The sequence below is a fragment of the Pseudomonas sp. PB103 genome, assembly GCF_009764635.1.
Taxonomy (GTDB): domain Bacteria; phylum Pseudomonadota; class Gammaproteobacteria; order Pseudomonadales; family Pseudomonadaceae; genus Aquipseudomonas.
Map to the genome: position 1 here is coordinate 1 of NZ_RWIL01000132.1, position 44,889 is coordinate 44,889.

At 59.8% G+C, this 44,889-nt stretch carries 44 protein-coding genes; 33 read left to right on the plus strand and 11 right to left on the minus strand.

Translation table 11 applies throughout. The features are described 5' to 3' along the window. From EJA70_RS30945 to coaA, 8 genes are all read left to right on the plus strand, one after another. Positions 1-191, plus strand: a 191-nt coding sequence (locus EJA70_RS30945; protein WP_218574216.1) for a hypothetical protein, incomplete at its 5' end; no start/stop codon positions are given. Positions 192-210: 19 nt separating this feature from the next. Continuing rightward, the gene (gene ssuE / locus EJA70_RS24290) at positions 211-804 is read left to right on the plus strand and encodes an NADPH-dependent FMN reductase (protein ID WP_008085340.1); all 594 of its coding nucleotides are present in this window, start codon (positions 211-213) and stop codon (positions 802-804) included. A gap of 91 nt (positions 805-895) precedes the next feature. Next, the gene (locus tag EJA70_RS24295) at positions 896-1,861 is read left to right on the plus strand and encodes a sulfonate ABC transporter substrate-binding protein (RefSeq protein ID WP_158834116.1); all 966 of its coding nucleotides are present in this window, start codon (positions 896-898) and stop codon (positions 1,859-1,861) included. A gap of 25 nt (positions 1,862-1,886) precedes the next feature. Beyond that, positions 1,887-3,035 (plus strand): FMNH2-dependent alkanesulfonate monooxygenase, encoded by a 1,149-nt coding sequence (gene ssuD / locus EJA70_RS24300; protein WP_008085337.1) that lies wholly within the window; start codon positions 1,887-1,889, stop codon positions 3,033-3,035. An 8-nt stretch (positions 3,036-3,043) separates the two neighbouring features. Then, positions 3,044-3,826 (plus strand): aliphatic sulfonate ABC transporter permease SsuC, encoded by a 783-nt coding sequence (gene ssuC, locus EJA70_RS24305; protein WP_003229260.1) that lies wholly within the window; start codon positions 3,044-3,046, stop codon positions 3,824-3,826. Continuing rightward, entirely contained in the window at positions 3,823-4,629 is an 807-nt protein-coding gene (ssuB, locus tag EJA70_RS24310) for an aliphatic sulfonates ABC transporter ATP-binding protein (RefSeq protein ID WP_158834118.1), read from the plus strand. Before ssuC ends, ssuB begins: the two co-directional genes overlap by 4 nt. A gap of 106 nt (positions 4,630-4,735) precedes the next feature. Next, on the plus strand, positions 4,736-4,951 hold the full coding sequence (locus EJA70_RS24315) for a molybdopterin-binding protein (protein WP_003229256.1): 216 nt from the start codon (positions 4,736-4,738) through the stop codon (positions 4,949-4,951). Positions 4,952-5,102: 151 nt separating this feature from the next. Continuing rightward, on the plus strand, positions 5,103-6,056 hold the full coding sequence (gene coaA / locus EJA70_RS24320; RefSeq protein WP_158834120.1) for a type I pantothenate kinase: 954 nt from the start codon (positions 5,103-5,105) through the stop codon (positions 6,054-6,056). A gap of 3 nt (positions 6,057-6,059) precedes the next feature. Here the strand turns inward: coaA and EJA70_RS24325 are convergent, their stop codons facing one another. Both EJA70_RS24325 and EJA70_RS24330 read right to left on the minus strand, forming a co-directional pair. Next, a complete protein-coding gene (locus EJA70_RS24325; RefSeq protein WP_158834122.1) occupies positions 6,060-6,698 on the minus strand; it encodes a TetR/AcrR family transcriptional regulator in 639 nt (212 codons plus the stop codon). Positions 6,699-6,985: 287 nt separating this feature from the next. Beyond that, positions 6,986-8,362 (minus strand): glutamine synthetase family protein, encoded by a 1,377-nt coding sequence (locus tag EJA70_RS24330; protein ID WP_007913842.1) that lies wholly within the window; start codon positions 8,360-8,362, stop codon positions 6,986-6,988. 278 nt (positions 8,363-8,640) lie between these two features. Between EJA70_RS24330 and EJA70_RS24335 the strand changes: the two genes are divergently transcribed. The 8 genes from EJA70_RS24335 to EJA70_RS24370 all read left to right on the plus strand — a co-directional run bounded on the left by EJA70_RS24335 (position 8,641) and on the right by EJA70_RS24370 (position 17,457). Beyond that, the gene (locus tag EJA70_RS24335) at positions 8,641-8,997 is read left to right on the plus strand and encodes a glutamine amidotransferase (protein ID WP_158834124.1); all 357 of its coding nucleotides are present in this window, start codon (positions 8,641-8,643) and stop codon (positions 8,995-8,997) included. 96 nt (positions 8,998-9,093) lie between these two features. After that, positions 9,094-10,452 (plus strand): glutamine synthetase family protein, encoded by a 1,359-nt coding sequence (locus EJA70_RS24340; RefSeq protein WP_158834127.1) that lies wholly within the window; start codon positions 9,094-9,096, stop codon positions 10,450-10,452. Between the two features lie 56 nt (positions 10,453-10,508). Beyond that, positions 10,509-11,873 (plus strand): aspartate aminotransferase family protein, encoded by a 1,365-nt coding sequence (locus EJA70_RS24345; RefSeq protein WP_122660204.1) that lies wholly within the window; start codon positions 10,509-10,511, stop codon positions 11,871-11,873. A gap of 172 nt (positions 11,874-12,045) precedes the next feature. Further along, positions 12,046-13,158: a polyamine ABC transporter substrate-binding protein gene (locus EJA70_RS24350; protein ID WP_008085325.1), complete on the plus strand. Its 1,113-nt coding sequence runs from the start codon at positions 12,046-12,048 to the stop codon at positions 13,156-13,158. 188 nt (positions 13,159-13,346) lie between these two features. Next, positions 13,347-14,444, plus strand: a complete 1,098-nt coding sequence (locus tag EJA70_RS24355) for a polyamine ABC transporter substrate-binding protein (RefSeq protein ID WP_064116329.1) — start codon at positions 13,347-13,349, stop codon at positions 14,442-14,444. A gap of 66 nt (positions 14,445-14,510) precedes the next feature. Beyond that, the gene (locus tag EJA70_RS24360; RefSeq protein ID WP_008085321.1) at positions 14,511-15,653 is read left to right on the plus strand and encodes an ABC transporter ATP-binding protein; all 1,143 of its coding nucleotides are present in this window, start codon (positions 14,511-14,513) and stop codon (positions 15,651-15,653) included. 35 nt (positions 15,654-15,688) lie between these two features. Further along, on the plus strand, positions 15,689-16,570 hold the full coding sequence (locus EJA70_RS24365; RefSeq protein WP_178116979.1) for an ABC transporter permease subunit: 882 nt from the start codon (positions 15,689-15,691) through the stop codon (positions 16,568-16,570). Next, positions 16,567-17,457, plus strand: coding sequence for an ABC transporter permease subunit (locus EJA70_RS24370; RefSeq protein ID WP_007913861.1), 891 nt, complete (start codon positions 16,567-16,569; stop codon positions 17,455-17,457). Before EJA70_RS24365 ends, EJA70_RS24370 begins: the two co-directional genes overlap by 4 nt. A 176-nt stretch (positions 17,458-17,633) precedes the next feature. On the opposite strand, the gene EJA70_RS24375 is transcribed toward EJA70_RS24370, so the two are convergent. Continuing rightward, complete coding sequence (locus tag EJA70_RS24375) at positions 17,634-18,275, minus strand: HD domain-containing protein (protein WP_158834131.1); 642 nt, start codon at positions 18,273-18,275, stop codon at positions 17,634-17,636. A gap of 308 nt (positions 18,276-18,583) precedes the next feature. Here EJA70_RS24375 and EJA70_RS24380 point away from each other — a divergent pair, with 308 nt between their 5' ends. Next, positions 18,584-19,549 carry a GlxA family transcriptional regulator gene (locus EJA70_RS24380; protein ID WP_158834133.1) on the plus strand — a complete coding sequence of 322 codons (966 nt, stop codon included), beginning with the start codon at positions 18,584-18,586 and terminating at the stop codon, positions 19,547-19,549. A 141-nt stretch (positions 19,550-19,690) separates the two neighbouring features. Here the strand turns inward: EJA70_RS24380 and EJA70_RS24385 are convergent, their stop codons facing one another. Both EJA70_RS24385 and EJA70_RS24390 read right to left on the minus strand, forming a co-directional pair. Next, the gene (locus EJA70_RS24385; RefSeq protein WP_158834135.1) at positions 19,691-22,102 is read right to left on the minus strand and encodes a penicillin acylase family protein; all 2,412 of its coding nucleotides are present in this window, start codon (positions 22,100-22,102) and stop codon (positions 19,691-19,693) included. Between the two features lie 102 nt (positions 22,103-22,204). Next, a complete protein-coding gene (locus EJA70_RS24390; protein WP_158834137.1) occupies positions 22,205-22,783 on the minus strand; it encodes a DUF6436 domain-containing protein in 579 nt (192 codons plus the stop codon). Between the two features lie 98 nt (positions 22,784-22,881). Here EJA70_RS24390 and EJA70_RS24395 point away from each other — a divergent pair, with 98 nt between their 5' ends. Further along, positions 22,882-23,829: an alpha/beta hydrolase gene (locus tag EJA70_RS24395; RefSeq protein ID WP_158834138.1), complete on the plus strand. Its 948-nt coding sequence runs from the start codon at positions 22,882-22,884 to the stop codon at positions 23,827-23,829. Positions 23,830-23,959: 130 nt separating this feature from the next. Here the strand turns inward: EJA70_RS24395 and EJA70_RS24400 are convergent, their stop codons facing one another. After that, complete coding sequence (locus EJA70_RS24400; RefSeq protein ID WP_158834140.1) at positions 23,960-24,691, minus strand: DUF2059 domain-containing protein; 732 nt, start codon at positions 24,689-24,691, stop codon at positions 23,960-23,962. A 108-nt stretch (positions 24,692-24,799) separates the two neighbouring features. Between EJA70_RS24400 and EJA70_RS24405 the strand changes: the two genes are divergently transcribed. Together EJA70_RS24405 and EJA70_RS24410 are read left to right on the plus strand one after the other, a co-directional pair. Further along, the gene (locus EJA70_RS24405) at positions 24,800-25,432 is read left to right on the plus strand and encodes a 2OG-Fe(II) oxygenase (RefSeq protein WP_008085304.1); all 633 of its coding nucleotides are present in this window, start codon (positions 24,800-24,802) and stop codon (positions 25,430-25,432) included. Between the two features lies 1 nt (position 25,433). After that, the gene (locus tag EJA70_RS24410) at positions 25,434-25,925 is read left to right on the plus strand and encodes a DUF523 domain-containing protein (protein ID WP_158834142.1); all 492 of its coding nucleotides are present in this window, start codon (positions 25,434-25,436) and stop codon (positions 25,923-25,925) included. A gap of 87 nt (positions 25,926-26,012) precedes the next feature. Here the strand turns inward: EJA70_RS24410 and EJA70_RS24415 are convergent, their stop codons facing one another. Beyond that, on the minus strand, positions 26,013-26,591 hold the full coding sequence (locus EJA70_RS24415; protein ID WP_158834144.1) for a transporter substrate-binding domain-containing protein: 579 nt from the start codon (positions 26,589-26,591) through the stop codon (positions 26,013-26,015). A 135-nt stretch (positions 26,592-26,726) separates the two neighbouring features. Between EJA70_RS24415 and EJA70_RS24420 the strand changes: the two genes are divergently transcribed. Beyond that, positions 26,727-27,152 carry a DUF4399 domain-containing protein gene (locus EJA70_RS24420; RefSeq protein WP_008085298.1) on the plus strand — a complete coding sequence of 142 codons (426 nt, stop codon included), beginning with the start codon at positions 26,727-26,729 and terminating at the stop codon, positions 27,150-27,152. Between the two features lie 119 nt (positions 27,153-27,271). On the opposite strand, the gene serA is transcribed toward EJA70_RS24420, so the two are convergent. Further along, positions 27,272-28,501 carry a phosphoglycerate dehydrogenase gene (serA, locus tag EJA70_RS24425; protein WP_053124806.1) on the minus strand — a complete coding sequence of 410 codons (1,230 nt, stop codon included), beginning with the start codon at positions 28,499-28,501 and terminating at the stop codon, positions 27,272-27,274. 204 nt (positions 28,502-28,705) lie between these two features. On the opposite strand from serA, the gene EJA70_RS24430 reads away from it, so the two are divergent. The 4 genes from EJA70_RS24430 (at position 28,706) to EJA70_RS24445 (ending at position 33,142) form a co-directional block, all read left to right on the plus strand. Continuing rightward, positions 28,706-30,100: an FAD-binding oxidoreductase gene (locus EJA70_RS24430; RefSeq protein ID WP_158834146.1), complete on the plus strand. Its 1,395-nt coding sequence runs from the start codon at positions 28,706-28,708 to the stop codon at positions 30,098-30,100. 41 nt (positions 30,101-30,141) lie between these two features. Continuing rightward, positions 30,142-30,807: a fumarylacetoacetate hydrolase family protein gene (locus EJA70_RS24435; protein ID WP_008085293.1), complete on the plus strand. Its 666-nt coding sequence runs from the start codon at positions 30,142-30,144 to the stop codon at positions 30,805-30,807. Positions 30,808-31,103: 296 nt separating this feature from the next. Continuing rightward, positions 31,104-32,027 (plus strand): SdiA-regulated domain-containing protein, encoded by a 924-nt coding sequence (locus EJA70_RS24440; protein WP_158834148.1) that lies wholly within the window; start codon positions 31,104-31,106, stop codon positions 32,025-32,027. A gap of 197 nt (positions 32,028-32,224) precedes the next feature. After that, positions 32,225-33,142 (plus strand): SdiA-regulated domain-containing protein, encoded by a 918-nt coding sequence (locus EJA70_RS24445; protein WP_158834150.1) that lies wholly within the window; start codon positions 32,225-32,227, stop codon positions 33,140-33,142. A gap of 180 nt (positions 33,143-33,322) precedes the next feature. Here the strand turns inward: EJA70_RS24445 and rpiA are convergent, their stop codons facing one another. Next, a complete protein-coding gene (gene rpiA, locus EJA70_RS24450; protein ID WP_008088454.1) occupies positions 33,323-33,997 on the minus strand; it encodes a ribose-5-phosphate isomerase RpiA in 675 nt (224 codons plus the stop codon). A 260-nt stretch (positions 33,998-34,257) separates the two neighbouring features. Between rpiA and ilvA the strand changes: the two genes are divergently transcribed. Continuing rightward, a complete protein-coding gene (gene ilvA, locus EJA70_RS24455; RefSeq protein WP_129395954.1) occupies positions 34,258-35,772 on the plus strand; it encodes a threonine ammonia-lyase, biosynthetic in 1,515 nt (504 codons plus the stop codon). A gap of 40 nt (positions 35,773-35,812) precedes the next feature. Continuing rightward, a complete protein-coding gene (locus tag EJA70_RS24460) occupies positions 35,813-36,226 on the plus strand; it encodes a DUF2269 family protein (protein WP_008088451.1) in 414 nt (137 codons plus the stop codon). 121 nt (positions 36,227-36,347) lie between these two features. On the opposite strand, the gene EJA70_RS24465 is transcribed toward EJA70_RS24460, so the two are convergent. Then, positions 36,348-37,004, minus strand: a complete 657-nt coding sequence (locus tag EJA70_RS24465; protein ID WP_123593572.1) for an HAD family phosphatase — start codon at positions 37,002-37,004, stop codon at positions 36,348-36,350. A 143-nt stretch (positions 37,005-37,147) separates the two neighbouring features. Between EJA70_RS24465 and EJA70_RS24470 the strand changes: the two genes are divergently transcribed. Together EJA70_RS24470 and ptsP are read left to right on the plus strand one after the other, a co-directional pair. Beyond that, complete coding sequence (locus EJA70_RS24470) at positions 37,148-37,627, plus strand: RNA pyrophosphohydrolase (RefSeq protein ID WP_003229203.1); 480 nt, start codon at positions 37,148-37,150, stop codon at positions 37,625-37,627. A gap of 22 nt (positions 37,628-37,649) precedes the next feature. Further along, entirely contained in the window at positions 37,650-39,929 is a 2,280-nt protein-coding gene (gene ptsP, locus EJA70_RS24475; protein WP_158834152.1) for a phosphoenolpyruvate--protein phosphotransferase, read from the plus strand. 235 nt (positions 39,930-40,164) lie between these two features. Here ptsP and EJA70_RS24480 read toward each other — a convergent pair whose 3' ends face one another. Then, positions 40,165-40,911: an NRDE family protein gene (locus EJA70_RS24480; RefSeq protein WP_158834154.1), complete on the minus strand. Its 747-nt coding sequence runs from the start codon at positions 40,909-40,911 to the stop codon at positions 40,165-40,167. 129 nt (positions 40,912-41,040) lie between these two features. Here EJA70_RS24480 and EJA70_RS24485 point away from each other — a divergent pair, with 129 nt between their 5' ends. From EJA70_RS24485 to EJA70_RS24500, 4 genes are all read left to right on the plus strand, one after another. Next, positions 41,041-41,823 (plus strand): sulfite exporter TauE/SafE family protein, encoded by a 783-nt coding sequence (locus EJA70_RS24485; RefSeq protein WP_158834156.1) that lies wholly within the window; start codon positions 41,041-41,043, stop codon positions 41,821-41,823. 79 nt (positions 41,824-41,902) lie between these two features. Continuing rightward, positions 41,903-42,760 (plus strand): prolipoprotein diacylglyceryl transferase, encoded by an 858-nt coding sequence (gene lgt / locus EJA70_RS24490; protein WP_008088444.1) that lies wholly within the window; start codon positions 41,903-41,905, stop codon positions 42,758-42,760. Between the two features lie 50 nt (positions 42,761-42,810). Then, complete coding sequence (locus EJA70_RS24495) at positions 42,811-43,782, plus strand: thymidylate synthase (RefSeq protein WP_158834158.1); 972 nt, start codon at positions 42,811-42,813, stop codon at positions 43,780-43,782. 217 nt (positions 43,783-43,999) lie between these two features. Further along, complete coding sequence (locus EJA70_RS24500; RefSeq protein WP_158834160.1) at positions 44,000-44,830, plus strand: hypothetical protein; 831 nt, start codon at positions 44,000-44,002, stop codon at positions 44,828-44,830. Positions 44,831-44,889 lie beyond the last annotated feature (59 nt).

A 44,889-nucleotide genomic window follows, 5' to 3' on the forward strand; every position in this document is an offset into this window, starting at 1 on the left:
ATCTTTTCGAGGCATCCACAAAGCAGGGGATTTCAGGCCGTTTCGACGGCCTTTTTTTTCGCCCGAAACAAAGCAATCCGCATATCTCCAAAACGCATAACCAAATGAATAAATATGATTTATGGATATATAAATCAGCTGGTAAGGTCACTCCCATCGAAGCGAGATCGCAACCCGCGAATCGCCTGTAACGCTTAAGGAATCGTCTCAATGCTGGTTGTCTCACTCGGTGGCAGTCCCAGCCTGCGCTCCCGTTCCGGGGTGCTGCTGGAGCGCTCGCAACGTTGGTTGCAGCAGCAAGGCGTGGAAGTGGTGAGTTATCAGATTCGGGATTTCCCGGCAGAAGATTTGCTCCACGCCCGCTTCGACAGTCCGAAGGTGCTCGACCTGCTGCAACAGATTGAAAACGCCGACGGCCTGTTGATCGCCACACCGGTTTACAAAGCTTCATTCTCTGGCGCGTTGAAGACGCTGCTGGATCTGCTCCCAGAGCGTGCCTTGAACCACAAGATTGTTTTGCCGATGGCCACCGGCGGCAGCATCGCCCACATGCTGGTGGTCGATTACGCCCTCAAGCCTGTGTTGTCGGCGCTGAAAGCCCAGGAAATGCTCCAGGGGATTTTCGCCGAGGACAGCCAGATCGCTTACGGCGAAGGCAGTGCCGCCGCGCAACTGGCACCGGCGCTGGAGCAGCGTCTGCATGAAGCGCTGGATCAGTTTGTCGGCGCCATGGCCCGCCGCCCGAAACCGCTGGAACCGGGCCTGTTGAACGAACGTTTGTTGAGTGCTCGCTGGAGCATTTAAGCCACACCCGAACTTGATGTAACTCACCTTACTCAGCCGCTAACGGCCAAGCAGGTGCAGCCAAAACCCAACAGCAAAAAAGGAGAGCGCTATGCGCACTGTATTTTTGCGTCGTGGTCTGGTCGCTCTGTTTGCTGCGGCTGTCACCTTCGGCGCCATCACTCAAGCTCAAGCCGAGACACTTCGGATCGGTTACCAGAAGTACGGCACGCTGGTGCTGCTCAAAGCCAAAGGCACGTTGGAAAAACGCCTGGCCGCCCAAGGCGTCGACGTGCAATGGACTGAATTCCCCGGCGGCCCGCAGCTGCTGGAAGGCCTGAACGTCGGCTCGATCGACTTCGGTGTCACTGGCGAAACTCCACCGGTGTTCGCTCAGGCTGCTGGCGCTGATCTGCTCTACGTTGCCTACGAACCGCCAGCGCCCAACAGCGAAGCGATCCTTGTGCCGAAAGACTCGCCGATCAAATCGGTGGCCGATCTCAAGGGCAAGAAAGTCGTGCTGAACAAAGGCTCCAACGTCCACTACCTGCTGGTGCGTGCGCTGGAAGATGCCGGTCTCAAGTACACCGACATTCAAACCGTATTCCTGCCGCCAGCCGATGCTCGCGCCGCGTTCGAACGTGGCAGCGTCGATGCCTGGGTCATCTGGGATCCGTACCAGGCCGCCGCCGAGAAACAACTGCAAGCGCACACCCTGCGTGACGGCAAAGGCATCGTCGACAACCACCAGTTCTATCTCGCCACCAAGCCTTACGCACAGAAAAATCCTGAGGTGATCAAAGCCCTCGTTGAGGAAGTGCGTGCCGTCGGCGAATGGTCGAAAGCCAACCCTGAAGACGTGACCCAGCAAGTCGCGCCACTGCTCGGCCTGCCGGCAGACATCACTCTGACCTCGGTAAAACGCCAGGGCTACGGCGCGCTGTTCCTGACCCCGGAAGTGGTCGCCGCACAGCAGAAAATCGCTGACACGTTCTTCCAGCTCAAGCTGATTCCGAAGCCGCTGAGCATCAAGGATGTGATCTGGACACCACCGGCCGCTGTGGCCAAAGCGCTGTAATTCGAATCCCCAAGGAGACCACTCCATGAGCCTCAATATCTTCTGGTTCCTGCCTACCCACGGTGACGGCCATTACCTTGGCACCGCCGAAGGCGCTCGCGCCGTTGACCACGGTTATTTGCAACAGGTCGCGCAAGCGGCGGATCGTCTGGGTTTCGGCGGTGTGCTGATCCCCACTGGCCGCTCCTGCGAAGACTCGTGGCTGGTGGCGGCATCGCTGATCCCGGTGACCCAGCGTCTGAAATTCCTCGTTGCCCTGCGCCCCGGGATCATTTCCCCGACGGTCGCGGCGCGGCAGGCAGCCACGCTGGATCGTCTGTCCGGCGGCCGTGCGCTGTTCAACCTGGTGACTGGCGGTGATCCGGAAGAGTTGGCCGGCGACGGTCTGTTCCTCAGCCACGAAGAACGCTATCAAGCCTCGGTGGAATTCACCCGCATCTGGCGCCGAGTGCTGGAAGGCGAAACCGTTGATTACGACGGCGAGCACATCAGCGTGAAAGGCGCGAAATTGCTCTATCCGCCGATCCAGCAACCGCGTCCGCCGTTGTACTTCGGTGGCTCGTCGGAAGCGGCGCAAGACTTGGCCGCTGAACAAGTGGAAATGGTCCTGACCTGGGGCGAGCCACCGGCAGCGGTGGCCGAGAAGATCGCCCAAGTCCGCGCCAAAGCCGCCAAGCTTGGCCGCACCGTGCGCTTCGGTATTCGACTGCACGTGATTGTCCGAGAAACCAACGCTGAAGCGTGGCAAGCGGCGGATCGTTTGATCTCGCATCTGGACGACGACACCATCGCTCGTGCTCAAGCATCGCTGGCGCGTTTCGATTCGGTTGGCCAGCAACGCATGGCCGCCCTGCACGGTGGCAGCCGCGACAACCTCGAAGTCAGCCCGAACCTGTGGGCCGGTGTTGGCCTGGTGCGCGGCGGTGCCGGTACGGCGCTGGTTGGCGATGGCCCGACTGTGGCTGCACGCGTGAAGGAATACGCCGATCTGGGCATCGACACCTTTATCTTCTCCGGTTATCCACACCTTGAAGAGTCGTATCGCGTCGCTGAACTGCTGTTCCCGCACCTCGACATCGAGCGTCCGGAACTGCCGAAAAGCGCAGGTTACGTCAGCCCGTTCGGCGAAATGGTCGCCAACGACATTCTTCCCAAAGCCGCGTCGCAGAGCTGAGGCGCGCCATGAAGAAAATCATCCACAGCCTCGCGCCCTGGGCGTTGCCGGTATTGCTGCTGGCGGTGTGGCAGTTGTCGGTGTCGGCGGGCTGGTTGTCGACGCGGATTCTGCCGGCACCGGTGGCGGTGATCGAAGCCGGCGTGAGCCTGGTGCGCAGCGGCGAAATCTGGACGCACCTGGCGATCAGTGGCTGGCGCGCGGCGCTCGGTTTCACCATCGGCGGCAGTATCGGTCTGGTCTTGGGCTTTATCACTGGCCTGTCGAAATGGGGCGAACGCCTGCTCGACAGTTCGGTGCAGATGATCCGCAACGTGCCGCACCTGGCGCTGATTCCGCTGGTGATCCTGTGGTTCGGCATTGACGAGTCAGCGAAGATTTTTCTGGTGGCGCTGGGCACGTTGTTCCCGATCTACCTCAACACTTATCACGGCATCCGCAATGTCGACCCGGCGCTGGTGGAAATGGCGCGCAGTTACGGCTTGAGCGGTTTCAGCCTGTTCTGGCAGGTGATTCTGCCGGGCGCGCTGCCTTCGATTCTGGTCGGCGTGCGCTTCGCCCTGGGCTTTATGTGGCTGACGTTGATCGTCGCCGAAACTATCTCCGCCAGCTCCGGCATCGGCTATCTGGCGATGAATGCCCGCGAGTTCTTGCAGACCGACGTGGTGGTGCTGGCGATCCTGCTTTACGCCGTGCTCGGCAAACTGGCCGACCTTGCGGCGCGTGGACTTGAGCGTGTGTGGTTGCGCTGGCATCCGGCGTATCAAGTTGCCAAAGGAGGTGCGGCATGACCGCTCAACAACCTCCACGCCTGCTACGCGGGATTCCGCTGGCGGTGCGCAACCTGCAGAAAACCTTCGGCGCGCGGCAGGTGCTGCGTGACATCGATCTGCACATTCCGGCGGGGCAATTCGTCGCTGTGGTCGGGCGCAGTGGCTGCGGCAAAAGTACTTTGCTGCGCTTGCTCGCCGGCCTCGATCAACCAACGGGCGGTGACTTGCTGGCCGGCTCTGCGCCGCTGAGCGATGCGCGGGAAGACACCCGATTGATGTTCCAGGAAGCGCGTCTGCTGCCATGGAAAAAGGTCATCGACAACGTCGGCCTCGGCCTTAAAGGCAACTGGCGCCCGAAGGCTCTCGAAGCACTGGACGCGGTGGGTCTGGCGGATCGTGCCAATGAGTGGCCGGCAGCGTTGTCCGGTGGACAAAAGCAGCGCGTTGCGCTGGCCCGTGCGCTGATCCATCAACCGCGCCTGCTGTTGCTCGACGAACCGCTCGGCGCACTCGACGCGCTGACCCGCATTGAAATGCAGCAACTGATCGAACGTCTCTGGCAGCAACACGGCTTTACGGTGCTGCTGGTGACCCACGACGTCAGCGAAGCGGTGGCGATTGCCGACCGGGTGATTCTGATCGAGGACGGCGAAGTCGGTCTCGACCTGCATGTCGAACTGCCGCGCCCACGGGTACGTGGTTCGCATCGCCTGGCGGCGCTGGAAACCGAAGTGCTCAACCGAGTTTTGTCCCTGCCTGGCGAACCGCCGGAGCCGGAACCTGTTTCACCCCTGCCTACGCAACTGCGTTGGGCGCAATGAAGCAGCTGCGAGCTTCAAGCTACAAGCTGCAAGTAGAAGCGCTGTGCTTTTGCTTGCCGCTTGAAGCTTGCCACTTGCCGCTTATTTCGACATCAGGAGAAATATCATGACTATCAAAGCCATCAACGTCCGTAACCAGTTCAAAGGCTCGATCAAGGAAATCGTCCTTGGCGACGTGCTGTCGGAAATCGACGTGCAAACCGCTTCGGGCATCGTCACTTCGGTGATCACCACCCGTTCGGTCAAGGAGCTGGAGTTGGTAGTGGGCAGCGAAGTGATCGCCTTTGTGAAATCCACCGAGGTGTCGATCGCCAAGTTGTAATCGATGGGCAACACGCGCCCCGGACGGCTTGAGCCCTCCGGGGTTTTTCATTTGTGCGGCAAAAATGCGATTGAGGGTGAAAAGCGTGGTTTGGAGGCCCTGAACATATCTGCTATGTTCCGGCTTTTGCCAAGGCACAGACAGGAAGATTATGACCACCCAGCAGGATGCCGCAGGGCATTCGCCCGCTCACCGCGAGTACCGGGAATTCACTCGCGAGCAATGGTCTGCCTTGCGGGAAGAGGCGGCGCAGAGCCTTTCGTCGGCACAAATGAATGCGCTGATCAGCCCTACGCAGCCCATCAGCCGCGACGAAGTGGAAGAAATATTGCTGCCGCTGTCGCGCCTTTTGCGTCTTTACGCCGAGTCCGCCCAGTCGGCGGCCGTGGTGCACAGTGCTTTTCTCGGCGAACCGACGCGCAAGCCACCGTATGTGATTGGCATCTCGGGCAGTGTCGCGGTAGGCAAGAGCAGCTTCGCCAGGGTTTTGTCGGCCTTGCTGGCGTCCTTGCCAGGCTCGCCGGATGTGCAGTTGGTGACCACCGACTCCTTCCTGTTTCCGCTGGCGACACTCGAACAGAACAACCTGTTGCACCGCAAAGGTTTCCCCGAATCTTACGACCGGGCACTGCTTCTCGACTTCCTGCACGACGTGCGCAACGAAGGCAAACCGGTGCAGATCCCGGTCTACTCGCACGTTCGGTACGACATTCTTGCCGACGAGACGCAGACGGTGCAGACCCCCGATATCATCGTTCTGGAAGGGCTCAATGTCCTCCAGGAGGACAAACACGACAGTCTCAACGTCCGTGACTTCGTCGACTTCTCGATCTATGTCGACGCCGCTGATGAGGACATCAAGCGCTGGTACCTCGAGCGGTTTGTCTATCTGAAGAACACTGCGTTCCAGTCTGGCGAGTCGTACTTCAACAAGTACAAGACGCTGTCGGACGATGAAGCGCTGGCCATGGCCTCGGCCACCTGGGACCGGGTCAATCTGAAGAATCTCGTTGAAAACATCCTGCCCACCCGTGACCGGGCGAGCCTGATCCTCAACAAGTCGGCGGACCATTCCATCGACAAGATTCTGCTGCGGGCGATTTGAACGTCAGTCGCTGACAGGCCGCTTGGGCAGGTATGTCGGCAGGTACAGGCCGATGTAGGCATCGAACACGCGCATGCCTTCTTCGGCCATGCGCGGGGTGATCTGCCCGTGTTGCTGCACCGAGCGTGCGTAGACACGGTCGCCCAGCTCCATGGCCAGGGCAAACACGTCGACGTCGCTCGGCAGCCTTGGCAATTCGAAATGATGGTCGAACAGCTTGTGCATCAGGTCGCCGAGTTCGATGTCGTGCTGGCGGTCAGCCTGGGTCACTTCGGTGAGGCCGTGCTGGGCGAGAATCAACTGGCGCGCGGCGGCATCCTCCTCGTAGATCTCCAGCATGCGTTGCTCGACCAGCCGCGACAGATCCCGCCAGTCACGCAAACTTTCATGATCGATCGGTGCCTGCAGGCACGCGCGGAAGGCTGCGTGCACGTCGGCGGTCAGCGCTTCGAGCAACGCCGGCACGCTGGCAAAGAAGTGGTACACGGAGGAGGGCGGGATCTGCGCGCGCTCGGCGACGCTGTAGATCGACAGACTCGCCACACCCTCGGCGGCCAGCAACGTGCGCGCGGCGTCGAGTATCGAATCGATGCGCGCCTGACTGCGGGCACGGGGTTTGCGAACGGGGGCGGGACGCGTCATGAAAGTCTCCTGCGGGGCAGCGGGCATTGTACGAGCCGGTTTCGGTGTTGTCTGCCGGTACCCTGTGGAGAGGGGATTTAGCGAAACGTCGCACCGCCCCGTTCGGCTGCGCAGCAGTCGTAAACCCTGAGAACCGGTTATTCCTGACACACCGAGTGGGATGGGTTTGGGGCTGCTTCGCAACCCAACGGGGATAAATCCCCTCGCCACAGGTTTTGTGTTCGGCCATAAAAAAAAACGCCGTTGGCTGAATCAGCCGACGGCGTTCTTTTTGGCGCTACGACCGCTTAAACGGTATGCAGATACCAGTTGTACTCAAGGTCGGAGATGGAGTGTTCGAACTCCTCCAGCTCGCTTTCCTTGCAGGCGACGAAGATATCGATGTACTTCGGATCGATGTACTTGGCCATCACCTCGCTGTCGTCCAGCTCGCGCAGGGCATCGCGCAAGTTGTTCGGCAGGCTTTGTTCGTTCTGCTCGTAGCTGTTGCCTTCGACTGGCGCGCCCGGTTCGATCTTGTTGGTCAGACCGTGGTGCACGCCGGCCAGGACCGAAGCCATCAGCAGGTACGGGTTGGCGTCGGCGCCGGCTACACGATGCTCGATACGCACGGCATCGGAAGAACCGGTCGGTACGCGAATCGCCACGGTGCGGTTGTCGAGGCCCCAGCACGGCGAGTTCGGCACGTAGAACTGTGCGCCGAAACGACGGTAGGAGTTGACGTTCGGGCAGAGGAAAGCCATCTGCGCGGGCAGGGTCTCGAGCACACCGCCGATCGCGTGACGCAGCGCGGCGTTCTGCTCGGGATCCTCGCTGGCAAAAATGTTTTTGCCTTCTTTATCCAGAATCGAAATGTGCACGTGCAGACCATTACCGGCCTGGCCCGGGTACGGCTTGGCCATGAAGGTGGTGTCCATTTCATGGTCGTAGGCGATGTTCTTGATCAGACGCTTGAGCAGTACCGCGTAGTCGCACGCCTTGATCGGGTCGGCGACGTGGTGCAGGTTCACTTCGAACTGCGCCGGGGCACTTTCCTTGACGATGGCGTCGGCCGGGATGCCTTGCTCTTTCGCGCCTTCCAGAATGTCCTGGAGGCAGTCGACGTATTCGTCGAGGTCGTCGATCAGGTAGACCTGAGTCGAGTGCGGGCGTTTGCCGGAGATCGGCGAGCGTGGCGGCTGTGGACGGCCGTTCACGTTTTCCTGGTCGATCAGGTAGAACTCGAGTTCGAAGGCGGCGCAGATGGTCAGACCCAGCTCGTCAAACTTTGCAACAACTTGACGGAGCACTTCGCGCGGATCGGCGAAGAATGGGTCGCCTTCGAGCTCGTGCATGGTCATCAACAGCTGCGCGGTCGGGCGCTTCTGCCATGGCTCATTGCACAGGGTATCGGGGATCGGATAGCAGATACGATCGGCGTCGCCGATGTCCAGGCCCAGGCCGGTGCTTTCCACCGTAGAACCGTTGATATCCAGAGCAAATAGAGAGGCCGGCAGGTTGATGCCTTTCTCGTAAACCTTGTGGAGGCTGGTGCGTTCGATGCGCTTGCCGCGCACCACACCATTCATATCCGCAATCAGAAGGTCAACGTACAGAACCTCAGGATGTTCCTTAAGGAACGCGTTCGCTTCGTTAAGCTGAACGGCACGCGGGGGTACCGACATGATGCAACACCTTTGTTGTTAAAAATATCAATCATTGATCTTTTCTGGTTTCAGTCAACCCGAACGGCATGCCGAAGTCAAGCAAGGCCTTTTTTGCCCTAAAAAAGCGCCGCAAGGGCATTTATGGGGCACTTTAGGGCAGTTTTTCGTCCTTGGGACGCTTGGCACCCGCAGGCTTGAGCAGGCCGTGTTGTATTTTTTACGGGGGTGTTGTGTAAAAAAATGAACAAGGCTAAGCTCCGATCAAACCCATAACAGCAATAATACCGGGGTGCTTCATGTCTCGCCTGCCGTTAATCGGCATCACCGACTGCTCGCAACAGTCCGGTCTGCATGCTTATCACATCAGTGGCGACAAATCCGTCAAAAGCTCCGCCAGCATGGCGCGCGGCCCGTCGACGGAGGTTTTGTCAGCAGCAGGCAAAACGGCAGCGTCCGATATTCTGGACGTACGACAAGGCATCTCCTTTATGGCGTTCCCTTCCAATATAGATCGCTTTCACTCCCAAAGCCTGTGCCGCTCACCGAGTCGTGCTCATGATTCTGCACGCCTGAACTGTGCACAGGAAATGCAACGCCAGCGTAAAGGGCAGGTAAGCTCCTCTTTCATTGTCTATGCGCGGTGCCTGGCGTAAGCCCGCACTGCGCACAAGCAAGCCCCCTTTAACGCGACGCCGCCGGCGTCAAACTTTGCCTGACACCACGTCAGGAGACTCAGCCCAGAGGCATTTATGAGTAACAACCTCGACCAGCTCACCGATTGGTTGAAAGACCACAAGATCACAGAAGTCGAATGCATGATCGCCGACTTGACCGGTATCACCCGGGGCAAGATTTCGCCGACCAACAAGTTCATCGCCGAAAAAGGCATGCGCCTGCCCGAGAGCGTGCTGTTGCAGACCGTGACCGGCGACTACGTCGAAGACGACATCTATTACGAACTGCTCGACCCGGCCGACATCGACATGATCTGCCGCCCCGACCAAAACGCCGTGTACCTGGTGCCGTGGGCCATCGAGCCGACCGCGCAGGTGATCCACGACACCTACGACAAGCAAGGCAACCCGATCGAGCTGTCGCCGCGCAACGTCCTCAAGAAAGTCCTCAAACTCTATGCCGACAAGGGCTGGCAGCCAATCGTGGCGCCGGAAATGGAGTTCTACCTGACCAAACGCAGCGACGACCCTGACTACCCGTTGCAGCCGCCAATCGGTCGCTCGGGCCGTCCGGAAATCGGTCGTCAGTCGTTCTCCATTGAAGCGGCGAACGAATTCGACCCGCTGTTCGAAGACGTCTACGACTGGTGCGAACTGCAGGAGCTGGATCTCGACACGCTGATCCACGAAGACGGCACGGCGCAGATGGAAATCAACTTCCGTCACGGCGACGCACTGTCGCTGGCCGACCAGATCCTGGTGTTCAAGCGCACCATGCGTGAAGCCGCACTCAAGCACGACGTGGCGGCGACTTTTATGGCCAAGCCAATGACGGGCGAGCCGGGCAGTGCGATGCACTTGCACCAGAGCATCATCGACATCGAGACCGGCAAGAACGTTTTCTCCAATGAAGACGGGACCATGAGCCAGCTGTTCCTGCACCACATCGGTGGTTTGCAGAAACTGATTCCTGAGCTGTTGCCGTTGTTCGCACCGAACGTCAACTCGTTCCGTCGCTTCCTGCCGGACACCTCGGCACCGGTGAACGTCGAGTGGGGCGAAGAGAACCGCACCGTCGGCCTGCGCGTGCCGGATGCCGGCCCGCAGAACCGTCGGGTGGAAAACCGTCTGCCGGGCGCCGACGCCAACCCGTACCTGGCGATTGCCGCGAGCCTGCTCTGTGGTTACATCGGCATGGTCGAGGGTCTCAACCCGAGCGCGCCGGTGGTCGGCCGTGGTTACGAGCGCCGCAACCTGCGCCTGCCGTTGACCATCGAAGACGCGCTGGAGCGTATGGAAAACAGTACCACCGTCGAGAAATACCTCGGCAAGACTTTCATCACAGGCTACGTCGCGGTCAAGCGGGCCGAGCATGAAAACTTCAAGCGCGTGATCAGTTCCTGGGAGCGTGAGTACCTGCTCTTCGCCGTCTGATACGCCGGGCGCGACCCTCAGCGGTCGCGCCTTCACCGATAACAAGGAGAATTGGCATGACCAGCAACAATCCGCAAACCCGCGAGTGGCAAGCACTCAGCAATGATCACCACCTGGCGCCGTTCAGCGACTTTAAACAGCTGAAAGAGAAAGGCCCGCGGATCATCACCAACGCCAAGGGCGTTTACCTGTGGGACAGCGAAGGCAACAAGATCCTCGACGGCATGGCCGGCCTGTGGTGCGTGGCCATCGGTTACGGTCGCGATGAGCTGGCCGATGCGGCCGCCAAACAGATGCGCGAACTGCCGTACTACAACCTGTTCTTCCAGACCGCACACCCGCCGGCACTGGAACTGGCCAAGTCGATTGCCGACGTCGCGCCGGAGGGCATGAACCACGTGTTCTTCACCGGTTCCGGCTCCGAAGGCAACGACACCATGTTGCGTATGGTTCGCCACTATTGGGCGATCAAGGGCCAGCCGAACAAGAAAGTCATCATCAGCCGCAAGAACGGTTATCACGGTTCGACCGTGGCTGGCGCGAGCCTCGGTGGCATGACCTATATGCACGAACAAGGCGACCTGCCGATCCCGGGCATCGTCCACATCGCGCAGCCGTACTGGTTCGCTGAAGGTGGCGACATGTCCCCGGAAGAGTTCGGTATCTGGGCGGCCAATCAGCTGGAAGAAAAGATTCTCGAAGTCGGCGTCGACAACGTCGGTGCCTTTATTGCCGAGCCGATCCAGGGCGCCGGCGGCGTGATCATTCCGCCCGACACCTACTGGCCGCGCATCAAGGAAATCCTCGCCAAGTACGACATCCTGTTCGTCGCGGACGAAGTGATCTGCGGTTTCGGCCGTACCGGTGAGTGGTTCGGTAGCGATTTCTACGACCTCAAACCCGACATGATGACCATCGCCAAAGGCCTGACCTCCGGTTACATCCCGATGGGTGGCCTGATCGTTCGCGACACCGTTGTTGCGGTGCTCAACGAAGGCGGCGATTTCAACCATGGCTTCACCTACTCCGGTCACCCGGTGGCGGCAGCGGTCGGTCTGGAAAACATCCGCATTCTGCGCGATGAAAAAATTATCGAGAACGCGCACAACGAAACGGCACCGTATTTGCAGAAACGTCTGCGGGAACTGAACGATCACCCATTGGTGGGAGAGGTTCGCGGGGTTGGTCTGTTGGGCGCAATCGAGCTGGTGCAGGACAAGGCCACGCGCAAGCGTTACGAAGGCAAGGGTGTCGGCATGATCTGCCGCCAGTTCTGCTTCGACAACGGCCTGATCATGCGCGCTGTGGGCGACACCATGATCATCGCGCCGCCGCTGGTGATCAGCAAAGCCGAGATCGATGAGCTGGTTACAAAGGCACGTAAATGCCTGGACCTGACCCTCAGTGCGTTGCAGGGCTAAGTGCTAGGCTCTGAGCGGGGGAGCCGCGGCGCTCTCGCTCAAAGCTGTCAGAAAGGCTGGTCTTTTCTTGAAAGACCGCCTCGGATCTTGCCAGACTAGCCGCGGTTCCAGTTGTCCGGGTTCGGCCGCTGAACAAAGTGGTTCAAAAAAGAAAAATTTGGAGCATTAACGCATGAAGGCATTAGGCAAAAAGCTCGCTGGCAAGACTCTGCTCGCCATGTCCCTGATGGGAATCATGGCGGCTGCGGCTCAGGCGGACGACAAGGTGTTGCACGTCTACAACTGGTCCGACTACATCGCCCCGGACACCATCAAGAAGTTTGAAGACGAGTCGGGCATCAAAGTCGTCTACGACGTCTTCGACAGCAACGAAACCCTCGAAGCCAAACTGCTCGCAGGCAAGTCCGGCTACGACATTGTCGTGCCGTCGAACAACTTCCTCGCCAAGCAGATCAAGGCCGGTGTCTACCAGAAGCTGGACAAGTCCAAGCTGCCTAACTGGAAGAACCTCAACACTGACTTGCTCAAAGCCGTGTCGGTCAGCGACCCGGGCAACGAGCACGCTTTCCCGTACATGTGGGGCTCGATCGGTATTGGCTTCAACGCCGAGAAGGTCAAGGCTGCTCTGGGCGCCGACGCGCCGGTCGATTCGTGGGATCTGATCTTCAAGCCGGAAAACGCCGCCAAGCTGAAATCCTGCGGCATCAGCCTGCTCGACTCGCCAACCGAGATGATTCCGGTGGCGTTGCACTACCTGGGCCTGCCAACCGACAGCCAGAAGAAAGAAGACATCGACAAGGCTGAAGCGCTGATCATGAAGGTTCGTCCTTCGATCGCCTACTTCCACTCGTCCAAGTACATCTCTGACCTGGCCAACGGCAACATCTGCGTAGCCGTCGGTTACTCGGGTGACATCTACCAGGCCAAGTCCCGCGCGGCTGAAGCCGGTGACAAGGTGAAAGTCAGCTACAACATTCCGAAAGAAGGTGCCGGCAGCTTCTACGACATGGTCGCCATCCCTAAAGATGCCGAAAACGTCGAAGGCGCCTACAAGTTCATGACCTTCCTGCAGAAGCCGGAAATCATGGCGGAAATCACCAACGCCGTACGCTTCCCGAACGGTAACGCCGCTGCAACTCCGCTGGTCGATAAAGACATCACCAGTGACCCGGGCGTTTACCCACCGGCTGACGTGCTGGCCAAGCTGTACGCGATTGCCGACTTGCCGGCCGCGACTCAGCGCATCCTGACCCGCAGCTGGACCAAGATCAAATCGGGTAAATAAGCCGGTTTGCAGCAACAACCGCTGGCCGTCGTCCCCCGCGAAGGCGGCCAGCGGATTAATTAAATGACAGAAAGTTTTGCTGGAACGGTTTTTCGAGGGTAAGTTGCGCGCCGGTTTTGTTGCCGGGCAGCCATGGCTGTCATGCAGCGCGGGGCAACTTGGGCCCAACTAATTTAGAGGACCTCCACTTGCCTATTTTTTCTTCTTTGCGCAAAGCCCTGCTGGCCACTGCCGGCCTGACGATTGCTGTCGGTGCCCAGGCCGCCGGTACGGTGCATATTTATAACTGGTCCGATTACATCGGCGAGACCACCCTGGCGGATTTCCAGAAAGCCACCGGGATCAAGCCGGTCTACGACGTGTTCGATTCCAACGAGACCCTGGAAGGCAAGCTGCTGGCCGGGCGTACCGGTTACGACGTGGTCGTGCCGTCAAACCACTTCCTCGGCAAACAGATCAAGGCGGGCGCGTTCCAGAAGCTCGACCGCTCGCAGCTGCCGAATTATTCCAACCTCGACCCGGCGCTGCTCAAGCGTCTGGAACAGAACGATCCGGGCAACCTGTACGCCGTGCCGTACCTGTGGGGCACCAACGGCATCGGTTACAACGTCGATAAAGTGAAGGCCGTGCTCGGTGTCGACAAGATTGATTCGTGGGGCGTGCTGTTCGAGCCGGAGAACATCAAGAAGCTGCAAAGCTGCGGCGTGGCATTCCTCGATTCGGCGGATGAAATGATGCCGACCGTGCTCAACTACATGGGCCTGAACGCCAACAGCACCAATCCCAAGGACTATGAAAAAGCCACCGCCAAGCTGCTCGCGGTGCGTCCTTACGTGACCTACTTCCACTCCTCGAAATACATCGGCGACCTGGCTAACGGCGACATCTGCGTAGCCATCGGTTTCTCCGGCGATATTTTCCAGGCCAAGCACCGCGCCGAAGAGGCCAAGAAAGGCGTGAACATCGCCTACTCGGTACCGAAAGAGGGCGGCGCGCTGTGGTTCGACATGCTGGCGATTCCGAAGGATTCGTCGAACGTGAAAGAGGCTCATGCCTTCATCAACTATCTGCTGAAACCTGAGGTGATTGCCCAGGTCAGTGATTACGTCGGTTACGCCAACCCTAACCCGGGTTCGGACAAACTGATGGAACAATCCATTCGTACCGATGCGTCGGTGTATCCACCGCAGGCCGTTATCGACAAGGCCTACGTATCGACCGAGTTGCCACCGAACATTCAGCGCCTGATGACCCGCAGCTGGACCAAGGTCAAGTCGGGGATGTAAGGCACACACTATCCTGGGTTCGCCTTGCGGGGCGAACTGCATTGTTTTTTTCTGGGAGTTTCGTAAATGGCAGTTGCCTCCGGCGCCTATAAGAAAGCCCTCGAGGGCGACCAGACACCGAAACAGGTGTTGGTCAAAATCGACCGGGTCACGAAGAAGTTCGACGAGACGATTGCCGTGGACGATGTGTCCCTGGAAATCAAAAAGGGCGAGATCTTCGCTCTGCTCGGCGGTTCGGGATCGGGCAAATCTACCCTGCTGCGGATGCTGGCAGGGTTCGAACGGCCCACGGAGGGGCGCATTTTTCTCGACGGCGTCGACATCACCGACATGCCGCCGTACGAGCGACCGATCAACATGATGTTCCAGTCGTACGCCTTGTTCCCGCACATGACCGTGGCGCAGAACATCGCCTTCGGCCTCAAGCAGGACAAGATTCCGGCGGCTGAAGTCGACGCCCGCGTGGCCGAGATGCTCAAGCTGGTGCAAATGAGCCAGTACGCCAAACGCAAACCGCATCAGCTGTCCGGTGGTCAGCGTCAGCGTGTGGCACTGGCGCGCTCGCTGGCCAAACGGCCGAAGCTGCTGCTGCTCGACGAACCGATGGGCGCACTGGATAAAAAACTGCGTTCGCAAATGCAGCTGGAACTGGTCGAGATCATCGAACGCGTGGGTGTGACCTGCGTAATGGTGACCCACGACCAGGAAGAGGCCATGACCATGGCCGAGCGCATCGCGATCATGCACCTGGGCTGGATCGCCCAGATCGGCAGCCCGATCGACATCTACGAAACCCCGACCAGCCGTTTGGTCTGCGAATTCATCGGCAACGTCAACATCTTCGAAGGCGAAGTGATCGACGACGCCGAAGGCCACGCGACGATCACCTGCAAGGACCTCGACCGGCAGATCTATGTCGGCCACGGCATCAGCACCTCGGTGCAGGACAAGTCGGTCACCTACGCGATCCGTCCGGAGAAACTGCTGGTCACCGCCGACCAACCGACCTGCGAGTACAACTGGTCGAGCGGCAAGGTGCATGACATCGCCTATCTGGGCGGTCACTCGGTGTTCTACGTCGAACTGCCAAGCGGCAAACTGGTGCAATCGTTCGTGGCCAACGCCGAACGCCGTGGCGCACGTCCGACCTGGGGCGATCAGGTTTACGTGTACTGGGAAGACGACAGCGGCGTGGTACTTCGCTCATGAACATGCGCAAATTCAAACGCCGCATCAACCGAATAATCCCCAGTGGCCGGCAGTTGGTCATCGGGGTCCCGTTCATCTGGCTGTTCCTGTTCTTCATGTTGCCGTTCTTCATCGTGCTGAAGATCAGCTTCGCTGAAGCCGATGTAGCGATTCCGCCGTACACCGAGATCTACACCTTCGTTGAGCAGAAGCTGCAACTGCTGCTGAACCTGGGCAACTACGCGATGCTGGCGGGCGACGAGTTGTACATCGCCGCTTACCTCGGCTCGCTGAAGATGGCGCTGATCAGCACCATCCTCTGTCTGGTCATCGGCTACCCGATGGCCTACGCCATCGCCACCGCCCGTAAAGAGATGCAAACGGTGCTGGTGCTGCTGATCATGATGCCGACCTGGACGGCGATCCTGATCCGCGTTTACGCGTGGATGGGCATCCTCAGCAACAACGGCCTGCTCAATGGTTTCCTGATGAGCATGGGGTTTATCGACGAGCCGCTGCAGATCCTCAACACCAACCTTGCGGTGTACATCGGCGTCGTTTACTCGTACCTGCCGTTCATGATCCTGCCGCTGTACGCCAACCTGGTGAAGCACGATCAGAGCTTGCTGGAAGCCGCATCGGACCTCGGTTCGAGCACCTTCAACAGTTTCTGGAAAATTACTATTCCACTGTCCAAGAACGGGATCATTGCCGGCTGCATGCTGGTGTTTATCCCGGTGGTCGGCGAGTTCGTGATCCCGGAACTGCTCGGCGGTCCGGAAACCTTGATGATCGGTAAAGTGCTCTGGCAAGAGTTCTTCAACAACCGTGACTGGCCGGTAGCGTCCGCGCTGGCGGTGGTGATGTTGGCGATCCTGATTGTGCCGATCATTCTGTTCAACCGTAGTCAGGCCAAAGAAATGGAGGGCAAAGAATGAAGCGCATCCGTTTCTCCAGCCTGATGCTGGTCATCGGTCTGTTGTTCATCTACCTGCCGATGCTGATCCTGGTGATCTACTCGTTCAACGCCTCGAAACTGGTAACGGTGTGGGGCGGCTGGTCGATCAAGTGGTACGTCGGCCTGCTCGACAACACCCAGCTGATGGGCTCGGTGCTGCGCTCGCTGGAAATTGCCTGCTACACCGCGGTTGCCGCGGTGGCGCTGGGTACGCTGGCGGCATTCGTGTTGACGCGCATCACCCGCTTCAAGGGTCGCACGCTGTTTGGCGGCCTGGTGACCGCGCCGTTGGTGATGCCGGAAGTAATCACCGGTCTGTCGCTGTTGCTGCTGTTCGTGGCCATGGCGCAGATGATCGGCTGGCCGCAGGAACGTGGCATCGTCACCATCTGGATCGCTCACACCACATTCTGTGCGGCGTATGTGGCGGTGGTGGTGTCGGCGCGTCTGCGGGAGCTGGACCTGTCGATCGAAGAAGCGGCGATGGATCTGGGCGCGCGGCCGTGGAAGGTGTTCTTCCTGATCACCATCCCGATGATCGCGCCATCGCTGGCGGCGGGCGGCATGATGTCGTTCGCGTTGTCGCTGGATGACCTGGTGCTGGCGAGCTTCGTTTCCGGCCCGGGTTCGACGACCCTGCCAATGGAAGTGTTCTCGGCGGTGCGCCTGGGCGTGAAGCCTGAGATCAACGCCGTGGCGAGTCTGATTCTGCTGGCGGTATCGATCGTGACCTTCATGGTCTGGTTCTTCAGCCGACGCGCCGAAGAAGCGCGCAAGAAAGCCATCCAGCAAGCCATCGAAGAAAGCGCTGCCGATTCGTGGAAGCAACCGGACGTACGCCGGGCGCCTTCGCCGGAAGCGGCGTAAGCCATATCGGGTTGGCCTCTACTTTGAGGTCAACCCAATCTGATGTTGGAATGGGCTTTTGTGGTGAGGGGATTTATCCCCGATGGGCTGCGCAGCAGGCCTGTTTTTTTGGGGTCGCTTCGCAACCCAACGGGGATAAATCCCCTCGCCACAGGGGCCAGATTTCAAATCTGGTTTTAGGCAGTCCAGGGAGAATTGCGGATGACTTCGACGAAGTTCATCGGCTTGAACCCCGGCTCCTGATCCTTCAGCACATCGGTCTTCACATTGCCAAATGTGGTCTGCGGACGATGACGCAAGCCATCGGCAAACGCGCAGATGATGCATTCCTTGAAACCTTCCCCACGCGGGTGCGCATGCACCACCGCTTCGCGCTGCACAGTGCTGAACGCCGCGTAATCCATGCCCAGCACGTCCATTTCCACGCCAGCGGTGACCAGCGCCACGGTCGGGCGCAAATGCTTGGGCACGCCCGGCGTGGTGTGCAGGGCAATCGACAGCCACACTTGCTCGATGTCGTCATCGCTCAACCCGTAAGGCTTGAGAAACGCCGCTGCGGCGTTGGCACCGTCGACTTCAAAGCGTTCGTCATCGCTGCGATGACCTTCGATCAGACCGAGGTCGTGGAACATTGCGCCGACATAGAGCAGCTCCGGATCGTAAGCCAGTTGCTGACGCTCACCGCTCAGTGCGCCGAACAAAAATACCCGGCGCGAATGGTGATAGAGCAGGTCGGACTCGATGTCACGGATGTAGTCGGTGGTGGCGCGGGCGAGGGCGCTGTCAGGGATTTTGATGCCGGCAATGGTCGTGCTCATGGGAGGTTTCCTCACTGAAACGCCGTCGTGGCGCTGATGAGTCAAGTCTGTTCGCGGCGCTGAAAGCGAACAATCGCTGCATGGCTGCGATCCTTGCCAATCCACCTGCAAATCGTGCCAACTGCCCTTCACAGGTCGGAATGCCAGCCATTGTGGCGAGGGGATTTATCCCCGATGGGTTGCGCAGCAGCCCCAAAACCATCCAACGCATTCTGTCAGGCAAGTTCCATTGCCTGGTTTTACGACTGCTGCGCAGCCGGTCGGGGATAAATCCCCTCACCACAGATTCATCGGAGGTTTCGAGAGAGATGAACAAAACCGTCGCCATCGTGGTGTTCGCAGGCGTGCAGTCGCTCGACGTCACCGGCCCCATGGATGTGTTCGCCGAAGCCAACCGCTTTCTGGCGCCCGAGGATCACTATCGACTGGAAGTGATCGGTATCGAGCACGAGGCGATGGCTTGTTCCAATGGGCTGGTGCTGAACGCCCATCGCCATTTCAGCGAAGCACTCGACGCCTATGACCTGCTGCTGGTCGCCGGTGGCCCGCAGCTGCCGTTCATGGATTTCGGCAGCGTCTTCGACAGCTGGCTGCGCGAAGCTTGCGCACGGGCCAAGCGCTTCGGCTCGATCTGCAACGGCGCGTTCATGCTGGCGCGCGCAGGGTTGCTGGAAGGGCGCACCGTGACCACGCACTGGAACGATGCCGAGGCGTTGGCGCAGTTATGCCCGTCAACCCACGTCGAAGCCGATCGCCTGTATGTCGAGGACGGCACGCTCTACACCTCGGCCGGGGTCACGGCGGGGATCGATCTGTCGTTGTATCTGCTGGCGCGTGATCACGGTGCTGAAGTGGCCTTGAGTGTGGCCAAGCGACTGGTGGTGTTCACCCAGCGTTCGGGCGGGCAGTCGCAGTTCAGTCCGTTCCTCACACCGCATGCGGAGCCGACATCGGCGGTGGCGATGGTGCAGTTGTACGTGCTGGCCAATCTCACCGGCGATTTGACCATTGCCGATCTGGCCAATGCGGCGAACATGAGTGCGCGCAATTTCTCCCGGGTGTTTGCTCGGGAGGCGAAGGTGACGCCGGCGGAGTTTGTCGAGCAGGCACGGGTGGATGCGGCGCGGGTGATGCTCGAAAGCACCACGGCGCCGTTGAAGACCGTGGCGTATCAGTGCGGGTTTCGCGATGCGCAGCATATGCGCAGCGTGTTCAACCGCCGGCTGGGCGTGACGCCGCAGCAGTTTCGGCTGAATTTTGCGGTGCTGCTCTGAGGTTGTGTGCTGCTCTTCAGGGCCTCATCGCTGGCAAGCCAGCTCCCACAGGTTTCTCTGGAGTTCACATGATTTGTGATCGACGCAAAACCCTGTGGGAGCTGGCTTGCCAGCGATGAGGCCTGTTCTATCAGCGCAAAACTACTGCGCAGCCCGCGCCGGCAACAACTTCAACGTGCTGCGCGTATTCGCCGTCACCTCTTCCTCGCTGAAATGCGCCTGCACATACATCCCGTCGACATACGCCTCAGCCTGATCGTTATAGTGACTGTCGAACGGCACACCGCTCTGGCCCACCGGGTTGATCGTCAGCGCATGCGCCGGATCGGCGAAGTCGACAAGCCGCCGCGTTGACGGCCCATAGGTCACCGGCCACGGCGCCGGGCCGATCCTCGCGGAAAGGTTATTCGGCACTTCATGACTGCCCGGCGCCGCAAACGGGCCGACATTGAAAAGGCGATCCAGCGGCTTCTGCTGCCCCAGCGGATGCCCGTGCGTCAGCGTGTGCGCCGCGCCCCATTGCCATCCGGCCACATCGTCGCCGAGGGTCAGCTGCAGATGGGTCATGCTCGCTGCCCACGCCGCGCGCACGACATCGGCGCGGGTCTCTTTGGTCGGCGTGTTGCGGTTGTCCCACCACGGCGAATCAGCGTTTGCCGCCAGACGTGGCAGCGCCGCATCGATCACCCGCGTCGACAGCAGCGTGTCGAAAAAGTCATTGCCCAACTCATCACGCATCGCCGCGTCGGCAAGGTCGTAGAGGAACTGGTTAAACACCGTCGCACTGACCGAGTCCAGCGGATAGTCGCCGGGCCATTGCGCCAGTTGCTCGACCAGTTTCAGCTGTGTCGGATCGCTCACCACTTCACGCAACACCGGCAGCAACGGCGCCAGCAGACGCGGGCCGTAACCGGTCGTCGTACCGAGTTGCAGCTTCTGGTTACCCTCGTTGGTCCACTTCACGCTCTTGTCGCCGAGTTGACGATTAAGCTGCTGGCCGCGATCGGCGAGGTTGTAGTAACCGGGGATCTCCATGCCGGTCGGCGACAGCGGCTGGAAGTTGGCCGAGACGATGTAGCCACGTGCCGGATTCTCTTCCTGCGGGTTGGCGCTGAACGGGTAGAAACCGTCCTTGTCGGCCTGATTGCTGCTGCCGTCGAGAATGAATTCCGGCCGTACTCCGGCCGGACGCTTGGGCAGTAACGCCGAGGCCCACCAGGCGATATCGCCCTTGGCGTTGGCGTACACCAGGTTCAACCCCGGTGCCTGCACTTTCGCCGCCGCGGCGCGGGCTTTGGCCAACGTGTCGGCGCGGTTGAGTTGATAGAAGCCTTCGAGGATCGGGTTGGGTGTTTCGAGGAAGGCCCACCACATCGCAATCGGTGTCTTCCCGGCAGCAGATCCCAGCGCATCGTTGACGATCGGGCCGTGGGGCGACTGGCGCAGGGTGATGGTCACCGGTGATTGGCCCTTCACATTGATCTGCTGCTCGCTGCTGACCATGTCGGTCCACTGGCCGCGATACCAGACCTGATTGGGGTTGTCCGGGTTGACCTTCTCGGCGATCAGGTCCAGATCGTCGTTCTGGAACATGGTCAGGCTCCAGCCGAAATCGAGGTTATGCCCCAGAAACGCGAAGGGCACCAGCGCCTGATGGTGGCCGTACAACTCAAAACCCGGCGCCGACAATTGCGCCTCGTACCACACCGATGGCACCGAAAAGCGAATGTGCGGATCGCCAGCCAACAGCGGTTTGCCGCTCTGGCTGCGGCTGCCGGCAATCACCCAGGCGTTGCTGCCTTCGAACTGCGGCAAGCCGTTGTCGATCAACGCCTGTTCGCTGAGGCGGGCGAGGGCGTTGAGGTCTTTCCAGTCGCCAGCGGCGAGGGCGGGCGTCTGTTGGGCGTGACCGTTGGCCAGTACGCCTTTGGCCTGCCAGTCGAGGTCGAAGACGTTGAGATAATCGGCGCCGAGTTGATCGCGCACGTAAGTCAGCAGCGGCTCGGTGCGAAACGCCGCGGCAAAGCTGTAGGCCATGTAGCCGGCGACGCTGATGCTGTCCTCCGCTGTGAACGGCCGCTTGGTGATGCCCAGCACGTCAAACTCGATCGGCGCAGCGTGGGTGTCCTGATATTGGTTGATGCCATCCAGATAGGCTTGCAGGCCCTTCCACGCCGGCGACTGCTTGTCGAGGTTGGCGACATAACTGGCAGCGCGCTCGCGGATGCGCAGGCTGCGGAACAGTTTGTCGGTGTCGAGCAGCTTCGGCCCGAGCACTTCGGCCAGTTCGCCACGGGCGAGGCGGCGCATGCTCTCCATCTGGAACAGACGATCCTGGGCATGCACATAGCCGAGTGCGCGATAGAGGTCGGTTTCGTTCTCGGCGCGGATGTGCGGTACGCCGCGTTCGTCGTAGCGCACGGTCACCGAACCCTGCAGGTTGCGCAGTTCCACCTGGCCCTGTCGCGTCGGTTGTTTGCTGTAGACGTACCAGCCCCCGGCGCAGAGCAGAACAACGATGAGCAAGGCAAGAACGGTGAACACGCGTTTCATGGCGACTCCTTGTGCAGGCGGGATTGCCGCCCGTCGGGCTGCAAACAATTAGCACAGACCGTCCGTGCCGTGCAGCGCTGTCCTTGAAAAGTCCGGAATGCCTTACTTCGTCTCCACCGGCCACGGGCAATAGCAACCGACGGCCAGCGTGTGCGTGGCGTCGACCGGGCGATCGTCCGTCAGGGCATTTAGGATCGGTTCAATGAAGCTGTTGCTGGAGTTGCAGGTCAGGCCTTCGCTGTAAGGGCCGAAGTACGCCAGTTTGCCGCTGCGATCCCAGATCGCCACGGCCGGGCTGGCGGGCACCTGTTCGGAACCGGGCAACACCGTGATGGTTTTCAGGCTACTGAGTGTGGCCGGCAACTGGCCGTGGCTGCCCGCTCTTTGCACCGCGAAGAACTCGACACCCCTGGCGCTGAAGTGCTCGACCATCTCGGTCAGGTGCTGTTGATTGCCGACGTTGCACGGGCAGGCCGGGTCCCAGAAGTGCACCAGGCGGATATTGCCGGGGCCGGCGAGATCGTCGGGCAGGCGCAGCGGATCGCCGGAAAATACCGCCGTGTGTTCGCTGAACGCGCGCAGGTATCGCCCCTGAAACCAGTCGTACGCCGCCCACAGCACCCCGGCGCACAAGAGCGCAAGCAGGCTGGCAAACAGTGCGGTGCGGTAGGGCGAACGCATGGTTTTCGATCCCGAAGAGGTCGGCTAGCTTGCCATGTCTGTCACTACAGATGAATATCGCAGGCCGATAAAGTCTGTTTACCGCTCTGGAACCGCTTATGCCCGCCACCTTCGACCCCGATCAGTTACGCGCCAGCCTCAAGCCCTTGGCCGAGTGGCAGCCGTTGTCGGAGGAGGCCAAAGCCTATCAGCGCTTTTACCAGACCGACTTTCCCGAGCGTGATGTCTGGCGCGGCATGGGCCGTTTCGAAGTCGACGGTTATGAGCTGGTCAGTCATTGCTGGTGGCCGGAAAAGGTCAAGGCAACGCTGTTTCTGCTGCACGGTTACTACGATCACACCGGGCTCTATCGCCATGTAATCGAGTGGGCGCTGGATCAGGATTTTGCAGTGATTTCCTGCGACCTGCCGGGCCATGGCCTGTCGAGCGGGCCGCGTGCAAGCATTCGCGATTTCTCCGAGTACCAGGACGTCCTGCAAGCCCTGTTCGCCGAAGCGCAGTCGATCGCGCTGCCGCAACCGTGGCACATGTTCGGGCAAAGCACGGGCGGGGCGATTATTGTCGATCACGTGCTCAACCATGGTCAGGGCAGCCCGGCGCAAGGTCATTTGATCCTGATGGCGCCATTGGTGCGGCCGCGCGCGTGGGGGTGGTCGCAACTGAGTTATTACCTGCTCCGGCCTTTTGTCAGAGGTGTCGTGCGGCGCTTCAGCGAGAACTCCAACGATCCTGATTTCCTGCCGTTTCTCCAGGCCGATCCGTTGCAGCCGCGACGCTTGCCGACCCAGTGGGTAGGCGCACTGTCACGCTGGATCATTCGCGTGGAGCACGCGAAAAAAAGCCCGCGGCGACCGCTGATCATTCAGGGGCAGGCGGACATGACGGTGGACTGGCAGCACAATTTGCAAGTGATGAAGTGGAAGTTCGATCGGCCACAGATATTGCTGCTGGCCGAGGCGCGGCATCATCTGGCGAATGAGACGGAGGAGATGCGTGAGGAGTATTTCGAGTTTCTGAGCAAGCGCATCAGGGGCCGCAATCTTTAGCGTCTGTGAGGGCCCCATCGCTGGCAAGCCAGCTCCCACAGGGTTAAGTGTCGATCACGAATATTGTGAACACCCAAGAAAACTGTGGGAGCTGGCTTGCCAGCGATGGCGGCTTATCAGGTGCTAGAGATCATTGGCCGACCGCCAGGCCTGCGCGAATCGCCGCCAACGCCGCCTGGTAATACGCCTTGCCCTCGGTTGATTCGGCAAACGTCGCAAACTCTTCCAGCTCTTCGTCCGACAGGTCGCGATAAACGTAGAGCAGCGTGTTGTTGATGTCCGCGCCAATCTGATCCATCAGGCGCTGGCGCTGACCGTTCAACATGCCCTGCGCCTGACCGCCACCGAGCAGTCCCGGAATCATCGAGCTCAAGCTGTCCGCCGCGACGCCGGCAATCGCCAGGCTGACCTCGGCGCCGGCCTCACGCGCTGGCAGCGCCTGCGCGAGGTGGCCGATGATCAGCAGACGGCTGTCGCTGACCTGCATCTTCGGCAAACCCTTGGCGTTTTTCGCCAGTTGATCGCGACGGGTTGCGAGCAATTCAGCCGCTACGATCTTTTTGCCCAGTGGCGATTGAAAAAAGCTCAGCGCCGGTTTCGGATCGGCGAGTTGCTGACGCAGTTGTGCTTCGGCGCGTTGATCCACGGCTTGCGGGGCGAAGCGCTGATTGCTGTTGTTGACCAACGCCTGAAACACGGCGGGCGGCAGGCTGTTCTGATAGCGCTGCTGCGCGGCACTCAGGGCGTCATTGAAATGCGCACGTTGATCTGGCCAGCCGGCGACCTTGTACAACTGATCGTGGCCGTCCGCCCAGGCGGGCAACACGCAGAACATCAACAGTGAAAAAAGCAAACGGCGCATAGGGACTCCTGTCAGCAGCGGACTATTCTCCGTGCGGTGCCGGTACTTGTCGAGAATTCGTAGCAAGCCGCCGCGTGGCTCTGTCGGATTTCTTGCCGGCGGCATACTATGCGCGCCATGCAAATATCCTCTGAACACCCGCTGCTGTTACGCATTGTCGACGACCTGGCCGAGCATGGCTGGTCGCAGCAGAACATATTCCTGCCCGCCGGTTTGACCCGCGAGTTGGCGGCCGAGTGCCGTAAACGTGAGGCCGAAGGTGAGCTGGCGCCGGCGGCGGTGGGGCGTGGGCCGTTTTCAGAGATCCGTGAGGGTATTCGTGGCGACCACATTCAGTGGATCGATCCGGGCCAGGCCGATTCCAGCGACCGCTATCTGAATCTGATGGAAAGCCTGCGCGAGGCGCTCAACCGTGGCTTGTTCCTCGGCCTTGAAGACTTCGAATGCCATTTCGCCCTGTACCCGCCGGGGGCGTTCTATCGTCGGCATGTCGACCGTTTTCGCGACGATGACAAGCGCATGGTTTCGGTGGTGGTCTACCTCAATGACGCCTGGCTGCCGGAGGACGGTGGTCAGTTGCGCATGTACCTGAACGAAGAGCGCGTACATGACGTGCAGCCTACCGGCGGTTGTCTGGTGGTGTTTCTTTCTGGCGAAGTGCCGCACGAAGTGTTGCCGGCGAACCGTGAACGTTTGTCGCTGACGGGCTGGTTCCGCCGCCGTGGCAACGAGCCGTTCTGACATGGACAAGATTCTGGTCAGCCGCTGCCTGCTGGGTCATCGCGTACGTTACGACGGTGGCGCGAGTGGGCCGTTTGATCTGCTCGAACAGTGGATTAGCGAAGGACGCGTGGTGCCGTTGTGCCCGGAAGTCGCGGGCGGTTTGCCGACGCCTCGTGCAGCGGCGGAGATTCCCGGCGGGCAGGGCGCTGAGGTTCTGGATGGCATTGCTGCGGTCATCACCACCGAGGGCGAGGATGTCAGTGCGCAGTTTCTCGACGGTGCGCGGCAGGCGTTGGAGCTGGTGCACAAACACGGCATCCGCGTAGCGGTGCTCAAGGCCAACAGTCCTTCCTGTGGCAACCTGCTGACCTATGACGGGACATTCAGCGCAGTCAAAGTCCCCGGTGAAGGCGTAACGGCCGCGCTGCTCAAGCGCCATGGTGTGCAGGTCTTCAGCGAACTCGAACTGCCGCAAGCCGCGCTGGCCCTGACCCAACTCGATCACCTGTAGGAGCTGCGGCACGCTGCGATCTTTTGATCTTTTTGATCTTTCGAATCAACATCAAAAGATCGCAGCGTGCCGCAGCTCCTACAGGTTTCAATTGGGTTCGTTGAGCCACTTCTTCGACAGCGCCGCCAGGCGCCCGTCGGCCTTGATCCGCTGCATCGCGCTCTCAAGGCTGGCCTGGAACGCCGGATTACCCTTCTGGAACGGTATCGCCAACTCCACCGGTGCGCTCGCCTTTGGCTTGGCATCAGTCAACGCCTGCACCAACACCATCGGCTGCGGCTGTGGCTGCTCATCCTTCTTCGCCAGCAACTGCGCATCGACCTTGCCGTAAGGCTCGCTGAAGTCGAAACGATCCTTGAGTTCGGGTGTCAGTGCTATGTGATTGAGCGCTACGTCGTACTTGCCGCTTTCAACGCCCTGGAGCAGATCGGCCTCATCGGTGACGATGAAGTCGGCGCGTACATCCAGCTCGTTGGCGAGCAGTTGCCCAAGCTCGACCTCGAACCCCGTGAGTTTGTCGCCGTCGTCCTTGTAATTGAAAGGCGGTGTATTAGCCTCAAGGGCTATGCGCAACTCGCCACGGTCGTTGACGTCATCAATCAGTTCGGCGTGAGCCAAAGGGCTCAGAAGGGGTAGCAGGCAGATCAGGCCAGGCAAAAAGCGCATGGTCACTCCTTTGAAATCATTATTGCGATGCTCTGAGTCAGGCTCGCTTTGCTATGGTTGTCGAGTGCCTTCGACAACGAATGGTCATGAAGTTGTCATGACCGTGCGGATTTTACGGAAAAACTGGAGAAGAAAATGAAAAGCTTTATGTCACGTGCAGCGTTGGCGGGTGTGTTGATGGGTGTTTCGGTGCTGGCCAGTGCTGCCACACCCGCGCCAAAAGGCGCCGAAGTGTTCATCGTTTCTCCCGAGGACGGGGCCACGGTTTCGCAGACCTTCACCGTCAAGTTCGGCACCAAGGACGTCGCGCTGGCACCGGCCGGTGACGTCACCAAGAACACCGGTCACCACCATTTGCTGATCGACGTCGACAAGCTGCCGGCCGCTGGCGCGCCGATTCCCAACGATGCCAACCACATGCACTTCGGCAAGGCGCAGACCCAGGCTGACATCAAACTGGCCCCGGGCAAGCACACCTTGCAGCTGGAGCTGGGCGACAGCGGCCACATGCCGTTCGATCCGCCAATCGTTTCGAAGAAAATCACCGTCAACGTCGAATAAAAAAAGGGAGCCCTTTCGGGGCTCCCTTTTTTATCAGCGGCGAGTTGCGAGCTACGAGCTTCAAGCAAAAGCTAAGCGAACATCACTTGCTGCTTGTCGCTCGCGGCTTGTAGCTGTTCTTAGAAAAGAACGCGGCTACGGATAGTGCCGTTGATGTGCTGAAGCTTCTCTTGCGCCAGATCCGAGTACTCGGCGTCGACGTCGATCACCACGTAGCCAACCTTCTCGTTGGTCTGCAGGAACTGACCGGAGATGTTGATGCCGTTTTCGGCGAAGACCTTGTTGATCTCGCTCATCACACCCGGGATGTTCTCGTGGATGTGCAGCAGGCGGTGCTTGCCAGGGTGAGCCGGCAGGGCCACTTCCGGGAAGTTTACCGACGAAACCGAAGTACCGTTGTCGCTGTACTTGACCAGTTTCTCTGCCACTTCCAGACCGATGTTGGCTTGCGCTTCAGCGGTCGAGCCGCCGATGTGCGGGGTCAGGATGACGTTGTCGAGGCCACGCAGCGGGCTTTCGAACTCTTCGTCGTTGGAGCGAGGCTCCACCGGGAACACGTCGATGGCCGCGCCGATCAGGTGCTTGTCCTTGATCGCGTCCGCCAGGGCGTCCAGTTCAACCACGGTGCCACGAGCAGCGTTGATCAGGATGCCGCCCTTCTTGATGGCGCGGATTTCCTTCTCGCCGATCATCCACTGGGTCGCAGCGGTTTCCGGAACGTGCAGGGTGACGATGTCGGACATGCCCAGCAGCTCGGTCAGGTTACCGACCTGAGTGGCGTTGCCCAGCGGCAGCTTGGTCACGGTGTCGTAGAAATACACCTGCATACCCAGGCCTTCAGCCAGAACCGACAGCTGCGTACCGATCGAGCCGTAGCCGACGATGCCGAGTTTCTTGCCACGGATCTCGAAGGAGTTGGCTGCGGATTTGATCCAGCCGCCACGGTGGCAGGAAGCGTTTTTCTCCGGGATGCCGCGCAGCAGCAGGATCGCTTCGGCCAGCACCAGTTCCGCTACGGAGCGAGTGTTGGAGTACGGCGCGTTGAACACGGCAATACCGCGCTCACGAGCAGCACTCAGGTCAACCTGGTTGGTGCCAATGCAGAAACAGCCGACCGCAACCAGCTTCTTCGCGTGATCGAAGATCTCTTCGGTCAGTTGGGTGCGCGAACGAATGCCGATGAAGTGAGCGTCAGCAATCTTTTCCTTGAGCTGGGCTTCCGGCAGAGAACCGGTGAGGTACTCAATGCTGGTGTAGCCCGCCGCCTTGAGGACGTCGACAGCCGATTGGTGGACGCCTTCGAGAAGAAGGAACTTGATCTTGCTCTTATCGAGAGAAGTCTTGCTCATCTGCGTAAACCTGTATCCCGGAGAAAAATGGCAGGAAATGGTCAACAGACGCTGACCCGGACGACAAGAAAGTCGTCTCCGCGGATCTGGCCTTGGGCACTGTCCTGCGGGGTCGATATGCTAGCATAGCCTCCCCGCTAAACACTCATTCCTGCGACGTGAAGCGTTCTCAGGATGACCATGAATTGTTCGAGAGTTCTGTCGATGACCAATCCTGCCCTGATTGATGAACTGAAGACCCTGGTTGAGCCTGGCAAAGTCCTCACCGACGCCGACTCCCTGAGTGCGTACGGCAAGGATTGGACCAAGCACTTCGCCCCGGCGCCCAGCGCCATTGTGTTTCCCAAGAACATCGAGCAGGTGCAGGCCATAGTCCGCTGGGCCAACACGCACAAGGTCGCACTGGTGCCATCGGGCGGGCGCACCGGGCTGTCCGCCGCTGCCGTGGCCGCGGATGGTGAAGTGGTCGTCTCGTTCGACTACATGAATCAGATTCTCGACGTGAACCTCACCGACCGCACCGCCGTTTGTCAGCCGGGCGTGGTCACCGAGCATTTGCAGAACGTCGCCGAAGAAAAAGGCCTGTATTACCCGGTCGATTTCGCCTCGGCCGGTTCCAGCCAGATTGGCGGCAACATCGGCACCAATGCCGGCGGGATCAAGGTGATTCGCTACGGCATGACCCGCAACTGGGTCGCCGGCATGAAAGTCGTCACCGGCAAGGGCGATGTGCTGGAACTGAACAAAGACCTGATCAAGAACGCCACCGGTTACGACCTGCGTCAGCTGTTCATCGGCGCTGAAGGCACGCTGGGTTTCGTCGTCGAAGCGACCATGCGCCTCGATCGCGCGCCGAAAAACCTCACCGCGATGGTCCTTGGTACCGCCGATTTCGACTCGATCATGCCGGTGCTACACGCCTTCCAGGGCAAGCTCGACCTGACCGCGTTCGAATTCTTCTCCGACAAAGCCCTGGCCAAAGTCATGGGCCGTGGCGACGTACCTGCGCCGTTCGAAACCGATTGCCCGTTCTACGCGCTGCTGGAATTCGAAGCGACCACCGAAGAAGTGGCCAACAGCGCACTGGAAACCTTCGAGCACTGCGTCGAGCAGGGCTGGGTGCTGGACGGCGTGATGAGCCAGAGCGAAACCCAATTGCAGAATCTGTGGAAACTGCGCGAGTACATCTCCGAGACCATCTCGCACTGGACGCCGTACAAAAACGACATCTCTGTCACCGTGTCGAAAGTGCCGGCATTTCTGAAGGAAATTGACGCGATCGTCGGCGAACACTACCCGGACTTCGAAATTGTCTGGTTCGGCCATATCGGCGACGGCAACCTGCATTTGAACATCCTCAAGCCGGATAACCTGAGCAAGGACGAGTTCTTCGCCAAGTGCGCGACCGTCAACAAGTGGGTGTTCGAAACCGTCGAGAAGTACAACGGTTCGATTTCCGCTGAACATGGCGTCGGCATGACCAAGCGCGATTACTTGACCTACAGCCGCTCGCCGGTTGAGATCGAGTACATGAAAGCGGTGAAAGCGGTGTTCGACCCGAACGGCATCATGAACCCGGGCAAGATTTTCGCGGTTTGATCGGCAATCTTTGATGAATCAATGAAGGCAGGAGTCGGTAAATGAGCTATCAGCACCAGTACGTCGACGGCACGCGCATCCACTTCCCGATCGGGAAAGTCGTGTGCATTGGCCGTAATTACGCCGAACACGCCAAAGAACTGGACAACCCGGTGCCTACCGAACCGTTGCTGTTCATCAAGCCGGGCAGTTGCGTGGTTGAGTTGGAAGGCGGTTTCGCCATTCCGACCGAGCGCGGTTCGGTGCACTACGAAGCGGAAATCGCCGTGTTGATCGGCAAGCCGTTGTCGACCAAGCCGAGCCGTGAAGAAGTGCTCGACGCGATCTCCGGTTTCGCCCCGGCGCTGGACCTGACCCTGCGCGACAAACAGGCCGAGCTGAAAGCCAAGGGCCTGCCGTGGGAAATCGCCAAGTCGTTCGACGGCGCGGCGGTGATCGCCCCGTTCGTGGTTGGCAGCACCTTTGCTGACCTGACCGACATCGGCATTCGCCTGACCATCAACGGCGAAGTGCGTCAGGACGGCAACAGCAGCGCGATGCTCAACCCGATCGTGCCGATGATCCAGCACATGGCCGGCTGCTTCTCGCTGCAGGCCGGTGACGTAATCCTCACCGGCACACCCGTGGGCGTCGGCCCGCTGAACGTTGGCGATGACATCGTCCTCGAACTGGTCGGCGCGAGCAGCTTCACCAGCAGCGTGCGCTAACCGCCGCACCCTTCCTTTTTTGGGGGGGGGGCCTTTGTGGTGAGGGGATTTATCCCCGATGGAGTGCGCAGCAGTCCCAGCTTTTGGGGCCGCTTCGCAGCCCATCGGGGATGAATCCCCTCACCACAGTACCCATTCCACATTTAGATGTGTGATCAGTTCTGCAAACCCACAGGGCAATCCCGCCATTTGCCGTTTTTTTCACATCCTGTCTGGATAATTTCCGCAATTCTGGCGTCTGAGCCGGCCTCTTTGTGCTATTACCCATAGCCTGAATTTTCGGAAAGCGTCCCTCGATGTCCTCTCAAACTCAGCTCAAAACCACCCCTCGCTCGCGTTTCTACCTGCGTTGGTACGTTTGGTTATTGTTGTTGGTCGCTGCCGTTTATGGCCTGGCGTTCGCCATGCATTGGGATGACCGTGCGTTGCTGTGGGTACACGAGCGCTTTGAAAGTCAGGCTGAGCAGAAGGAAAGCATCTGGCTGCCGGACTATCGCGCGGTGATCGACGCGAAGTTGCTGCCGGGCATGGAGAAGGACGAAGCCTCGGACCTGTCCTATAACCCGCAGACCAAAACCCTGTTTTCGGTGATGGGCAAGAATCCGTTCCTCGCCGAGCTGACGCTGCAGGGCGATGTCCTGCGCAAGATGCCGCTCAAAGGCTGGAGCAATCCGGAAGGCCTGACCGTCATGGAAAACGGCTTGATGGCCATCGTCGACGAGCGTGAACACATGCTCTCTATCGTCAAGGTTGACGCCGACACCCGCGAGCTGAACATCGCCGATTTCCCGAAATACGACCTCGGGCCATCGAAAGACCAGAACAAGGCGTTCGAGGCGATCACCTGGGATCCGCGCAATCAGCAATTGCTGCTGGGCGAGGAGCGGCCACCGGCGCTGTTCACCTGGAAAAGCGATGGCAGCCAGGTCCTGAAAGGCGACAAGCAGAAGCTGGCCAGCGACGAACTGGATATCCGCAATCTTTCCGCGCTGGCAATCGACCCGCGCACCGGCCACACCCTGGTGCTTTCGGCTGATTCGCACCTGCTGCTGGAACTGGACGAGAAGGGCGAGCAAGTCAGCTTCATGACCCTGCTGAGCGGTTTCAACGGGTTGAAAAAAACCATCCCCCGCGCTGAAGGCGTGACCATGGACGAGGCGGGCACGCTGTACATCGTCAGCGAGCCGAACCTGTTCTATCGCTTCGAAAAACACAAATAACGCCCAAAGCGAACCCATGTAGGAGCTGCCGCAGGCTGCGATCTTTTGACTTTGATCCTAAAAACAAAATCAAAAGATCGCAGCCTTCGGCAGCTCCTACACGAGGTTGGGTTGTGGTTTGGGGCAAGTGGCCATTAAGCTTCAGTTCAGACGGGCGTGATATTTCATCCGCCTGTTTTGATTCCGAGCCCGCCCGAATGCGTCGACTTGCCCGTCCCAAACCTCTGGTCATCATCGTCTCGGTGATTGCCCTGATCGCGTTGATTGCGATTGGCCAATATATGCGTCTGTTCGAGCGCGCCTGGTTCAACCTGCATACGCTGTGGCAGACGCAGAGCAGTGAGTCCATTGCCTTGGACCAATATCGAGTCGAGATCGAAGCGCGAGTCATCGAAGGGCTGGACGACGATGTTTCAGCGCTAACCTTCGATCCGGTGCGCAAAAGCCTGTTCACCGTCACCAACAAGAATGCCGAGCTGGTCGAGTTGTCGCTGGAAGGCAAAATCCTGCGGCGCATCGCGCTGATCGGTTTCGGCGACCCGGAAGCGGTCGAGTTCATCAGCGCCGACACCTATGTGATCACCGACGAACGCCAGCAGCGGCTGATCAAGATCCACCTGGAAAAAGACACGACCTTCCTCGATGCGGCCGATGCCGAGCAGATGACCCTCGGCGTGCACATGAGCGGCAACAAGGGGTTCGAGGGGTTGGCCTATGATTCCGTGGGCAAGCGCTTGTTTGTAGCAAAAGAGCGCGACCCGATGCTGATCTACGAAGTGCATGGCTTTCCGCATTTCAACCCGGAGAAGTCCTACGCGGTGCACGTGATCAACAACCCCAAGCGCGATGCCGGGATGTTTGTGCGTGACCTGTCGAGCCTGCAATACGACGAACGCAGCGGCCATTTGTTGGCGCTGTCGGACGAGTCGCGATTGATTCTGGAGCTGGATGTCGATGGGCGGCCGTTGAGCACCATGTCCATCAGTGGCGGGCGTCAGGGTTTGAAGAAAACCGTGCCACAGGCGGAAGGCATTGCGATGGATGACGACGGCACGCTGTACCTGGTGAGTGAGCCGAACCTGTTCTACGTCTTCAAAAAACCCACTCAACCCTGACAAACACCGCAAAACACTGTGGGAGCTGGCTTTTGTGGTGAGGGGATTTATCCCCGATGGGTCGCGAAGCGGCCCCAAAAAGCAGGACTGCTACGCAGCCCATCGGGGATAAATCCCCTCACCACAAGGTTAGCTCCCACAGGTTTATTCGTCTGCCCATACATTTTCGGGCAGTTTGGCTTACTCAGCCTTGAGGGTTTTCACGCCTTCAGGTGTGCCCAGCAGCAGCAGATCCGCCGGACGCGCCGCGAACAGGCCGTTGGTGACCACGCCAACAATCGCATTGATCTGCGCTTCCAGCTCCACCGGGTTGGTGATTTGCAGGTTGAACACATCGAGGATGATGTTGCCGTTGTCGGTCAGTACGCCTTCGCGGTACACCGGGTCGCCGCCCAGTTTTACCAACTGACGCGCGACGTGGCTGCGGGCCATCGGGATCACTTCGACCGGCAGCGGGAATTCGCCCAGCACCGGCACCAGTTTGCTGGCGTCGGCGATGCAGATGAAGGTCTTGGCCACGGCCGCAACGATCTTCTCGCGGGTCAGGGCAGCGCCGCCGCCCTTGATCAGGTTCAGGTGCGCGTCGCTTTCATCGGCGCCGTCGACGTAGAACTCCAAGTCGCTGACGGTGTTCAACTCGTACACCGGAATCCCGTGGCCTTTCAGGCGCGCAGCGGTGGCTTCGGAGCTGGCGACCGCGCCATCGAACGCGCCCTTGTGCTGGGCCAGTGCGTCGATGAAGCAGTTGGCGGTGGAGCCGGTGCCGACCCCGACGATGCTCTTGTCGTCGAGTTTCGGAAGGATGAAGTCGACGGCGGCCTGAGCCACTGCCTGTTTGAGTTGATCCTGGGTCATGCGGGCTCCGGAAGCGGGCAAGGTGAGAACGGAAAGGCCGGCATTATAGGCTCCATGTCTGGGAAGGTCATTGTCCTATTGGCAGATCAAAAGATCGCAGCCTGCGGCAGCTCCTACAGGAATCGCATGCATTCTGTAGGAGCTGCCGCAGGCTGCGATCTTTTAAGGCGCGGCTAAAACCTCTGGATTCGTGTGGTCGCCCGGGCAAAAGCCGGGTTAGACTCCTTGGCCCTGCCCAACCCGCTCAGTGATGCTTTCCGATGCTCGAACAGTACGTCAAAAAGATCCTCACCTCGCGCGTTTATGACGTTGCCGTAGAAACCCCGCTGCAGAACGCTCGCCAGCTCTCCGAGCGGCTGGGCAATGACATTTGGCTCAAGCGCGAAGACTTGCAGCCGGTGTTCTCGTTCAAGATTCGCGGCGCCTACAACAAGCTGACTCAGTTGACCGACGAAGAGCGCGCCCGTGGCGTGGTCACCGCGTCGGCGGGCAACCATGCGCAGGGTCTGGCTCTGGCGGCAAAAGTGTTGGGCGTGAAAGCCACCATCGTCATGCCCAAGACTACCCCCGAGATCAAGGTCGAAGGCGTGCGTTCGCGTGGCGGCAAGGTGGTACTGCACGGCGACTCGTTCCCGGAAGCGCTGGCCTACTCGCTGAAACTGGTCGATGAAAAAGGCTACGTCTACATCCACCCGTACGACGATCCGCACACCATCGCCGGGCAGGGCACCGTGGCGATGGAAATTCTGCGCCAGCACCCGCAGCCGCTGGACGCGATTTTCGTCCCGGTCGGTGGTGGCGGTCTGATCGCCGGTATCGCCGCGTACGTCAAATACCTGCGCCCGGACATCAAAGTCATCGGCGTCGAGCCGGACGATTCCAACTGCCTGCAAGCGGCGATGGCCGCCGGTGAGCGCGTGGTGCTGCCGACCGTGGGCATCTTCGCCGACGGCGTTGCGGTGGCGCAGATCGGCCAGCACACCTTCGACATCTGCAAAGACTATGTCGATGAAGTGATCACCGTCAGCACTGACGAGATCTGCGCAGCGATCAAGGATATCTACGACGATACCCGCTCGATCACCGAGCCTGCCGGCGCGTTGGGCGTTGCGGGTATCAAGAAGTACGTCGAGCAACGCGGCGTCAGCGGCCAGACCTTCGTTGCCATCGACTCCGGCGCCAACGTCAACTTCGATCGCCTGCGCCACGTCGCCGAGCGCGCTGAACTGGGTGAAGGCCGCGAAGCGATCATTGCCGTGACCATTCCCGAGAAGGCCGGCAGCTTCAAGGCGTTCTGCGAAGCCATCGGCAAGCGCCAGATCACCGAATTCAACTACCGCTACAACACCGGCAGCGAAGCGCACATCTTCGTTGGCGTGCAGACCCACCCGGAAAATGATCCGCGCAGTGCGTTGCTGGCGAGCCTCACCGAGCAGGGCTTCCCGGTGCTCGACCTGACCGACAATGAACTGGCCAAGTTGCACATCCGCCACATGGTCGGCGGCCGCGCGGCGCAGGTGGTCGATGAAGTGGTGTTCCGCTTCGAATTCCCGGAACGTCCGGGCGCACTGTTCAACTTCCTTAACAAGCTCGGTGGGCGCTGGAACATCTCGATGTTCCACTACCGCAACCACGGCGCCGCCGATGGCCGTGTGGTCGCCGGCCTGCAAGTACCGCACGACGAGCGCCATCTGGTGCCGGCAGCGCTTGAGGAAATCGGCTACCCGTACTGGGATGAAAGCGAGAACCCGGCCTATCAGCTGTTTCTTGGCTGAGCGGCTACGCTGATGGGCATGGCCCAAGGAAGAGAAATTCATGGAAACCCTGACCACCCTGAAAGTCCTTCACGTCGCGGCGACCGTGGTGATCCTCGTCAGCGGGTTGGGGCTTGCCGCTCTGACCTGGCGTAATCGCAGCGAAGGGCCAGCGAGCACGATGCAGCGCCCTTGGCTGTTTATCTGGTGTTTGATGCTGATAGGTATGCTGAGCATGCCTTTCACCGGCTGGTGGTTGGTACACCTGATCGGCTGGCCACTGGGGCAGTTCTGGATTCTGGGTTCCAGCGTGATCTATGCCGTGGCCACGTTGAGTGCCGTGTGGCTGTTGGTGCGGCTTAATCGGCTGTGGACTAGCGGGGTAGGTAACTGGAAATTCAATCTGGCCCTGGCGATTGTCAGCGGCGTTGGGTTTCTCGCCATTGCGGGGTTGATGGGTGCCAAGCCTGTTTAAGGCTTGAGACCGAATTGACCCAAATCGCTGGCAAGCCAGCTCCCACAGGTTTTTGAGCTGTCCACAAAATTTGTGTCCACTGATAGTCCCTGTAGGAGCTGGCTTGCCAGCGATGGCGTCATCAGCCGCGCAGAGAAATCACCGGCCAGCCACGCTTCTCGGCCTCGGCACGCAGATTCGGATCCGGATCGACAGCGACGGGATTCGCCACCTGCTCCAGCAACGGCAAATCATTCATCGAATCGCTATAGAAATAGCTGTCGTCCAGCGAATACCCGGTCTCTTCCAGCCAACGATTCAGGCGCGTCACCTTGCCTTCGCGGAAGCACGGAATATCCGTGCTGCGCCCGCTGTAGCGGCCATCAACCATCTCGCATTCGGTAGCGATCAGGGTTTCAACGCCCAGTCGAACAGCAATCGGCGCGGTGACGAAACGGTTAGTCGCGGTGATGATCACCAGTTTGTCGCCAGCATCACGGTGCTTTTTCAGCAGTTCCAGCGCTTGCGGCAGGACGATCGGTTCGATGCAGTCGCGCATGTAATCGTTGTGCCATTGATCGAGCACGGCCATGTCGGTGCGGCCGAGGATCTCCAGGCAGAAGTTCAGGTACGCGGCGTTATCCAGTTTGCCGGCCAGGTAATCCTGATAGAACTCGTCGTTGCGCGCTTTGTACGCAATCGGATCGAGGAAGCCGCGTTCACACAGATAGTCGCCCCAGGCGTGATCGCTGTCGCCGCCCAGAAGGGTGTTGTCCAAATCGAAGAGTGCCAGGCGCATTGCAGTTACCCGCTGATAAGTCTGTAAAAAGGCGACAAGAATACGGTCTTTTCACAAGAGTGCACATAAGGTAGGAAGCTTCGTTGCCGCCTTATCAACCTTTGTGGAACAATGCGGCGACATGCGTTTGCGAGGTTGTGCCCGTGATCGACCCCGATGGTTTCCGCCCCAATGTCGGGATCATTCTGACGAATGACGCCGGCCAGGTGCTATGGGCTCGCCGTATCAATCAAGATGCCTGGCAGTTTCCGCAAGGGGGAATCAACCCTGAAGAGACGCCGGAAGACGCCTTGTACCGCGAGCTGAACGAAGAAGTTGGCCTGGAACGTGAAGATGTTGAAATACTGGCCTGTACCCGGGGCTGGTTGCGCTATCGTTTGCCGCAACGTCTGGTGCGTACCCACAGCCAACCGCTGTGCATCGGCCAGAAACAGAAATGGTTTCTCCTGCGCCTGATCTCCAACGAGCAGCGGGTGCGGATGGATTTGACCGGTAAACCGGAGTTCGATGGCTGGCGCTGGGTCAGCTATTGGTATCCGTTGGGCCAGGTGGTGACATTCAAGCGCGAGGTGTATCGCCGCGCCCTCAAAGAGCTTGCCCCGCGCCTTTTAGCGCGCGACTGACGACGGAGTTCGACCCCGAGCCATGCTCAATACGCTGCGCAAGATCGTCCAGGAAGTTAACTCCGCCAAGGATCTCAAGGCGGCGTTGGGGATTATTGTGTTGCGCGTCAAAGAGGCCATGGGCAGCCAGGTCTGCTCGGTCTACCTGCTTGATCCCGAGACCAACCGCTTCGTCCTGATGGCCACCGAGGGCTTGAACAAGCGCTCGATCGGCAAGGTCAGCATGGCACCCAACGAAGGTCTGGTCGGTCTGGTCGGCACGCGTGAAGAACCCCTGAACCTCGAAAACGCTTCGGTTCACCCGCGCTACCGGTACTTCGCCGAAACCGGTGAAGAGCGTTACGCCTCGTTCCTCGGTGCACCGATCATTCACCACCGCCGCGTCGTCGGCGTGTTGGTCATCCAGCAAAAAGAACGCCGTCAGTTCGACGAAGGTGAAGAAGCCTTCCTCGTGACCATGAGTGCGCAGCTCGCCGGCGTTATTGCCCACGCCGAGGCCACCGGTTCGATCCGCGGCCTGGGCCGTCAGGGCAAAGGCATTCAGGAAGCCAAGTTCGTCGGCGTGCCGGGTTCACCGGGTGCGGCGGTCGGTACGGCGGTGGTCATGCTGCCACCGGCCGATCTCGACGTGGTGCCCGACAAGACCATCACCGACATCGACGCTGAGCTGGCGCTGTTCAAGACCGCCATCGAAGGCGTGCGCGCCGACATGCGCGCGTTGTCCGCCAAGTTGGCGACGCAGTTGCGCCCGGAAGAGCGTGCGCTGTTCGACGTCTACCTGATGATGCTCGACGATGCCTCGCTGGGCAGCGAAATCACCACCGTGATCAAGACCGGCCAGTGGGCCCAGGGCGCGCTGCGGCAGGTGGTCACGGAACACGTCAACCGTTTCGAACTGATGGACGACGCCTACCTGCGTGAGCGCGCCTCGGACGTCAAAGACCTCGGTCGGCGCTTGCTCGCCTATTTGCAGGAAGAGCGTCAGCAGAACCTGGTCTACCCGGAAAAAACCATTCTGGTCAGCGAAGAACTGACGCCGGCGATGCTCGGCGAGGTGCCGGAAGGCACGCTGGTCGGTCTGGTCTCGGTACTCGGTTCGGGTAACTCCCACGTCGCGATCCTTGCCCGCGCCATGGGCATTCCGACGGTGATGGGGCTGGTCGATCTGCCGTACGCCAAGGTCGACGGCATCGAAATGATCGTCGACGGCACACGCGGCGAGGTCTACACCAACCCGAGCGAAGTGCTGCGCAAGCAGTTCGCCGAAGTCGTCGAAGAAGAGAAACAACTGGCGCTGGGCCTCGATACCCTGCGCGACCTGCCGTGCGTGACCCTCGATGGCCACCGCATGCCGCTGTGGGTCAACACCGGTTTGCTCGCCGATGTGGCGCGGGCGCAGAAGCGTGGCGCCGAAGGTGTCGGCCTGTACCGCACCGAAGTGCCGTTCATGATCAACCAGCGCTTCCCGAGCGAGAAGGAGCAACTGGCGATCTACCGCGAGCAGCTCGCCGCATTCCACCCGCAACCGGTGACCATGCGCAGCCTCGACATCGGCGGTGACAAGTCGCTGTCGTACTTCCCGATCAAGGAAGACAACCCGTTCCTCGGCTGGCGCGGCATTCGCGTCACCCTCGACCACCCGGAAATCTTCCTGGTGCAGACCCGCGCGATGCTCAAGGCCAGCGAAGGCCTGAACAACCTGCGGATTCTGCTGCCGATGATCTCCGGCACCCACGAACTCGAAGAAGCCCTGCACCTGATTCACCGGGCCTGGGGCGAAGTGCGCGACGAAGGCACCGACGTGCCGATGCCGCCGATTGGCGTGATGATCGAAATTCCGGCGGCGGTGTATCAGACCAAGGAACTGGCGCGGATGGTCGACTTCCTGTCCGTCGGCTCCAACGACTTGACCCAGTATTTGCTGGCGGTCGACCGCAACAACCCGCGTGTGGCCGACCTTTACGACTACCTGCACCCGGCGGTGCTGCAAGCCCTGCAAACCGTAGTGCGTGATGCCCATGCCGAAGGCAAACCGGTAAGTATCTGCGGCGAGATGGCCGGTGATCCGGCGGCGGCGGTGCTGTTGATGGCGATGGGTTTCGACAGTTTGTCGATGAACGCCACCAACTTGCCGAAGGTCAAGTGGATGTTGCGGCAGGTCAATCTGAGCAAGGCCAAGGAGTTGTTGGCTGAACTGATGACCATCGACAACCCGCAAGTTATCCACAGCTCGCTGCAACTGGCGCTGAAGAACCTAGGGTTGTCGAAGATCAATCCACCAGCAGTCATCAAAGCTCTCTGAAGATCAAAAGCCCCTCACCCTAGCCCTCTCCCGAAGGGAGAGGGGACTGATTCGGGGATGTTGCAGAACTCCGCCGACCTGAAAGTGCTGTGCTGAATCCATAATCGACCTGCACCGACCCGAAAGTGCTTTGCTGAATCCATAATCGACTCGGTCTTTCAGGTCGATGTATGGCCCAAGACACCTCGGTCGGCCCCCTCTCCCTCCGGGAGAGGGATGGGGTGAGGGTCAGCTCTTAGACATAAACCTCAACTTCCCCAAGATGCCCGCCATACGGCCCGAAACTGCGCTCGACCATCCGCCGTGTCCCATCCGCCTGCACCACCAACGCCGTACTTGCCCGCGTGCCGTAACTCTGGCTGGCAATAAACACACTCGACAGCAAAGTCTCAGTCGCCATGCCGACCCCGGTATCCGGCAACTCAGCCGACGGCGCAACCTGCGCATCACTCAACAACCCCAGCAACCGCGCAGGTGTCGGTTCATCCAGCACTGCGCCCAACGCCGCTCTGGCCTTGAGCAACTTCGGCCACGGCGTATCCAGCCCGGCATTGGATAACCCGTAGACCCCGGACTGCAGCATCACCGGCTCCGATATCCGCGCATTGAAATGCCACAGCTCATGGCTGTTGCCGAGCAGCAGATTGAACCCCGCGTACTCCGGCGAACGCCCGACCACATCGCTCAAATAATCATCAATCGACAGATCGCCGGTCAGAAACCGCGCCACCAGTTCGCCGCGCGATTTGCGCGCGGGCGGCTGCTGCGGGTCGCGAATATTGGTCAGCGCGGCAAAGCGGCCGTTGGCGCCGATGCCTAGCCACGTCCCGCCAGCCTCAAGATCACGCCCCGCATGCACGTGCGGCGCTTCGGGCCATTGCGCCAGCGGCAGACTCGGCCGGGCGTAGAACTCGTCACGGTTGGCCGCGACGATCAGCGGCTGGGCATGGCCCGGGCGCCAGGCAAAAACGATCAGGCACATAAGGTGGTCCTTGTGTGTTTTTTGCCCACTCTACGCATCCGGCGCCCGTGCATCCATCGCCAGTGGAGCAGAAGGCCGCGCATCCGTTACCATGCCGCTCCGGTTTTGGGATGCGTCTGGGAGAAGGACATGGAATTTCTGCTCTATCTGGCGCTCGGCGCCTGTGCTGGCGTGTTAGCCGGGCTGTTCGGTGTCGGTGGTGGGATCATCATCGTTCCGGTGCTGGTGTTCAGTTTCACCTTGCAGGGCTTCGATCAGTCGATCCTGACCCACCTGGCGGTCGGTACGTCGCTGGCGACGATCATCTTCACCTCGGTCAATGCCGTGCGTGAACACCATCGTCGCGGCGCAGTGCGCTGGCCGATCTTCATGTGGATGACCGTGGGAATTCTCATGGGCGCCGGGTTTGGCGCGCTGACCGCCGAGGCGATTTCCGGGCCGCACCTGCAAAAGATCATCGGCATGTTCGCTTTGGTGATCTCGGTGCAGTTGGCGCTGGACGTCAAACCCAAGGCCAGCCGAACCGTGCCGGGCAAAGTGGGTCTGACCGTGGCCGGCAGTGTGATTGGTTGGGCCTCGGCGATTTTTGGCGTTGGCGGCGGTTCGCTGACCGTGCCGTTCCTGACCTGGCGCAGCGTACCGATGCAGCAAGCGGTGGCGACGTCATCGGCCTGCGGTCTGCCGATTGCCTTGGTCAGTGCATTAAGTTTCATGATTCTGGGCTGGCACGACCCGTTGTTGCCGCCGCATAGTCTCGGTTTTGTCTATTTGCCGGCATTATTGGGCATCGCCCTGACCAGCATGGTTTTCGCCCGTCTCGGCGCGCGCCTGGCGCACAAGTTGTCGCCGCGCTTGCTGAAACGGCTGTTCGCCGCTTTGCTGTTCAGCGTGGGTGTGAGCTTCCTGCTTTAACCGCGTCGCAATCCTGGCTTAATCCTGAGGTGGCAGCGTCGCCCGGGAATTTTGGTTTCAACTCTAACGAGGAGTCGCAATGCTGCCTTACCCGCAGATCGACCCGGTGGCGTTATCCATCGGTCCGCTGGACATACATGTGTTCAACCGTTTTCTGTCCATCGGTCCGCTGAATATCCATTGGTACGGCCTGATGTACCTGATCGGCATCGGCGGTGCGTGGCTGCTGGCGTCGCGCCGGCTAAACCGTTTCGACCCGACCTGGAGCAAGGAGAAGCTCTCCGATCTGATCTTCTGGCTGTCGATGGGCGTGATCGTCGGCGGACGTCTGGGCTATGTGCTGTTCTACGATCTGAGCGCGTATCTGGCCAACCCGACGCTGATTTTCGAGGTGTGGAAGGGCGGCATGTCGTTCCACGGCGGCTTTATCGGCGTAATGCTGGCTGCATTATGGTTCGGCAAGCGCAACGGCAAGTCGTTCTTCCAGTTGATGGACTTCGTCGCGCCAATGGTGCCGATCGGTCTGGGCGCCGGGCGCATCGGTAACTTCATCAACGCCGAATTGTGGGGCAAAGCCACCGACGTGCCGTGGGCGATGGTCTTCCCGCCATTCAGCGATCCGGCGCAACTGCCGCGTCACCCGTCGCAGCTGTATCAGTTCGCGCTTGAAGGCGTGGCGCTGTTCCTGATTCTGTGGATTTTCTCGCGCAAGCCGCGTCCGACCATGGCCGTTTCCGGCATGTTCGCGCTGTTCTACGGCATCTTCCGTTTCATCGTCGAATTCGTCCGTGTGCCGGATGCGCAACTCGGCTACTTGGCCTGGAACTGGCTGACCATGGGCCAGGTGCTCTGTGTGCCGATGATCATCGGCGGGCTGTTCCTGATCTGGCTGGCCTATCGTCGCGCACCGGCAGCACCGCTCGCGCCGACGGCTTAAACTACGAACCCCGGCGCGCGACGCCGGGGCTCAAAGGACACAGGTAACTCATGAAGCAATATCTCGAACTGGTCTCGCACGTCATTCAGAACGGCAGCAAACAGGCCAACCGCACCGGCATCAACACCATCAGTTTTCCGGGTGCGATGCTGCGTTTCGATCTGCAGGAAGGTTTTCCGGCGATCACCACGCGCAAGATGGCCTTCAAATCGGCCATCGGCGAGATGTGCGGGTTTCTCCGTGGCGTCAACAACGCCGCTGAATTCCGCGCGCTGGGCTGCAAGGTCTGGGACCAGAACGCCAACGAAAACGCGCAGTGGCTGGCCAACCCGTTCCGTCAGGGTGACGACGACCTCGGCGAAATCTACGGCGTGCAATGGCGCAAATGGCCGGCGTACAAGCAGATCCCGCTGAGCAACACCGCCGCCATCGAACAAACCCTGAGCAACGGCTACAAGCAGATCGCTCAAGGCGAAGAAGACGGCCAGGCCTACGTGGTGATGTACAAAGCCATCGACCAGGTGCGTCAGTGCGTCGACACGATCATCAAGGATCCGGGCAGCCGTCGCATTCTGTTCCACGGCTGGAACGTCGCTCAGCTCGATGAAATGGCCCTGCCGCCATGCCACCTGCTGTACCAGTTCCACCCGAATGTCGAGACCAAGGAAATTTCCCTGACCCTCTACATTCGTTCCAACGATCTGGGTCTGGGCACGCCGTTCAACCTCACCGAAGGCGCCGCGCTGCTGAGCCTGATCGGTCGCCTGACTGGCTACACGCCGCGCTGGTTCACCTATTTCATCGGTGATGCGCACGTCTACGAAAACCACCTGGACATGCTCAACGAACAGCTCAAGCGCGAGCCGTTCGCCATGCCAAAACTGAAAATCTCCGATCGTGTACCGGAGTTTGCCAAGACTGGCGTGTACCAGCCCGAATGGCTGGAACTGGTCGAGCCGAGCGATTTCTCGCTGGAAGGCTACGAACACCACGCACCAATGACCGCGCCAATGGCGGTCTAAAGACTTGCCATTAAACTAGTGGGAGCTGGCTTGCCAGCGATGACGGCGGCACATTCAACATTGATGTGTCTGAAAAACCGCTATCGCTGGCAAGCCAGCTCCCACATTGGTTTTGTGGAAATATTCAGGTTTTGTGTGTGTCCACTGTCATTTCTGACAGTAGCCGACGTGCCGCGCCCCGTGATTAGCTGACGGCCTCCAAAGCGAGGGGACGGTCATGGCAGGCGTAGGCGGGTTTTTCGATGGCGGCAATGCAGGCTCTGGTTTCTCGACCGAGACTGCGCTGACAGCGAAAGCAACGGCATTACAGGCGCCGCTGATCGCCTACTTCTACTCAAAGCACAACCGCTATTTCGAGTTCGGCAAGACCGAGCCCGAAGGCGCCGTCATTCCGCTGGAAATCATCGGCCCGGGCTCGCCGTTTATCGATTCGACGTTCGCTTTGCTGAATCCGTCCTCGCCGCAAATCGCTATCGGCGACAAGCTCCGCGTGGAGTGGCTGGCATTGGACGGTACCCCGTCGTTTCAATCGGCAGATGTTGTGGTGAACAGCAAAGACTACTGGATTCCGATTGCCATTCCGGACAGCGAGCTGAAACGTCTGGAAAGCCTCGAAGTCGAGGTGATTTTCTTTCATCTTCCGCAAGCCGGTGGCGCCAAACCGTCCCCTGCCCGAAAAGTCTTTATCGCCCCAGAGCTCGGCCGCAAGCCCATGCTTGAGGTGCAAGGCGTGGTCAATGGCACGCTGGAAGCTGCCGCGTTTGCCGATGGAATTACCGTACGCCTGGCGCCGATTGAAAACCTGCGCGCCTGTTACGGCATCGAAATTCTCTGGACGCAATCGCCGGATCATTGGGTCGAGCGTCAGCGTCGATTGGCGGTTAATCCAAAGCAGACGATGGCGTTTCATATCGCGCCTGAGGTTTATCAGGCGCATGTTGGCCGCAGGGTGACGGTGCAATACGTGATTTATCTGGGCGCGCGGCTGAGTCCGAATTTTTACTGGAACCCGGGCGTCATCACGGAAGTGAATTTCGACGTGATCTAAACCCCTGTAGGAGCTGCCGCAGGCTGCGATCTTTTGATCTTGCTGTTTATAAGATCAAA

What these genes read in the sequence shown, in the direction of transcription:
- serA (WP_053124806.1), bottom strand. Translation starts at nt 28,501, where the DNA reads ATGAGCAAGACTTCTCTCGATAAGAGCAAGATCAAGTTCCTTCTTCTC.
- ssuC (WP_003229260.1), top strand. Translation starts at nt 3,044, where the DNA reads ATGAAGAAAATCATCCACAGCCTCGCGCCCTGGGCGTTGCCGGTATTG.
- EJA70_RS24350 (WP_008085325.1), top strand. Translation starts at nt 12,046, where the DNA reads ATGAAGGCATTAGGCAAAAAGCTCGCTGGCAAGACTCTGCTCGCCATG.
- EJA70_RS24370 (WP_007913861.1), top strand. Translation starts at nt 16,567, where the DNA reads ATGAAGCGCATCCGTTTCTCCAGCCTGATGCTGGTCATCGGTCTGTTG.
- EJA70_RS24460 (WP_008088451.1), top strand. Translation starts at nt 35,813, where the DNA reads ATGGAAACCCTGACCACCCTGAAAGTCCTTCACGTCGCGGCGACCGTG.
- EJA70_RS24395 (WP_158834138.1), top strand. Translation starts at nt 22,882, where the DNA reads ATGCCCGCCACCTTCGACCCCGATCAGTTACGCGCCAGCCTCAAGCCC.
- lgt (WP_008088444.1), top strand. Translation starts at nt 41,903, where the DNA reads ATGCTGCCTTACCCGCAGATCGACCCGGTGGCGTTATCCATCGGTCCG.
- EJA70_RS24325 (WP_158834122.1), bottom strand. Translation starts at nt 6,698, where the DNA reads ATGACGCGTCCCGCCCCCGTTCGCAAACCCCGTGCCCGCAGTCAGGCG.
- EJA70_RS24480 (WP_158834154.1), bottom strand. Translation starts at nt 40,911, where the DNA reads ATGTGCCTGATCGTTTTTGCCTGGCGCCCGGGCCATGCCCAGCCGCTG.
- rpiA (WP_008088454.1), bottom strand. Translation starts at nt 33,997, where the DNA reads ATGACCCAGGATCAACTCAAACAGGCAGTGGCTCAGGCCGCCGTCGAC.
- ptsP (WP_158834152.1), top strand. Translation starts at nt 37,650, where the DNA reads ATGCTCAATACGCTGCGCAAGATCGTCCAGGAAGTTAACTCCGCCAAG.
- EJA70_RS24390 (WP_158834137.1), bottom strand. Translation starts at nt 22,783, where the DNA reads ATGCGTTCGCCCTACCGCACCGCACTGTTTGCCAGCCTGCTTGCGCTC.
- EJA70_RS24405 (WP_008085304.1), top strand. Translation starts at nt 24,800, where the DNA reads ATGCGCGCCATGCAAATATCCTCTGAACACCCGCTGCTGTTACGCATT.
- EJA70_RS24485 (WP_158834156.1), top strand. Translation starts at nt 41,041, where the DNA reads ATGGAATTTCTGCTCTATCTGGCGCTCGGCGCCTGTGCTGGCGTGTTA.
- EJA70_RS24500 (WP_158834160.1), top strand. Translation starts at nt 44,000, where the DNA reads ATGGCAGGCGTAGGCGGGTTTTTCGATGGCGGCAATGCAGGCTCTGGT.
- EJA70_RS24440 (WP_158834148.1), top strand. Translation starts at nt 31,104, where the DNA reads ATGTCCTCTCAAACTCAGCTCAAAACCACCCCTCGCTCGCGTTTCTAC.
- EJA70_RS24495 (WP_158834158.1), top strand. Translation starts at nt 42,811, where the DNA reads ATGAAGCAATATCTCGAACTGGTCTCGCACGTCATTCAGAACGGCAGC.
- coaA (WP_158834120.1), top strand. Translation starts at nt 5,103, where the DNA reads ATGACCACCCAGCAGGATGCCGCAGGGCATTCGCCCGCTCACCGCGAG.
- EJA70_RS24295 (WP_158834116.1), top strand. Translation starts at nt 896, where the DNA reads ATGCGCACTGTATTTTTGCGTCGTGGTCTGGTCGCTCTGTTTGCTGCG.
- EJA70_RS24420 (WP_008085298.1), top strand. Translation starts at nt 26,727, where the DNA reads ATGAAAAGCTTTATGTCACGTGCAGCGTTGGCGGGTGTGTTGATGGGT.
- EJA70_RS24345 (WP_122660204.1), top strand. Translation starts at nt 10,509, where the DNA reads ATGACCAGCAACAATCCGCAAACCCGCGAGTGGCAAGCACTCAGCAAT.
- EJA70_RS24410 (WP_158834142.1), top strand. Translation starts at nt 25,434, where the DNA reads ATGGACAAGATTCTGGTCAGCCGCTGCCTGCTGGGTCATCGCGTACGT.
- EJA70_RS24400 (WP_158834140.1), bottom strand. Translation starts at nt 24,691, where the DNA reads ATGCGCCGTTTGCTTTTTTCACTGTTGATGTTCTGCGTGTTGCCCGCC.
- EJA70_RS24360 (WP_008085321.1), top strand. Translation starts at nt 14,511, where the DNA reads ATGGCAGTTGCCTCCGGCGCCTATAAGAAAGCCCTCGAGGGCGACCAG.
- ssuB (WP_158834118.1), top strand. Translation starts at nt 3,823, where the DNA reads ATGACCGCTCAACAACCTCCACGCCTGCTACGCGGGATTCCGCTGGCG.
- EJA70_RS24340 (WP_158834127.1), top strand. Translation starts at nt 9,094, where the DNA reads ATGAGTAACAACCTCGACCAGCTCACCGATTGGTTGAAAGACCACAAG.
- EJA70_RS24465 (WP_123593572.1), bottom strand. Translation starts at nt 37,004, where the DNA reads ATGCGCCTGGCACTCTTCGATTTGGACAACACCCTTCTGGGCGGCGAC.
- EJA70_RS24430 (WP_158834146.1), top strand. Translation starts at nt 28,706, where the DNA reads ATGACCAATCCTGCCCTGATTGATGAACTGAAGACCCTGGTTGAGCCT.
- ssuE (WP_008085340.1), top strand. Translation starts at nt 211, where the DNA reads ATGCTGGTTGTCTCACTCGGTGGCAGTCCCAGCCTGCGCTCCCGTTCC.
- EJA70_RS24315 (WP_003229256.1), top strand. Translation starts at nt 4,736, where the DNA reads ATGACTATCAAAGCCATCAACGTCCGTAACCAGTTCAAAGGCTCGATC.
- EJA70_RS24435 (WP_008085293.1), top strand. Translation starts at nt 30,142, where the DNA reads ATGAGCTATCAGCACCAGTACGTCGACGGCACGCGCATCCACTTCCCG.
- EJA70_RS24415 (WP_158834144.1), bottom strand. Translation starts at nt 26,591, where the DNA reads ATGCGCTTTTTGCCTGGCCTGATCTGCCTGCTACCCCTTCTGAGCCCT.
- EJA70_RS24380 (WP_158834133.1), top strand. Translation starts at nt 18,584, where the DNA reads ATGAACAAAACCGTCGCCATCGTGGTGTTCGCAGGCGTGCAGTCGCTC.
- EJA70_RS24445 (WP_158834150.1), top strand. Translation starts at nt 32,225, where the DNA reads ATGCGTCGACTTGCCCGTCCCAAACCTCTGGTCATCATCGTCTCGGTG.
- ssuD (WP_008085337.1), top strand. Translation starts at nt 1,887, where the DNA reads ATGAGCCTCAATATCTTCTGGTTCCTGCCTACCCACGGTGACGGCCAT.
- EJA70_RS24385 (WP_158834135.1), bottom strand. Translation starts at nt 22,102, where the DNA reads ATGAAACGCGTGTTCACCGTTCTTGCCTTGCTCATCGTTGTTCTGCTC.
- EJA70_RS24335 (WP_158834124.1), top strand. Translation starts at nt 8,641, where the DNA reads ATGTCTCGCCTGCCGTTAATCGGCATCACCGACTGCTCGCAACAGTCC.
- EJA70_RS24375 (WP_158834131.1), bottom strand. Translation starts at nt 18,275, where the DNA reads ATGAGCACGACCATTGCCGGCATCAAAATCCCTGACAGCGCCCTCGCC.
- EJA70_RS24330 (WP_007913842.1), bottom strand. Translation starts at nt 8,362, where the DNA reads ATGTCGGTACCCCCGCGTGCCGTTCAGCTTAACGAAGCGAACGCGTTC.
- ilvA (WP_129395954.1), top strand. Translation starts at nt 34,258, where the DNA reads ATGCTCGAACAGTACGTCAAAAAGATCCTCACCTCGCGCGTTTATGAC.